At 71.3% G+C, this 56,621-nt stretch carries 51 protein-coding genes and 1 pseudogene (1 of these 52 only partly in view); 27 read left to right on the top strand and 25 right to left on the bottom strand.

Translation table 11 applies throughout. The features are described from left to right. Positions 1–725: the 3' portion of a methyltransferase family protein gene (locus ACIBFB_RS17560; RefSeq protein ID WP_397231276.1), read on the top strand. Its footprint begins 568 nt before the window's first position; the window shows 725 of its 1,293 coding nt (coding positions 569–1,293); the start codon falls outside the window, past its left edge; its stop codon occupies positions 723–725. Positions 726–877: 152 nt separating this feature from the next. Beyond that, positions 878–3,085: a PrsW family intramembrane metalloprotease gene (locus tag ACIBFB_RS17555; protein WP_397231274.1), complete on the top strand. Its 2,208-nt coding sequence runs from the start codon at positions 878–880 to the stop codon at positions 3,083–3,085. 112 nt (positions 3,086–3,197) lie between these two features. On the opposite strand, the gene ACIBFB_RS17550 is transcribed toward ACIBFB_RS17555, so the two are convergent. The 4 genes from ACIBFB_RS17550 to ACIBFB_RS17535 form a co-directional block, all read right to left on the bottom strand. Continuing rightward, positions 3,198–3,521, bottom strand: coding sequence for a hypothetical protein (locus tag ACIBFB_RS17550; RefSeq protein WP_397231272.1), 324 nt, complete (start codon positions 3,519–3,521; stop codon positions 3,198–3,200). 216 nt (positions 3,522–3,737) lie between these two features. Then, entirely contained in the window at positions 3,738–3,920 is a 183-nt protein-coding gene (locus ACIBFB_RS17545) for a DUF397 domain-containing protein (RefSeq protein ID WP_397231270.1), read from the bottom strand. Then, positions 3,917–4,099 carry a DUF397 domain-containing protein gene (locus ACIBFB_RS17540; protein WP_397231268.1) on the bottom strand — a complete coding sequence of 61 codons (183 nt, stop codon included), beginning with the start codon at positions 4,097–4,099 and terminating at the stop codon, positions 3,917–3,919. Before ACIBFB_RS17540 ends, ACIBFB_RS17545 begins: the two co-directional genes overlap by 4 nt. Position 4,100: 1 nt before the next feature. Then, complete coding sequence (locus tag ACIBFB_RS17535) at positions 4,101–4,970, bottom strand: DUF5753 domain-containing protein (RefSeq protein ID WP_397231266.1); 870 nt, start codon at positions 4,968–4,970, stop codon at positions 4,101–4,103. Positions 4,971–5,224: 254 nt separating this feature from the next. On the opposite strand from ACIBFB_RS17535, the gene ACIBFB_RS17530 reads away from it, so the two are divergent. The 3 genes from ACIBFB_RS17530 (at position 5,225) to ACIBFB_RS17520 (ending at position 6,884) form a co-directional block, all read left to right on the top strand. Further along, entirely contained in the window at positions 5,225–6,046 is an 822-nt protein-coding gene (locus ACIBFB_RS17530; protein ID WP_397231264.1) for a Scr1 family TA system antitoxin-like transcriptional regulator, read from the top strand. Between the two features lie 89 nt (positions 6,047–6,135). Then, entirely contained in the window at positions 6,136–6,621 is a 486-nt protein-coding gene (locus tag ACIBFB_RS17525; RefSeq protein ID WP_397231262.1) for an ATP-binding protein, read from the top strand. Beyond that, a complete protein-coding gene (locus ACIBFB_RS17520; protein WP_397231260.1) occupies positions 6,618–6,884 on the top strand; it encodes a hypothetical protein in 267 nt (88 codons plus the stop codon). Before ACIBFB_RS17525 ends, ACIBFB_RS17520 begins: the two co-directional genes overlap by 4 nt. Positions 6,885–7,267: 383 nt before the next feature. Here ACIBFB_RS17520 and ACIBFB_RS17515 read toward each other — a convergent pair whose 3' ends face one another. The 8 genes from ACIBFB_RS17515 to ACIBFB_RS17480 all read right to left on the bottom strand — a co-directional run bounded on the left by ACIBFB_RS17515 (position 7,268) and on the right by ACIBFB_RS17480 (position 14,626). Continuing rightward, on the bottom strand, positions 7,268–7,855 hold the full coding sequence (locus ACIBFB_RS17515) for a GNAT family N-acetyltransferase (protein WP_397231258.1): 588 nt from the start codon (positions 7,853–7,855) through the stop codon (positions 7,268–7,270). After that, on the bottom strand, positions 7,848–8,471 hold the full coding sequence (locus ACIBFB_RS17510; RefSeq protein WP_397231255.1) for a lasso peptide biosynthesis B2 protein: 624 nt from the start codon (positions 8,469–8,471) through the stop codon (positions 7,848–7,850). Before ACIBFB_RS17510 ends, ACIBFB_RS17515 begins: the two co-directional genes overlap by 8 nt. Beyond that, the gene (locus ACIBFB_RS17505; RefSeq protein WP_397231253.1) at positions 8,468–10,138 is read right to left on the bottom strand and encodes an albusnodin/ikarugamycin family macrolactam cyclase; all 1,671 of its coding nucleotides are present in this window, start codon (positions 10,136–10,138) and stop codon (positions 8,468–8,470) included. Before ACIBFB_RS17505 ends, ACIBFB_RS17510 begins: the two co-directional genes overlap by 4 nt. A 70-nt stretch (positions 10,139–10,208) precedes the next feature. Continuing rightward, positions 10,209–10,322 carry an albusnodin family lasso peptide gene (locus ACIBFB_RS17500; protein ID WP_397231251.1) on the bottom strand — a complete coding sequence of 38 codons (114 nt, stop codon included), beginning with the start codon at positions 10,320–10,322 and terminating at the stop codon, positions 10,209–10,211. Positions 10,323–10,458: 136 nt separating this feature from the next. Then, positions 10,459–11,298 carry a helix-turn-helix domain-containing protein gene (locus tag ACIBFB_RS17495; RefSeq protein ID WP_397231249.1) on the bottom strand — a complete coding sequence of 280 codons (840 nt, stop codon included), beginning with the start codon at positions 11,296–11,298 and terminating at the stop codon, positions 10,459–10,461. Next, positions 11,295–11,846: a DUF6879 family protein gene (locus ACIBFB_RS17490; RefSeq protein WP_397231247.1), complete on the bottom strand. Its 552-nt coding sequence runs from the start codon at positions 11,844–11,846 to the stop codon at positions 11,295–11,297. Before ACIBFB_RS17490 ends, ACIBFB_RS17495 begins: the two co-directional genes overlap by 4 nt. Before the next feature lie 3 nt (positions 11,847–11,849). Next, on the bottom strand, positions 11,850–12,050 hold the full coding sequence (locus tag ACIBFB_RS17485) for a hypothetical protein (RefSeq protein ID WP_397231245.1): 201 nt from the start codon (positions 12,048–12,050) through the stop codon (positions 11,850–11,852). Positions 12,051–12,301: 251 nt separating this feature from the next. After that, positions 12,302–14,626: a molybdopterin-dependent oxidoreductase gene (locus ACIBFB_RS17480; protein ID WP_397231243.1), complete on the bottom strand. Its 2,325-nt coding sequence runs from the start codon at positions 14,624–14,626 to the stop codon at positions 12,302–12,304. Positions 14,627–14,784: 158 nt separating this feature from the next. On the opposite strand from ACIBFB_RS17480, the gene ACIBFB_RS17475 reads away from it, so the two are divergent. The 3 genes from ACIBFB_RS17475 to ACIBFB_RS17465 all read left to right on the top strand — a co-directional run bounded on the left by ACIBFB_RS17475 (position 14,785) and on the right by ACIBFB_RS17465 (position 18,014). Beyond that, positions 14,785–15,732 (top strand): HpcH/HpaI aldolase/citrate lyase family protein, encoded by a 948-nt coding sequence (locus ACIBFB_RS17475; protein ID WP_397231241.1) that lies wholly within the window; start codon positions 14,785–14,787, stop codon positions 15,730–15,732. 123 nt (positions 15,733–15,855) lie between these two features. After that, positions 15,856–16,557, top strand: a complete 702-nt coding sequence (locus ACIBFB_RS17470) for a response regulator transcription factor (protein WP_397231239.1) — start codon at positions 15,856–15,858, stop codon at positions 16,555–16,557. Next, complete coding sequence (locus ACIBFB_RS17465) at positions 16,554–18,014, top strand: ATP-binding protein (RefSeq protein ID WP_397231237.1); 1,461 nt, start codon at positions 16,554–16,556, stop codon at positions 18,012–18,014. Before ACIBFB_RS17470 ends, ACIBFB_RS17465 begins: the two co-directional genes overlap by 4 nt. Before the next feature lie 7 nt (positions 18,015–18,021). Here ACIBFB_RS17465 and ACIBFB_RS17460 read toward each other — a convergent pair whose 3' ends face one another. The 3 genes from ACIBFB_RS17460 to ACIBFB_RS17450 all read right to left on the bottom strand — a co-directional run bounded on the left by ACIBFB_RS17460 (position 18,022) and on the right by ACIBFB_RS17450 (position 22,264). Continuing rightward, on the bottom strand, positions 18,022–19,350 hold the full coding sequence (locus ACIBFB_RS17460) for a glycosyltransferase (RefSeq protein WP_397231235.1): 1,329 nt from the start codon (positions 19,348–19,350) through the stop codon (positions 18,022–18,024). A gap of 200 nt (positions 19,351–19,550) precedes the next feature. Further along, on the bottom strand, positions 19,551–20,279 hold the full coding sequence (locus tag ACIBFB_RS17455) for a DUF2306 domain-containing protein (RefSeq protein ID WP_397231233.1): 729 nt from the start codon (positions 20,277–20,279) through the stop codon (positions 19,551–19,553). A 311-nt stretch (positions 20,280–20,590) separates the two neighbouring features. Continuing rightward, a complete protein-coding gene (locus ACIBFB_RS17450) occupies positions 20,591–22,264 on the bottom strand; it encodes a trypsin-like peptidase domain-containing protein (protein ID WP_397231231.1) in 1,674 nt (557 codons plus the stop codon). Between the two features lie 168 nt (positions 22,265–22,432). Between ACIBFB_RS17450 and ACIBFB_RS17445 the strand changes: the two genes are divergently transcribed. Next, complete coding sequence (locus ACIBFB_RS17445; protein ID WP_397231229.1) at positions 22,433–23,038, top strand: response regulator; 606 nt, start codon at positions 22,433–22,435, stop codon at positions 23,036–23,038. A gap of 22 nt (positions 23,039–23,060) precedes the next feature. Here the strand turns inward: ACIBFB_RS17445 and ACIBFB_RS17440 are convergent, their stop codons facing one another. After that, a complete protein-coding gene (locus tag ACIBFB_RS17440; protein ID WP_397231227.1) occupies positions 23,061–24,407 on the bottom strand; it encodes an amidohydrolase family protein in 1,347 nt (448 codons plus the stop codon). 80 nt (positions 24,408–24,487) lie between these two features. Here ACIBFB_RS17440 and ACIBFB_RS17435 point away from each other — a divergent pair. Both ACIBFB_RS17435 and ACIBFB_RS17430 read left to right on the top strand, forming a co-directional pair. After that, positions 24,488–24,658: pseudogene (locus ACIBFB_RS17435) on the top strand (response regulator transcription factor); the annotation flags it as partial. 89 nt (positions 24,659–24,747) lie between these two features. Beyond that, positions 24,748–25,161 carry a VOC family protein gene (locus tag ACIBFB_RS17430; protein ID WP_397231225.1) on the top strand — a complete coding sequence of 138 codons (414 nt, stop codon included), beginning with the start codon at positions 24,748–24,750 and terminating at the stop codon, positions 25,159–25,161. An 86-nt stretch (positions 25,162–25,247) separates the two neighbouring features. On the opposite strand, the gene ACIBFB_RS17425 is transcribed toward ACIBFB_RS17430, so the two are convergent. Continuing rightward, a complete protein-coding gene (locus ACIBFB_RS17425) occupies positions 25,248–27,437 on the bottom strand; it encodes a SpoIIE family protein phosphatase (RefSeq protein ID WP_397231223.1) in 2,190 nt (729 codons plus the stop codon). 262 nt (positions 27,438–27,699) lie between these two features. Here ACIBFB_RS17425 and ACIBFB_RS17420 point away from each other — a divergent pair, with 262 nt between their 5' ends. After that, on the top strand, positions 27,700–32,127 hold the full coding sequence (locus ACIBFB_RS17420; protein ID WP_397231641.1) for a HAMP domain-containing protein: 4,428 nt from the start codon (positions 27,700–27,702) through the stop codon (positions 32,125–32,127). Positions 32,128–32,133: 6 nt separating this feature from the next. After that, on the top strand, positions 32,134–32,772 hold the full coding sequence (locus ACIBFB_RS17415; protein WP_397231221.1) for a two-component system response regulator: 639 nt from the start codon (positions 32,134–32,136) through the stop codon (positions 32,770–32,772). A 55-nt stretch (positions 32,773–32,827) separates the two neighbouring features. Here ACIBFB_RS17415 and ACIBFB_RS17410 read toward each other — a convergent pair whose 3' ends face one another. The 4 genes from ACIBFB_RS17410 to ACIBFB_RS17395 form a co-directional block, all read right to left on the bottom strand. Then, positions 32,828–34,165: a ferritin-like protein gene (locus tag ACIBFB_RS17410; RefSeq protein ID WP_397231219.1), complete on the bottom strand. Its 1,338-nt coding sequence runs from the start codon at positions 34,163–34,165 to the stop codon at positions 32,828–32,830. Beyond that, positions 34,165–36,201 (bottom strand): GMC oxidoreductase, encoded by a 2,037-nt coding sequence (locus tag ACIBFB_RS17405; RefSeq protein ID WP_397231217.1) that lies wholly within the window; start codon positions 36,199–36,201, stop codon positions 34,165–34,167. The genes ACIBFB_RS17410 and ACIBFB_RS17405 overlap by 1 nt, the downstream gene beginning before the upstream one ends. Further along, positions 36,198–36,860, bottom strand: a complete 663-nt coding sequence (locus ACIBFB_RS17400; protein WP_397231215.1) for a hypothetical protein — start codon at positions 36,858–36,860, stop codon at positions 36,198–36,200. The genes ACIBFB_RS17405 and ACIBFB_RS17400 overlap by 4 nt, the downstream gene beginning before the upstream one ends. Before the next feature lie 349 nt (positions 36,861–37,209). Then, positions 37,210–38,382, bottom strand: coding sequence for a PAS domain-containing protein (locus tag ACIBFB_RS17395; protein ID WP_397231639.1), 1,173 nt, complete (start codon positions 38,380–38,382; stop codon positions 37,210–37,212). A 156-nt stretch (positions 38,383–38,538) separates the two neighbouring features. Here ACIBFB_RS17395 and ACIBFB_RS17390 point away from each other — a divergent pair, with 156 nt between their 5' ends. Both ACIBFB_RS17390 and ACIBFB_RS17385 read left to right on the top strand, forming a co-directional pair. Next, on the top strand, positions 38,539–39,312 hold the full coding sequence (locus ACIBFB_RS17390; protein WP_397231213.1) for an ANTAR domain-containing response regulator: 774 nt from the start codon (positions 38,539–38,541) through the stop codon (positions 39,310–39,312). 92 nt (positions 39,313–39,404) lie between these two features. Beyond that, positions 39,405–39,752 carry an STAS domain-containing protein gene (locus ACIBFB_RS17385; protein WP_397231211.1) on the top strand — a complete coding sequence of 116 codons (348 nt, stop codon included), beginning with the start codon at positions 39,405–39,407 and terminating at the stop codon, positions 39,750–39,752. 88 nt (positions 39,753–39,840) lie between these two features. Here ACIBFB_RS17385 and ACIBFB_RS17380 read toward each other — a convergent pair whose 3' ends face one another. Beyond that, positions 39,841–40,791, bottom strand: coding sequence for an anti-sigma factor RsbA family regulatory protein (locus tag ACIBFB_RS17380; RefSeq protein WP_397231209.1), 951 nt, complete (start codon positions 40,789–40,791; stop codon positions 39,841–39,843). A gap of 137 nt (positions 40,792–40,928) precedes the next feature. Further along, positions 40,929–42,206 (bottom strand): glycosyltransferase, encoded by a 1,278-nt coding sequence (locus ACIBFB_RS17375; RefSeq protein ID WP_397231207.1) that lies wholly within the window; start codon positions 42,204–42,206, stop codon positions 40,929–40,931. 772 nt (positions 42,207–42,978) lie between these two features. Here ACIBFB_RS17375 and ACIBFB_RS17370 point away from each other — a divergent pair. Continuing rightward, the gene (locus tag ACIBFB_RS17370) at positions 42,979–43,740 is read left to right on the top strand and encodes a PP2C family protein-serine/threonine phosphatase (protein ID WP_397231205.1); all 762 of its coding nucleotides are present in this window, start codon (positions 42,979–42,981) and stop codon (positions 43,738–43,740) included. Positions 43,741–43,799: 59 nt separating this feature from the next. Here the strand turns inward: ACIBFB_RS17370 and ACIBFB_RS17365 are convergent, their stop codons facing one another. Together ACIBFB_RS17365 and ACIBFB_RS17360 are read right to left on the bottom strand one after the other, a co-directional pair. Further along, positions 43,800–44,483 carry a copper resistance protein CopC gene (locus tag ACIBFB_RS17365; RefSeq protein ID WP_397231203.1) on the bottom strand — a complete coding sequence of 228 codons (684 nt, stop codon included), beginning with the start codon at positions 44,481–44,483 and terminating at the stop codon, positions 43,800–43,802. A gap of 183 nt (positions 44,484–44,666) precedes the next feature. Then, the gene (locus ACIBFB_RS17360; RefSeq protein ID WP_397231201.1) at positions 44,667–44,930 is read right to left on the bottom strand and encodes a WhiB family transcriptional regulator; all 264 of its coding nucleotides are present in this window, start codon (positions 44,928–44,930) and stop codon (positions 44,667–44,669) included. 786 nt (positions 44,931–45,716) lie between these two features. Here ACIBFB_RS17360 and ectA point away from each other — a divergent pair. From ectA to ACIBFB_RS17305, 11 genes are all read left to right on the top strand, one after another. After that, positions 45,717–46,226 (top strand): diaminobutyrate acetyltransferase, encoded by a 510-nt coding sequence (gene ectA, locus ACIBFB_RS17355; RefSeq protein WP_397231199.1) that lies wholly within the window; start codon positions 45,717–45,719, stop codon positions 46,224–46,226. A gap of 87 nt (positions 46,227–46,313) precedes the next feature. Then, positions 46,314–47,579 carry a diaminobutyrate--2-oxoglutarate transaminase gene (gene ectB, locus ACIBFB_RS17350; protein ID WP_397231197.1) on the top strand — a complete coding sequence of 422 codons (1,266 nt, stop codon included), beginning with the start codon at positions 46,314–46,316 and terminating at the stop codon, positions 47,577–47,579. A gap of 125 nt (positions 47,580–47,704) precedes the next feature. Next, on the top strand, positions 47,705–48,121 hold the full coding sequence (locus ACIBFB_RS17345; protein WP_397231195.1) for an ectoine synthase: 417 nt from the start codon (positions 47,705–47,707) through the stop codon (positions 48,119–48,121). 468 nt (positions 48,122–48,589) lie between these two features. Next, positions 48,590–49,423, top strand: coding sequence for an ectoine/hydroxyectoine ABC transporter substrate-binding protein EhuB (gene ehuB / locus ACIBFB_RS17340; protein ID WP_397231637.1), 834 nt, complete (start codon positions 48,590–48,592; stop codon positions 49,421–49,423). Positions 49,424–49,430: 7 nt separating this feature from the next. Then, a complete protein-coding gene (gene ehuC / locus ACIBFB_RS17335; RefSeq protein ID WP_397231193.1) occupies positions 49,431–50,165 on the top strand; it encodes an ectoine/hydroxyectoine ABC transporter permease subunit EhuC in 735 nt (244 codons plus the stop codon). Continuing rightward, positions 50,165–50,803 carry an ectoine/hydroxyectoine ABC transporter permease subunit EhuD gene (ehuD, locus tag ACIBFB_RS17330; RefSeq protein WP_397231635.1) on the top strand — a complete coding sequence of 213 codons (639 nt, stop codon included), beginning with the start codon at positions 50,165–50,167 and terminating at the stop codon, positions 50,801–50,803. The genes ehuC and ehuD overlap by 1 nt, the downstream gene beginning before the upstream one ends. Continuing rightward, positions 50,790–51,614 carry an ectoine/hydroxyectoine ABC transporter ATP-binding protein EhuA gene (gene ehuA / locus ACIBFB_RS17325; RefSeq protein WP_397231191.1) on the top strand — a complete coding sequence of 275 codons (825 nt, stop codon included), beginning with the start codon at positions 50,790–50,792 and terminating at the stop codon, positions 51,612–51,614. The genes ehuD and ehuA overlap by 14 nt, the downstream gene beginning before the upstream one ends. 147 nt (positions 51,615–51,761) lie before the next feature. Continuing rightward, entirely contained in the window at positions 51,762–52,697 is a 936-nt protein-coding gene (locus ACIBFB_RS17320) for a lysostaphin resistance A-like protein (protein ID WP_397231189.1), read from the top strand. A 228-nt stretch (positions 52,698–52,925) separates the two neighbouring features. Further along, positions 52,926–55,001 (top strand): RNA degradosome polyphosphate kinase, encoded by a 2,076-nt coding sequence (locus ACIBFB_RS17315; protein WP_397231187.1) that lies wholly within the window; start codon positions 52,926–52,928, stop codon positions 54,999–55,001. A 47-nt stretch (positions 55,002–55,048) separates the two neighbouring features. Continuing rightward, positions 55,049–56,023 carry an NUDIX domain-containing protein gene (locus ACIBFB_RS17310; protein ID WP_397231633.1) on the top strand — a complete coding sequence of 325 codons (975 nt, stop codon included), beginning with the start codon at positions 55,049–55,051 and terminating at the stop codon, positions 56,021–56,023. A gap of 47 nt (positions 56,024–56,070) precedes the next feature. Then, complete coding sequence (locus tag ACIBFB_RS17305; protein WP_397231185.1) at positions 56,071–56,508, top strand: SRPBCC family protein; 438 nt, start codon at positions 56,071–56,073, stop codon at positions 56,506–56,508. Positions 56,509–56,621 lie beyond the last annotated feature (113 nt).

Raw genomic sequence — 56,621 nt, 5'->3', positions numbered from 1 at the left:
CGGCGGCGCAGCTCCTCCTCGTCGCGGGGCTGCCCGCGCTGGCCGCCGCCCGGGAGTTCGCTCGGGTCGGAGGCGGCACGCCGCTGCCCTACGACCCGCCGAACCGCCTGGTCACCAGCGGGCCGTACGCGTTCGTGCGCAACCCCATGCAGACCTCGATGACCGTTCTCTACGTCCTCCTGGCCCTCCTGCTCCGGGAACCGCTCTTCCTGCTCCTCGCGGCGGCGTCCGTGTGCTACGCGGTCGGGCTGGCGGACTGGCACGAGGGCGCGCAGTTGCGGCGGCGGTTCGGCGCCGCGTGGACCGGCTACCGGTCGCGGGTGCGGCCCTGGCTGCCCCGGTGGCGTCCCTGGCCGGGGCGCACGCGGGGTGTGCTCCACGTCGACGCGAACTGCGCGCTGTGCCTGAGCCTCGCCCGGTGGTTCACCGCGCGCGCACCGATCGCGCTCGACATCCGCCCCGCGGCCGAGCACCCCGACGTCCTGTACCGCCTCACCTACGAGACCCCGGACGGGCTGCGGTGGAGTGGCATCGCCGCCCTGGCCAGGGGGATGGAACACCTCAACCTGGGCTGGGCCCTGCTGGGGTGGGCGATCGACCTGCCCGGTCTCCGGCACCTCGTCCAACGGTGCGGGGACGCCTTGGGGGCGGGGCCGCACCCCGCCCGTACTCCCCACCCGGCCCGGACGCCGCGGAGCGGAGCCGAGCTCTCCGCCCCGGCCTGAGCGGGGGCGGCCGGCGCACGGGGCGTCGCGGGGGCGCTGCCCTCGGTGAGAGGCCGCGTGACGCGCCCCACCCACCGCGCCGTTATGCTCGGTCCGGGTCGCCCCGCCCCCGGCGGCCCGGACCGCCCCCCGGTACGGCTCGAGGATCCACCATGGAAGAACAGGCCATGCTCGCGCGCGACCTCGTGCTGCGTGTCTGCGCCGGAGCCACCGAGTTCGACCCGCAATGGATCCGGGCCGGAGGCAAGGTCACGACCCCGTTCGTCGTGCCGCGCGACCGCAACCTGATCCGCGCGATCGTGGCGGCGGGCCGTGCCATGGGCGTCGCCCGGCTCCTGGTCTGCCGCACGCGCGCCGAGTTCTCCTACGAACCCGTCACCGAGGTCCCGCTCGACACCGACACCCTCATCGACCTCATCCGGGGCTGGGGGCCGCACCCCACCGACTTCCTCGTCTGCGTCGAGGACTTCTCCGCAGCCGTGCTCGTCGCCGCCGACGAACTCACCGTCGCGGCCGGACCCGCCGACTTCGTCCGCGAACTCGTGGGGGCCGACATCCCCCAGGCACGCGACGCCTTCGCCGCCCGTGCGAGGGCCGACGGCGGCTCCCAGCTGTCCCGCGCCGCCCAGCTCTACCGCTGCCTCGACCCCGGCGCCCGACACACCAAGACACCCCGGGGGCCCGGGCCCGACCTGGCCGAACGCGTCGCGCGCGGGTTCGGTCTGGCCCGACGCCGTTCGCCGCGCACCGTCCGCGCCCTGCGTGCCCTGCGCGGGGCATGGGGATGGGCGATGGTCGTCGTGCTGCTCGCCGCGCCCCTGGCCGTCCCCGCGCTGGACGCCGCGGTCCCGGCCCTGGCCGCCACCCTCGTTCTGCTCGTCCAACTGGCCTGGGCCGCCCGGTCCCGCACGGTGTCCTTCGCCGACCTGCTGCGGACGGCCGCCGTCGGCGCGGCGCTGGTGTGGCCGCTCGCCGCCGCCGAGTCCGCCGTCCTCCGACTCCTGGGAGCGGACGCCTACGGGGTGGCCGGCTACACCTACGTCGCCGTGCCGATCGAGGAGCTGGGCAAGCTCGCGCCGCTGCTGCTGTTCGCGCTGGTCGCCCACCGGCGTGCGCGCCGCCTGGCCGCCGTCGACCTCCTGCTCCTGGCCGCCGCCTCCGGAGCGGGCCTCGAACTGGCCGAACGCCTGCTCACCGAGACCGCGCTCGGAGCCGCCGACCTGTCCTCCGACGGGGGGATCCTCCTGCCGGGCGGCACCACCGTCACCGCGCCCGACGGGACCGTGCTCGCCGCGTTCGCGGGACACGCCGTCACCACCGGCCTGGTCGGGGCGGCCCTCGGCCTGGCGGTCGTCGGGCGCCGGTACGGCGGCTGGCTGTGGCTGCTGCCGCCGGTCGCCCTCGCCGTCGCCGTGCTGGACCACCTCAACCTCAACGCCGTGCTCGCCGGGGTGGCGCTGCACCCGGCCACGGACATCCTCCACGGTCTGCTCGGCGGCGGGGTGCTCACGCCGTGGCTGCTGCTCCTGGCGTTGGTGTGCGCGGTCGCCATGGACTACCGGATGATCGGCACGGCCGCCGAGAGCACCCCGGCGCTGCCCGGACAGCCGCCGCTGGCGGGACTGCGGCGCAGGGCGTGGGGGCGGTCGATCGCGATGCGCGTGCGGGTGCCCGCCGACATCGCGCCGCTGTTCCGGCGGGTGGCGCTGTCGTGGGCGGACCTGCCGGTCACGCTCGCCACGGCGGCGTCGTCGATCGCGCACGAACTGATGGTGGCCGTGATCGCCGCCCGGCGGGGACCGGCCGCGCTGTGCGACACGTGGCGGTTCCTGCGCTGGCGGCGGGCGAACGCGATGGGCGAGGCCCGGTCGGCGGGGCGGGCCTGGCGGCGGTATCCGGCGCAGGAGGAGCTGACGGGGAACGCGCACGACCTGGCCGCGCGGCTGGGGCTGTCGGCGACCGGGGGTGTGACCGGGGCCCGGTCGGCGGGCGTGTTGTTCGCGGCGCTGCCGGTGGCGGCCGGTGTGTCGGCCGTGGTCGGCGGAGCGGAGGTCGCGGCCGGAGCGGACGGCGCGGCGTACGCGCTGCTGGCGGTCGACCGGGTCGGCACGTGGCTGGGCGGACTCGACCTGGTCGGGACGGTGTGGGCGGCGCTGGCCCTGGTCGCGGTGGGGACGCTGCTGGTGTCGGGGAACGGGGTGCCCTACGCGCATCCGCGGATGAGGGAGTTCCTGCGCTCGCCCGGGGCCAACACGGGGGTCGTGCTGGGGATGCTCGCGCCGGGACAGGTGGGGTACGCCCTCGTCTCTCTCATCGGGCTGGCGCTGCCCCGGAGAGTGGACCGGCTGCTGGTGCGGTGACGGAACGCGTGGAGGCCGAGCCGGCCAGAGCCGACTCTCACAGAGAAGAGCGGGGCAGCGCTGGATGCGAAGACGCGGAACCCTGGACCCCGGGCAGGTATCCCGTTCCGCGCTACCCCTCGTCGGCTCGCAGATCCACCACGATCCAGTCGCCGGAGTTGTTGACGGCGACGCACGTGTACTCGGTGCGCTCCGCCGTGCCGGAGCCGTCCTCCGGCCCGGCGCCGCCGACGACTTCGTACTCCCACGGGTCCTCGGCGGTCAGGGTGACCTCCGGGGAGTCGTCGAAGTCGAGGTCGCCCGGTGACCCCATCTCATGTTCGATGTAGTGCTCGCACTCGGCCGCGGCGTTCTCGGCGGTGGGTTCGGCGCCGCCGCACCCGGTGAGGGCCAGAGCGGCGAGGAAGGCAGTGGGGATGAGGCGGGTGGGGCGCATGGTGGTCCGATCGGGCGATGTGCGTTCTGAGGGGGAGACGCCCGCCGCCGCGCCCCGGTTCACCTGGTCGGAAGCGGTCGCCCCGGAAGCACGGCGCCGCTCCGCCGCGCCCGTCGCCGCCCGCCTACGCGTCCGGGCGCGAGGGGACGCCAACGCCGAAGGAGGACCCTGAGCGCCCGGCCGTGGAAGACGGCCGGGACCCCGCTGCGTGTCTGGTCAGAGGTCGTGCGCGCGGGTGGCGTCGATGAAGGCGCGCCACTCGGATCGACCGAACATGAGCGGCGACTGCTCCAGGGCCTTGGAGTCACGAACCGCGTGCAGGGCGGCAGCGTCCGCGACCTCCACACACGCCTGTGCGTTGGCGCTGTAGGAGCTCTTCCGGAACGGTTCCCGCGTCATGTGTCCGTCTTCGCCTGTAGTAGGAAACGGGTCCACTCGGAGCGCGACAACAGGAGGGTCGGGCCGTGGGGCCGGGTTGTGTCGCCAATCTCGACCACGCCTATGTCAGGGCGGCGAGCTTGAACGCACCCTTGAGGTCCGCTGTAGCTGCTCTTTCTCCACTCCTGGCCCGTCAACATGTCATGCTCCCAAGTCTTCGATCATCTGCTCGATGAGCCGCTGGGATTCTTTGGGGTCCAGCGCCTGAGCCAGGAGATCGCTCCACGCCTGTTGGTAGCGAGCGACGTCCGGCTCACTTTCAACGTAGATGGTGCTGGTCATCAACTCGACTTGGGCGACGGTCAGGCTTGGCAGGTCCAGAAGCGTGAAGGAACCGGTCATCGCGGCATGCGGACGACTGGGCTGGCGCAACACCTGGAGGGTGATGTTCGGTCCCTCGGTCCGTTCCAACAGGTGTCGGAGTTGCCGGGCGAAGGCGTTCGGGGCACCGACCGGCTGTCTCAGGATGGCCTCGTAGAGGACTGTGTGAAGCTTGAGCGGTCCGGTCTCCCGGTCCAGAACGCTCTGCCGGTGCATGCGGACATCCACGAACTGCTCCAGCTGCCCTCGGTCGTCGTGCTGATTGAGGGCAAGCCCGAGGTTGAGCGCATACTCCCGTGTCTGGAGTAGTCCGGGGATGTATTGGAGTTCCCAGGAACGCCCGAAGAGCGCCGTTGACTCAAGTCGAACCAGGTCGATGTAGCTGGGTGTCAACGCGTCCGCGTACTCGACCCACCAGCCGCGACGCTCCTGCTGGATTTCGCTGGCTATCGCCAGGATGCGCTCACGTGTGCGCGTGTCCCTCACACCGTAGCCGTCGAGGATCGGGGGGAAGTCTCGTACCGGGAGGGCGACCAACCCGTTCTCAAGGCGGCTGATCGAGGGGGCCGAGCGCTTGAGCGTCTTGGCAGCGGACGTCAGTGACGTGTGACCGGCGGTCAAGCGCATCTCCAGGAGACGTTCGCCCAACCACCGCTGGCGCACGGAGGGGCGTGGCTCCGACTCGTTCACAGGTATCCCTTCTGGCGGCTGGTCAAGTGTCCCATGGCGCGCGTCTCTGGTGCTCATCCGAGCCCAGAGATCGTGCATGAATTTCTTCGTGAAATTATTGCACGATGGTCGATCGGGGGGCATCATGGTTGCCGAGGGTGACTGCTCCGAGTCATCCCGCTACTTCCCTGAGAGGCGTCATGGCTGGAGTTCCACGAGGTGCGGGTCGTGCGGGCAACGAGGGAACCCGCGGTCCTGAGCGAAGCGAGTGGGAGGTGTTCGGGGAGTGGGTCGCGCGGTTCCGCGCTGACGCCGGGCTCACCCACCACGACCTCGCGACACGGGAGGTCCTCAGCGCCGAGGAGCTCCGGGAGATCGAGAGCGGCACGACGGCCCCGGCCCGCTGCACCGCCACCTACCTCGACCGCAGGTTCGGGGCGAAGGGCCGCCTGACGAACGCCTGGGCCCGCGCCACCATCAACACCCACCTGGCCGGTGGCGCGAGCCCGTACGAGCTGGACACCAGTGCCCACACCATCCGTGAGTTCAGCCCCGGCACTGTCCCCGTGCCACTCCAGACCCACGACTACGGCACCGCGCTCCGGCGGTTCGCCGGGAACACGGGCCGCCGGGGCAGGTTGTGGAACCGGTCGGGCGATCTGCGCGTGGTCGTCAACGAGACCGCCGTGCGGACCCTGGTCGGCGGTGCGGGGGTGATGAGGGAACAGCTGCGGCGGCTGGTCAACACGATCCACGGCAGCGGACTGCACTTCCAGGTCATCCCGAACCGCGTCGCCGACCACCCCTGCCCGATGGGTCCGTTTCGGCTCCTGTCGTTGGGACCGGCCTACACCGTCGCCCACGTGGTCGCCCCCTACGGCGATGGGCAGCTCATCACCGCGCCGAGCGAGATCCAGGCGTTCTCGGACCTCTTCGAGGACCTGTGCGGGGCGGCGCTGTCGATGGCCGATTCGCTGACCCTGCTGGCCGACGCCGCCAGCGGTCTGGAGCCGAACCCTTCCCCCAAAGCCATCGGCAGGGGGAGCGAGACGAACCGCGTCGGCGGCCTCACCACGCTCTCCACGATCGCGCGCTGACACGGTCCCACGAAAAGGCTCTGGGGGGCGCTACGAACACCCCCCAGAGCAGGCCGACAAGTCTCCCCAGAAAGAAAGGCATTGACGACATGCCCATTGTGCCGCACTCGACGCCCTCCGTGACCCCGTGGAGGGCACGGATCTACCCCGGAACCCTCGACCGGATGTCCACGATCCGCGCTGACCTGCGCACCGACCTCACCGGGTTCGATGAGGAACTGGTCGAACGCGTGACACTGTGCGCCAGCGAGATCGCCGCCAACGCCATCGAGCACAGCCGATCCGGAGAGCCGGACGGCCGGGTGCTGCGCGCCCTCTTCCTTCCGAAACCGGGAGCCCTGCGGCTGGTCGTCGTGGACGACGGAGCACGGGAGAGCGAACCCCGGATCCCGAGCCAGCGGACCGAGGCGGAGTGGATGAGCGCCGAACGCGGACGCGGCCTGTTCCTGGTCGACACACTCGCGCGGGCCTGGGGCACCTATCCGGTGGTTCCGTTCCCCCTCTGCGCCGACCTGGGCACGGCCGTGTGGGCCGAGTTCTCCGTGGAGGCGACGGAGAGCGAGACGCTTCGATGAGCACGACTACGGTGAATCCGCGCATGCGCGCGGTGCTGGACGCACCGAGGGGCCGCCGCTTCTCCCGGCCCGCCGGAGCGACCCCGCTCACCCGGGAACAGCGGCTGCTGGCCCAGATGGAGGGCAGCCCCCGGGTCGCCTACCGGCTCGAACACGGGATCCTGCCCGCATGGATGCTGGTGGCCGAGGAGAAGCGGAGGGGCCGGGTCGGACCGAGGCCGACCGTTCCCGTACGGGAGCCGAACCCCACGCCTCACGGTTGAGGCTGCCACCGGTCCCGGCGTCGCTGGCGTGGAAGAGGCCTGCTGTTCCGTGCGGTCTCCTGCACGGCCGCGCTCGTGGGCGGCACGCTGCTCGGCCACCTGCTGACCCTGTGGACGTGACGTCACACGCCGTCCGGTCCCACCCGCATACCTGAGCTTGCGCGTCGGTGGGGCCGGACGTGGTGGACGCCGTGATCAGGCGGGTGTTATGCCCGGCCGAATCGCTGGGTCATCAGCTCGGCCATCTCCTCCTCGGAGTCGAATGCCTCGGATTTAGCCGACTCGGCGAGGTCTGCGAGCGCTTCGGGGTCACGGAGGACGCTCAACGTCTCCGTCAGTGACTCATGCCGTACCTCAGGCGTCGGGTCCATGGTTCCCCGTCCCTACCCTTGGGGTTGTGTTCCCTGCCGCTGGACAGCGCTCGTCACGGCTGACGGGCCGGGGAAGTCCTCGGGGGCGGCGTCCATGAGCAGTTCGTCGACGGGTTGGCCGAGCCAGTACCCGGCCCGCCGCAGCCGTCCGGCGTGCTTGAATCCGGCCTTCTCGTAGGCGGTCACGCCCGCCGTGTTGGGCTCCAGCACCTTGAGCCAGACCATGCGCAGTGCGGCCAGGTGGAACGCCCAGTCCAGGGTGAGGCGGGTCGCCTCGGTGGCGTGTCCCTTGCCGCGCTCGGCCGGGTCGAGCACGATGACGAACTCCGCTGTGCGCACAAACGTGTTGACCTGCAATGTCGTCATCCCAACGGCGGTTTTGTCCTCCAGCTGGACGACCTCGAACTGGGGGTAGTCGTGGTTGCTCCGTTGACGTTCCCATCCGTTCGCGCGGACTTCCCAGGACTGGGGCATCTGGTTGCCGTACCCCAGAATCGTGCCCGGGTCGTTCTCCCATGAGTGATAGGACTCCAGCATCTCTCGGCGCGGCATGGCCAGGGCGAGGTTCTGTCCGGCCAACAGGATGTGCGGTTCACTCAACGGTGTTCTCCAAGGTCTCGCCCGGCCCCACGGCCGGACCATCAGGTGTGTAGATCGGGGTGTAGGCGTCGATCCCGGGCTCTTCCTCCACCGGGTACCCATCGGCTTCGATCCAGGCGTGCAGCCGTACCGGGTCGGTCGCGACGCCGTGCCGCCACTCCGCACGTCGGCCCACCATGGCTAGGAGCAGCGCGGCCGTGACGGACTGCTCCAGGCACGCCCACCGGGCCGGGAACAGGGCGGATATCCGCCTGACGGCATGTACAACATGCTGGGCTTGTGCGTCCGTCGCGGGTGGGAACCGTCGCCCCACGCACGCGAGTCGTACCATGCGGGCGAACCTGTGAGGGCGGGAACCGCAGAACAGGACGGGGACGGTCACCGCTGTGGCGGGAATCGCCGCCAGGATCCAGCCGCTCCCGACCTTCGATGGAGTGCGCAGAACCGCGTTCGTCTCCTCGGTTCCCCAGGAACCGGCGTCGGTCTCATGTCGAATTATGACCAAGGTGTCACGATTCTCGGGCAGTCTCGTTCGGAGTTCGGTATGACCGGTGCGGTAGTCGATGAGTACGCAGGTGTGCCTGGTGAGCACCGCGACTGTGGGCAACTCGGTCATGCCACAACATCCCGAGATCGAACCCAGCGCGGAGACGGGGAATCACGCAGGGCCAACAGCCAGATCTGGGTGCCGAGGGTGGTCGCCAGATGTGCCCATGGCGTCCGGGTGCCCAGGGACGCCGCGTGTACCGCAGCACGAAGCTTGATGCCGTCGACCAGTCCCATGTCGGTCAGCGGTCCGTCACACAAGTCCAGCACCCGCTTCAGGTTTGTGCGCAGACCTCGGTGGTAGTCGGCGACGAAGGAGCCCTTGGTCGTGCGCTCACGCACCGACTGTGGGAGCAGATCACCAACCGCGTCGACCAACGCGGGCTTGTAGCGCTCCACCGAGAATCGATCGGCAGCGGGCAAGGACACCACCGCGTCCAGCACCGCGCCGTCGAAGTAGGGGTTGTGCTGGACGACTCCTGCGTGGTCGGCCAACTGTATGTCCGAGGCGGCGGCACGCGTCACCCTGTGGATCAGGGTGACCAGCGCGTGATCGGCATCCAGGTATCGGTCACGTGCTACGGGGGCGTCGTGTGACCACGGAGGGGGAGAGGCAGTCGACCGAGCCAGAGCGTTGATGTCCTGCGTGAGTGCGGCTCGTACGAGGGGCCAAGGACTACGGCGGCGGAGCCGCGCCCAGCCGCACGAGTCATGCCAGACTCGTGTCCACTGGTGATTTCGTGCCAGCTCCGCCAGGTGCGTGGGTGGCGGAAGGAAGTGGTTGTCACCACCGTCTCCGGTGAGATGTGAGACCGCCCCGGACGTGGCGGCATGGCGCAGTTGCCCGGCGAAGGCCGCCCAACTCACGGCCGAGGGCGGCGGCTCATCCGTAGGGAGTAGCGGATCGTCTCCAGGACTGAACGGCAGGTGTCGTTCGGTGATGGAGAAGCGCTCACGGGCGAGGCCCGGGATGTCCAGGGCGCGCACATAATCCAGGTCACCGCCTCGGGTGACGCCTTCGGGGTGGGCGGTCACCCCGGTTACCGGACCCATCCGGGCCGCGATGGCCGCCAGGGTGGTGGAGTCCATCCCGGACAGATCGGTCGAGACACGCTCTCCGGTCGCCCGTGAGCGTACGCCCTCGATCAGTGCGGTACGGATGCGGTCGAGTGCCTCGTTTCTCGGCCTTTTCTCTGGTATCCACCACCGCGTTACGGTTGAATCGCCGCCCTCCAAGACCAGCCGGTGCCCGGGGGGAACCAGGTTCACGCCTTCCCATGCACTTTGGTCCCGGGGTACGGCGAGTTTGTCGGCCAGGTATGCGGTCAGCCAGACACGATTCACGTCGGCGCTGGTCAAAGCGGCCAGTGCGCGCGAACTGGATCCCCAGATGATCTGGCCGTCGTCAGTACGAGTGGTGTACACAGGGCACGCGCCGGAGGCGTCGGTGACGATCTCCACCCTGATCGCGGTGCTACGGATGGTGGTGAAGGATCCGGTCCAATTTCCGATCGCCGTTCCCAGGTCCGGTGTGTCCACTGCGGCCTGGAGTTCCCCAGCAGTGGCCGAACACGGGCCGATGACGACGAGACGTGAAGCAGCGTGGACGATGGTGCGAACGTGTTGGCTTTGCCACGAACCCACCGTCCACAGGGGCGGGTCGATCCACAACAGGTCCGCATCTACGGGAATCGGGGCGTCAGCCGGTTCTGGGGCACAGCCGCCGAACCATCTCACGGAACCTCCTGGCATGAGTGGGGTGTGGCAGCCAGCCTCCCGGGCCGCCACACACGAGGGATGAGTCGGTCTAGTCGTAGGGCGACTGCTTGCTCTCGATGCTCTGGTCGTCGCTGCCCAGTGTCAGGTCGGCGGCGTTCCCCAGGACGATGACGTCAGGGATTTCGTCGTGCTGCTCTTCCATCCGGTCTCCCTTCGGAGTGATGTGGCACCACGTTAGGCGGCAGACAAGTTTCCGTCGATGAAGATTCGTGCTTATTCTTCGAAGTCCCGAATCCAAGCGAGAGGCGGGAATAGAGGCGAATATCCGAGGGCGCACGTCAGGAGCTCGTGGCCTGTGTGACCCTGTGCAGCACCGCCCGGGCCCTGTCGTTGAAGCGGGCTCCGGCCGAGGCCATCTCGAAGACCCGAAGGTACTGCTCGATCTCACTGCGGTGCGTCAACGTCAGCTCAGCGGACGCGGTCTCGATGATGACGGAGTCCTCGTCCTGGACCCAGAAACCGTGGAGAGGAAGATACGGGGGTGGCGCGTCAAAAGGGATGATTCCTACAGAGACATTGGAAAGTCCGGAAACCGAAATCAACCGGTCAATTTGCTCCATCATGGTGTCCTGGTCCCCGCGCCTGTGGTGGAGTGCCGCTTCGGCGATGAGGAACTGGAAGCGCTTGTCCCGCCGATAGAGGATCTCCTGGCGCCTCATCCGCTGCTCAACGGCCTCTGCGAGCCCTATCGCGGTCCCGTTCCTGCGGCTGGCCATCTCCAGAACGGCGGTGGCATACTCCGGTGTCTGGAGCAGCCCCGGGATGATCATCGACTCGTAGACCCGGAACAGGGAGACCTGTTCCTCCTCGGCGACCATCCGTGACTGGATGCCACCCAGCCCACCGGCGAGTTGTTCCTTCCATTCGACCCACATCGACTCCAGGTCCCGGAGCCGCGCAAAGAGATCGACGGAGGTCTCCGGTGCTCCACAGACACGCGTCCACGCGGAGATGTCCTCCGAGGTGGGCGCTTGGCGTCCGGTTTCGATCTTGGAGACCTTGGACTGGCTCCACTCCAGACGGTCCGCGAGCCGCATGCCGGTCAGTCCCGCTGACACGCGCAACTCGCGGAGGCGTCGCCCCAAGTCTCGTCGGGCTCGTTCGATGCTGTGGGTCACCTAGGTCGTTTCGGTGTTCTCGGTTCGTACTCGTGGTGCGGGATCGCGTGCCGCCAGGCGGTCTCCCACCATTGGCGGTGCCGGCCGATGACGGCAGGATCGTCGATCCGTTCCAACCGGCGGGGAGCGTCGTCGTCATCGAAGTGTAGGACGCAGCTCCAACGGCCGTCGAAGAGCCAGAAGTCCAGTTGGGGGAGGTCGTCCACCGAGGGGTGGTGACGCGGGAGCCAGCGGATGTCCTCCCCGGCTTCGACGTTGAACCGGGTGACCGCGTGCTCCCATGCGATGTACCCGCTCAGCGGTTCGGACACGACCCGGACACGCTGCCACACCTTGCCCTGTTTCCGGCCTCGGGTCACGTCGCGATGCCACGGGGAGGTAGCGGCGTGGTCGTCTGTCCGGCCCGGGTCGCCCGTCCTCAGGAACCGCTCGACGTCCTCGTTCTCCCCGTCGACGTTGTACCGGTCCCGTACCTCCAGTTTCCAGGCGGTTCGCTCAAAGTCATGGAACTGTTGGACGAACTCCTCCTCCGAGAGGAAAACACTCATGGGTCAGGCCCGCTCTGTCGCGTATCGCAGCAGCTCCCGTGGAATCTCCACGAGAGTCTCGTTGTCGGCCAGGTCACGGACGTCTCCCATCGCCTCGGGGTCCGTGACCTTGTAGCCCTGCACGACGATCGTGCCTCGGTCGGTCTCGTACAAGGTCGGACACTTGCCGCCCTCACTGTTGGTGCCGAGGAAGGTCAACCGCATGAGCACTCACTCTCGCCTAGTCGCGAATATTCGCTTTCCTTCAAGGCTCCATGCTCGACTGTGCCTGAGCAACCACTCTTGGTGTCCACTTCTGGCCATCAGGGGATGGCCGGGCCAGATCCTGTCGGAGAGGCACGTGCCAGGGGCCAGATGTCCGATCGTGGCGCCAGGCCGGAGTCCGATCTGTGGTCCAAGGGCCGCGCAGCGAATCGCCGAGCCCTCACCGCCCGGCCGGACCGGAGCGTGCGCGGTCAGTCCGACGCGACTCCGCGCGGCGGCTCGAAGGCCCGCACCGGGGGCAGCGGATCCGTGAACGGCTCCACCCGCACCCGGGTCAGCTGGCCCGTGCACGCCTGCGACAGCGACGACGTCCCCACGTCCTCGGTCAGCACGTTCGGGTTGCCGTGCGCGCAGGTCACCCCGTCCGCGGACGGGTCGAACCAGGCGCCCGTCGACAGCTGCACCACACCCGGGCGCAGCGCGTCGCTGACCACCAGCCCCGCCAGGCACGAACCGCGCGGGCCGCTCACCCGCACCACGTCGCCGTCGGCGACCCCGGCGGTGCGGGCGTCGTCCGGGTGCATCCGCAGCGGGGCGCGCTCGCGGACCTTCTGCGACCGGCTGTGCGCCCCCATGTCCTGCTGGCTGTGCAGCCGCCCGCTCGGCTGGTTGGCCAGCAGCACGAGCGGCCACCCGGCGTCCTCCTCCACGGCCGGGCCCGCCAGCCACACCGGGTGGCCCGGGCAGTCCTCGTACCCGAAGGACGCGATGGTCCGCGAGAACAGCTCGATCCGCCCGCTCGGCGTCCGCAGCGGCCGCCCCTCCGGGTCCTCCCGGAACTCCCCGAACAGCGCCTCGTCCTCCACCCGGCCCGGGATCTCCACCCGGCCGCGCGCCCAGAACGCGTCGAAGTCGGGCACCTCCAGCCCCCGGCGCGCCGCCATCGACCGCCAGCGCCCGTAGATGTGCCGGAGCCACTCACCGCTCGTCCGCCCCTCGGTGAACTCCTCGCGCACGCCCAAGCGCTCGGCCAGGTCGGCGTAAGTGTCGTACTCGTCGCGTGCCTGCCCGTGCGGCGGCACCGCGCGCGGCATCGCGCGGACGGTCAGGTCGCCCTGGCTCGCGGTCAGGTCGTCGCGCTCCAGCACGGTCGTCGACGGGATGACGATGTCGGCGTGGCGCGCGGTCGCCGTCCAGTGCGTCTCGTGCACCACCACGGTCTCCGCCCGGCCGAACGCCCGACTCAGCCGTGCCAGGTCCTGGTGGTGGTGGAACGGGTTGCCGCCCGCCCAGTACACGAGCCGCACGTCCGGGTACCGCAGGTCGGCGCCGTCGAACCGGTAGCGCCCACCCGGGTTCAGCAGCATGTCGGCAACCCGCGCCACCGGGATGAACGCGTCCACGGCGTTGTCGCCCTGCGGCATCCGGGGCAGCCCGAGCGGGGTCGACCCGCCGCCGTAGTTGCCCATCGACCCGTACCCCGACGCGAACCCGCCGCCCGGCAGCCCCACCTGCCCCAGGCAGCACGCCAGCGCCAGCCCCGCCCACAGCGGCTGCTCGCCGTACCGGGCGCGCTGCACCGACCAGCCCACGTTCACCAGCGTCCGGCGCTCGGCCATCCGCCGCGCCAGCGCCCGCAGCCGGTCGGCCGGAACCCCGCTGACGCCCTCGGCCCACTCGGGGGTGCGCGCCACCCCGCCCGGATTCCCGCGCTCGTCGCGCTCGCCCATGACGTAGGCGCGCAGCCGGTCGGCGCCCACCGTGTACCGGTCGAGGAACGCGGTGTCGGCCAGTCCCTCGGCGAACAGCACGTGGACGAGCGCGAGCAGGACGGCGGTGTCGGCGCCCGGAGCGATCGGCAGCCACTCGGCCCGCACGCCCTCGTCGGTGTCGTCGGCGAGCGGCGACACGGACACGAACTCCACGCCCGCCTCGGCGGCGTCGCGCATCGCGGGCAGGGCGGTCTGGGCGGCACGGCCACCGGACGACGTCCACGTGTTCGAGACCCGCAGCCCGCCGAAGGACACCAGCAGCTGCGTGTGCTCCCGGATCTGGGTCCACGCGGGGGCGCGGTGCAGCAGCCGGTTGGCGCCCGGCGTCCCCAGCAGACGGGGCATGAGCACCTCCACGGCACCGTGGCTGTAGGTCGTCCGCGAGCGCGTGTACCCGCCGATCGTGTTGAGGAACCGGTGCAACTGGCTCTGCGCGTGGTGGACGCGGCCCGCGCTGCCCCAGCCGTAGGAGCCGCCGTAGATCGCGGCGTTGCCGTGCTCGGTGCGCACCCGGTCCAGCTCGCCCGCGAGCAGGTCCAGGGCGGTGCCCCACTCCACCTCGACGTACTCGTCCTCCGGGTCTCCGCGGCGCGCGTCCGGCCCCGGCCCGTGGTCGAGCCAGCGGCGGCGCACGGCCGGGCGCGCCACGCGCGAGGCGTGGTGCTGGGCCTGCGGGGTGTTGCCCATCACGGGGGACGGCGCCGGGTCGTCGGGGTCCGGACGCACGCCCACCACGCGGCCGTCGTCGACGACGACCTGGTAGCTGCCCCAATGGGCGCTGGTCGGGTGGTGCGTGGCGGACATGGTCGCTCCTGGTCCTCGTGCTCTCCGGGGCGCGTCGGAGCCCCGGACCACACCCTACGCACCGCTCGGTGCGATGATGAGCCCCGCGCCCCGGCACCGGGCGGGGCGTCCGCGCGCGGAGGCGGCGGCACCAACGGTCGATCGGAGCGGGAACGGCGATGGGCGAACTCAGGTCGCGGCGGTCGGTACTCGCGGTGCCGGGGTCCAACCCCCGGTTCGTGGAGAAGGCGCGGGGACTGGACGTCGACGCCTTCTTCCTGGACCTGGAGGACGCCGTCGCACCCCTGGAGAAGGAGGCCGCGCGCGAGAACGCCGTGCGGGCGCTCAACGACGGCGGGTGGGACGGCAGACTGCGCTCGGTCCGCGTCAACGACGTGTCCACCGCCTGGGCGTACCGGGACGTGATCGCCGTCGTCGAGGGCGCCGGGGCCGCGCTCGACTGCCTCGTCCTGCCCAAGGTCACCTCCGCGCGCGACGTGCACTGGCTCGACACCCTCCTCACCCAGATCGAACGCGCCGTCGGGCTGGAGGTCGGCCGGATCGGCATCGAGGCGCAGATCGAGGACGCGCGCGGCCTGACGAACGTCGACGCGATCGCCGCCGCCTCGCCCCGCCTGGAGTCGCTCGTCTACGGCCCCGCCGACTTCATGGCCTCGCTCAACATGAAGAGCCTGGTCGTCGGCGAGCAGCCGCCCGGCTACGACACCGGCGACGCCTACCACTACGTCCTCATGCGCATCCTCACGGCCGCGCGCGCCCACGGCCTCCAGGCCGTCGACGGCCCCTGCCTCCAGATCCGCGACGTGGACGCCTTCCGGCGGTCGGCCGCCCGCACCGCGGCGCTCGGGTTCGACGGCAAGTGGGTGCTGCACCCGCTCCAGGTGGAGGCGGCCAACGAGGCCTACGCCCCGACCCAGGAAGACTACGACCACGCCGAACTGATCCTGGACGCCTACGAGCACGCCACCGCCGTCGACCGCCGCGGCGCGGTCATGCTCGGCGACGAGATGCTCGACGAGGCCTCCCGCAAGATGGCGCTGGTCGTGGCGGGCAAGGGGCGCGCCGCCGGGCTCAGCCGCACCCGCGCCTTCTCCCCTGAGGCCTGACCGGGGGCCCAGGGCCGCCGGCCGAGCGCACCCACGCCCCGGATCCACCACCCGCCGCGGGCACTGACACGCGCCTCACCGGGTTCTTACCGGTCTCTCACCCGGATACGGGAGCATGTGCGCATGGAAGCCACCTCCTCCGCGGCCACCGTGCTGGTCGCCGATGACGACCGTGCGATCAGGGAGTCACTGGAACGCGCACTCCAACTCGAGGGCTACGAGGTGCGCACGGCGGCGGACGGCGTCCAGGCCCTCGCCTCCGTGCACGCCGACCCCGTGGACCTGCTCGTCCTCGACGTCATGATGCCCGGCGTCGACGGCCTCGGGGTGACCCGGGTGCTGCGGGCCGAGAAGGACCGCACCCCCATCCTCATGCTCACGGCGCGCGTGGAGACCCCGGACCGGGTGGCGGGACTCGACGCGGGCGCCGACGACTACCTCGCCAAGCCCTTCGAGCTCGACGAACTCCTCGCCCGGCTGCGCGCCCTGCTGCGCCGCGCCGCCCCCGTCGCCGAGGAGGGCGCCGAGGAGGGGCCGCTCCAGGCCGGCGCACTGCGGCTCGACCCGCTCGCCCGCCGCGTCTGGCGCGGCGACCGCGAGATCGACCTGTCCAAGACCGAGTTCGACCTGCTCGAACTCCTGGTCCGCAACGCGGGCATCGTGCTCGACCACGCCACGATCTACGACCGGATCTGGGGCTACGACTTCGGCCCCGAGTCCAAGAACCTCGCCGTCTACATCAGCTACCTTCGCCGCAAGCTGGAGGTCGGCGGCCCGCCGCTCATCCAGACCGTCCGCGGCGTCGGGTACACCCTGCGCCCATGAGCACGCCGAACCGGAACGGGACGCACCGCCCCTGGTGGCGCGAGCTGCTCGACCAGCCGCGCGACTGGCGGCTGGGCACCCGCTTCGCCGTCCTGTTCGCACTGGTGGCGGCGGTGACGATCGCGCTCGTGGGCACGCTCGCCTACACGACCGCCGCCTCGCTCATCCGCACCGACGCCCGCGACGAGTTCGACCTCACGGTCGAGCAGCTGTCCGAGGAGCTCGTCTCCCGGTACGCCTCCGGGGGTGCGGACGCGGTCGTCACCCACCTCGTGATCATGTCCAACGATCACTTCCAGACCCAGTACCTCAGCCCCGACGGCACCCGTCGGCTCCCGACCGCCTCACCCGAACAGATCGTCCTCCTGCCCGCGGACGACCGCTCCCTGGAGCTGGCCCGCTCCGAGGAGCCGGGAGTCACCGACGTGCGGGAGACGAGCTCCAACGACCGGGACTTCCGCGTCGCCACGGTCTCCATCGGCAGCGAGGCGGGCGCCATCCAGTTCGTGCAGCGCCTGTCCCCGGTGGAGCGGATGATCGACCGGCTCGCCACCCAGATCCTGTGGGTCGGCCTGCTCGTGGCGCTCGCCGCCGCGGCCGCCGGATGGCTCGTCGGCCATCGGACCACCCAGCGCCTGGTCCGCCTCAGCGACGCCGCCGAGTACGTAAGCTCCACGGGTCGCCTGGATCCGGTCAGTGACGGCGAGCGCGCCGGGGAGGGCGGCCAGGACGAGGTGGGCCGCCTCAGCAGCGCGTTCGACGCCATGCTCGCCCGCCTGGCGCGCTCCAAGGACGAGCAGCGCCGCCTCGTCCAGGACGCCGCCCACGAACTTCGCACACCGCTGACCAGCCTGTACACCAACGTGCAGGTGCTCGGCAGGGTGGACCGGCTCAGCCCGGAGGCGCGCGAGCGGCTGATCGACGACCTGCGCGGTGAGACGCGCGAGCTGACCACGCTGGTCAACGAACTCGTCGGCCTGGCCACCGGTGAGCGGGAGGACGAACCCCGGAGCGAGGTCGCGCTGGGCGAGGTCGCCGGGCGCGTCGCCGACCGGACCCGGCGGCGCACGGGTCGGGAGATCGTCGTGGACGCCGACGCCAGCGTCGTGTGGGGCCGGCCCGGATCCCTGGAACGCGCGATCGCCAACCCGGTGGAGAACGCCGCCAAGTTCGACCCGGAGGGCACCGCCCCGATCGAGATCCACGTGCGCGGCGGCGTGGTGGAGGTCCTCGACCGGGGACCCGGCATCGCCCCCGACCAGCTCGACCGGATCTTCGAGCGGTTCTACCGCGCCACCGAGGCCCGCGGGCTTCCCGGGTCCGGCCTGGGGCTGGCGATGGTCCGCGACATCGCCCGGGCGCACGGCGGCGACGTGTTCGCGCGCAACCGCGAGGGCGGCGGCGCGGTCGTCGGCTTCCACCTCCCGCCGTTCACGCCCCCCGGGCGACCGGGTTGACCCGCCCTCAGGCCCCGGGGAGTCCGGCCGCCCGCGCGGCCGCCCCGCCCGGAATCCTGGCCCCGGCCGGGACTCCCCGGGCCGCGTCCCGGTAGATCCGCTCGAACCGCTCCAGCGAGTCCTCCAACCGGTGCCGCGCGGCCATGGCCCGGCTGTGCTCGCCCATGCGCAGCCGTCGGCCGTCGTCGGCCACCACGTCGGCCACACGCAGCGCCAGCGCCTCGTGGTCGCCGGGCGGGAACAGGTACCCGTTGCGCCCCGCCTCCACCAGGTGCGGCAGCGCCATCGCGTCCGCCGCCACCACCGGCAGCCCGCTCGCCATGGCCTCCAGCGTGGCGATGCTCTGGAGCTCGGCGATGCTCGCGATGGTGAACACGTCGGCGCAGCGGTACACGTCCGGCAGGTCGGCGTGGGAGACGAAGCCGAGGAAGCGCACCCGGTCGGCGGCGCCCTCCGCCGCGGCCAGCTCCTCCAGACGGCGTCGGCAACTCCCCTTCCCGACCAGCGCCAACTGGACGTCCGGAACCCGGGCGGCGGCGCGGATCAGGTCGTCGATCCGCTTCTCCTCGTCGAGGCGCCCCACGAAGAGCATCGTGCGCCGGTCGGGCAGGCCCATCCCGGCGCGCAGGCGCCGCCGTTCCGCGGCACCGCCCCGGAACGGGCTGAAGCGGACGAGGTCGATCCCGCACGAGACCGGTTCGACCGTCCGGGTGAAGCCCTGGTCGCGCAGCAGCCGCGCCGCCGCCGGGGTCGGCGTCGTCACGTGCTCGGCCCCAGACAGCACCGCGCGCAGGTCCCACCAGGCGAGGCGGGCCACGTGCGCCCGCAGTGTGTCGGGCACGTGCAGGTAGTCGAACAGGTTCTCCGGCATGAAGTGGTTGGTGGCCACGACCGGAACGCCGTGGTCGCGCGCGGCGTGCGTGAGCGTCCGGCCGACGATGAAGTGGTTCTGGACGTGCACCGCGTCCGGCCGCAGCCGGGACAGCAGCCGGTCCAGGTGTCCGCGCGTCCCGACCGGGACGGTCAGGCGGACGCTCTCGTGGGCGAGCGAGGGCATCGACCGCAGCCGGTGCTCGACCACCCCGTCCCGCTCGACCACGTACGGCCGCCCCTCGGGGGAGGGGCACACGACGTGCACCGAGACGCCGCGTTCGGTCAGCCCCCTGGCCAGGCGGGCGGTGAAGTAGGCCGCGCCGTTGACGTCGGGCGGGTAGGTGTCGGTCCCGATCAGGATCCGGACACCGCGCCCCTCCGCGTCGGAGGGACGCGTGCCGGGGAGGACCCGGGGCGGCGTCCGCGGCGTGGAGGGGGCGGGGGAGACGAAGGACGTCGACATCGAGTGATCTCCTGCGGGCGGGTGCGGCGTCGGGGGCGCGGAGTAGGCACGAGTGTGGAGCACCTGAGTTGACCGACACCGACCTCCCGGTGACGACGGAGCGACCGGTCAGATAGCACATGACCCAGCGAACGATACTTTCCGTGTCCGCCCGTGTACGCGAGTGCGCGCGAACGTCATCCACTGGTGACCGGGGCGGGTCAGGAGGCGGCCGTGCGCCGTCCCCGGCGCGCCGGACGCCGGTACTTGAGCCACCACTCCAGGACCAGCAGCGGGAGTACCCAGCTGACGAACATGCTCGCGGGGAAGAGGTCCATGACCAGGTCCGGGACTCCCCCGTCGTAGTCGCGGCCGACCCGGGGCAGCATGACCAGGAGGAGCAGGGGGAGCACCAACCGCTGCAGGGCGATGCCGTAGACCAGGACGAAGCTGCGCAGCATCCACTCCCGGTGCTCGGCGTACCGGCGCCGCCGCGCCATGACGTAGCCGATCACGGTGAAACCCAACCAGGCGATCGACCACAGGGCCGTGGCGACGTGCGTGGACGGACCGGAGTGGCTGAGGGGGGACACGAGCAGAGCGGGGATGCCGACGAACACCACTCCGCCGAAGACGTACACCCGGCCGCTCCAGCGGTGTACGGCCGGGTGGTGTCGGCGGACCCACGGCCACACCTGGACGACGACCAGGAGCATGAGCACTGTGCCGCCCATGATGTGCGTCCACAGCATCGGGTAGTGCCAGGCGACGTCCTCGCGGAGGGGGACCCCGGACAGCCCGGGGTCCATCCCGAGGTAGCGCGGTACCGAGAGCGCCAGGAACACGAGGGTGGTCAGAGCGAGCGGCAGGATCCAGGGCCGCTCCCACCAGCGCTTGGCGGGGCGACGGGGACGGGTGGACGGTTCGGCGGTCGAGGCGGGGGTCGCCATGGAGTCCTCGGGGGGTTGGGGATCTCGGAGCACGGAAGGTGCCCCGACCTGCCCAGACGCTATGTCCGGAGGAACCCCTCGCACGAGGGTGCGGGCACGTGGATCCGGGGTGGGACGTCGCGCCTCCGCGGTGTGGTGCTGCCACTCCCGCGGGGGTGGAGACGCCTCCACCGTTCCCCTCGGCCGTGAGGGGGCATGGGTCGGGGGCGGCCCCGGAACCCCCAGGTCCGGAACCGCCCCCGGGGAGGCGCGGCCCCGGAACCCCCATGTCCGGGACCGCCCCTCGGGAGGGACGACCGTGGTCGTCTGGATCAGTCGCCGATGTCGTCGGCACCGGCCCCGGAGGTCTGCTCCCCGAGCGTCACCGTCACGTCCCGCGCCCCGCCGGAGCCGCCTTCGAGGACCCCGAAGGTCACCTCGTCACCGGGGCGGTGCGACCGGATCAGGGCGATCAGCTGGTCGGGGGAGGAGACGGTCTCACCGTCGACGGACACCACCACGTCTCCGGCGGACAGTCCCGCCTCCTCAGCGGCGCCGTCCGCGTTGACCTCGACGATCTCCGCGCCGCCCGCGGAGCCGCGGGTGATCGTCGCGCCGATCGCCGCGTAGCTCGCGGAGCCCTCCTCGGCCAGCTGCTCGGCGATGGGCCGCACCTGGTTGATCGGGATGGCGAAGCCCAGGCCCACCGAACCGCTGTCCTGCGAGATCCCGGCGATCGCCGTGTTGATCCCGATCACCTCGCCGTTCATGTTCACCAGCGGGCCACCGGAGTTGCCCGGATTGATCGCGGCGTCGGTCTGGATCGCGTTGATCACCGTCGAGGTGGGCCCCGCCGCGCCCTCGGTGACGCCGGTGTTCACCGGGCGGTTGAGAGCGCTGACCACGCCCGTGGTCACCGTGCCGGACAGCCCCAGCGGCGAGCCGATCGCGACCACGTCGGCCCCCACGCCGACCTGGTCGGAGTCGCCGAGCGTCGCCGGTTCGAGGTCGCTGCGGCCCTCGGCCTGGATCACCGCGATGTCGGACACCGTGTCCGATCCCAGGACCCGCGCCGACGCCGTCGAGCCGTCGTTGAACATCACCTGGAGGGCGTCGCCCCGGGCGGCCTCCACGACGTGCGCGTTGGTGAGGATCTGGCCGTCCGAGGAGATGACCACGCCGCTCCCGCTGCCGTTGGCGGTCTCGATGGACACCACGCTCGGCAGCACGGCGTCGGCCACCTCGCCGACCTCGCCCTCGGTCGGCGTCGAGGTCTGCTGGCCGTCGAGCGAGCTGATCGGCGACGACACCCCGTCCGGAAGCAGGTAGGCGGTGCCCAGGGCCGCGAGCGGGCCCACGACGAGGCTGGTCACCAGCGCTGTGGCCGCCGCGACGGCGACGACTCGGCCACCGCGGGGCTTTCCGGGCTGCGGTACCTGGCCCGGAGGAGGCCCCTGGTGGCCGAAGGGAGGCTGACCGGGGCCGCCGGGGCCGCCGGGGCCCTGAGGCCCGCCCGGGCCCTGCGGCCCGTGGGGCCCGCCGAAGGACGCGTGACCGCCGGAGTAGGCCGGTCCGTCGCCCGGTGCTCCCCGGTCTCCGTGCGGCGGGACGGGGCCGCCCGCGTGGTGGGCGTACGGGCCGTGCTGGCCTCCGGCCCAGGCGCCCTCACCGGGCCGCTGCGGCGTCGGGTAGGTGTAGGCGGCCTGGTCGGGCGCCTCGGGCCCGGCGGCCCAGTCGCGGCCCCGGTCAGTGGGGACGAACCGGGGGCCGGTCCCCGCGGCGGACGCGTCCGCTGTCTCGGACGGGCCGCCGGACGCGGCCGGGCCGGGCGACTCGGACGGGGCGGGGGAGCCCTCGGACGGGGTGGTCTGGTGGACGCCGTCGCCCCGGGAGGACTGCTCCTCGGCCACGCCGGACGCCTCGGGCTGGGCGGCGGGCCCGGCGGGGCGGTGTCCGGGCTCCTCCGGTCCGGCCGCCGTGCCTGCACTGGGTTCGTTGGGGTTCAACTCGGCCTCCGACTCGCGGGACGATGCCTGCTGACGGGATCCATCATGGAGCGCACGGGTTAGAGCACGGTGAGAGCCCGATATGGCAGGGTTTCGAGTCCGTGCGACGGCGCCCTTCCCGGCACGATAGCGTCCATCTGCCACCGTGGCGCAAAGGAGGGGCAGGCCGTGATCAAGATCGTGCTGGCGGACGACGAACACCTGGTCAGAGGGGCGATCGCTGCGCTCCTCGGCCTGGAGGGGGACCTGGACGTCGTCGCCGAGGTCGGCCGGGGCGACCAGGTCGCGGACGCCGTCCGGGAGCACGGAGCGGACGTCGCGGTCCTCGACATCGAGATGCCCGGCGCCACGGGGCTGGAGGTCGCGGCGGAGCTCGGTTCGGCGGCGCCCGACTGCGGCGTGGTCATCCTCACCAGCTTCGGCCGCCCGGGCTACCTGCGCCGGGCGCTGTCCTCCGGCGCCCAGGGCTTCCTGGCCAAGGACGCCCCCGTGGACCAGCTCGCCGGAGCGATCCGCCGCGTGCACGGCGGTGGGCGGTACATCGACACCGACCTGGCCGCCGCGGCGATGGTCGGCGGGGAGAGCCCGCTCACCGACCGCGAGACCGAGGTGCTGCGCGCGGCCTCGGACGGGGCCACGGTCGCGCGGATCGCCGGGGCGCTGCACCTGAGCGAGGGCACCGTGCGGAACTACCTGTCCAACGCCATCGGCAAGACCGGCGCGGACAACCGGATGGCCGCCATCCGGACCGCCCAGGACATGGGCTGGCTGTGACCCGCACGGCCGCCCGGCCCGCTCAGGCGTGTCCCAGTGCCCCGACGATCCGGTCCCGGGAGGCGGTCACCGCGTCGCGCAGGCCGTCCACGTCCACCCCGACCAGACGTCCGCGCTCCTTGCGGACCGTTCCGCCCACCATGACCGTCTCGATGTTGCGGGCGTCGGCGCCGAGCACGAGCGTGCCCACCGCGTCGTTCAACGGCATGGTGTTGACGTCACCGGCGTCGACCACGATCAGGTCCGCCTGGCGGCCCGGGGCGAGCGACCCGGTCACCTCGCCCAACCCGATGGTGTGCGCGCCCTGACGCGTGGCGAAGTCCAGTACGTCCCGCGACGTGATCCGGGGCGGCACGGGCTCGTCGCTGCCGTAGACGCCCCGCACCGCGCGCATGCGCTGGATCGCCAGCAGAGTCCGCATCTGCGTGAACATGTCGCTCGCCAACGCCACCTCCACGTCGATGCTCAGACCGGGGCGGATCCCCGCGGCGAGCGCCTCGTCGACCGCCGGGACCGCGCTCTCCAGGCCGATCTGGGCGTCCGAGGAGGGTGCGAGGGACACGGTCGCTCCGGCCTCGCCCAGGGCGCCCCACGCCCGCGGGGTCAGGCCGGTCGCGTGGATCAGGCACAGACCGGGGCCGAGCAGGCCGGCGTCGGCCCAGCGCAGGACCGCCTCGGACGAGGGGATCCCGAACACCGCGTCGACGCTCACCCCGAGGTCCAGGTCGCGGGCCACCGCCGCCAGGTCCGTTCCGTAGGCGAGAGCGGGTCCCGCGATCTCGTCGGTCGCCAGCGCCGCGAGGCGGATCGTGACCAGGCCGTCGTTCGCTCCCCGGTAGGCGGAGCACAGGCGTTCCAGGTCCCCGGGCCACTGCCGGTCCCAGTCGCCGAAGTGCGGGCCCATCGACGCGTGGACGCCCCTGATGCCCGTGTCGACCAACGCGCGGACGGCGGCGTCGGAGTGCTCGGCCGTGCGGGAGTTGTGCGAGAAGTCCAGCATGGTGGTGATCCCGGCGTCCAGGGCGGTCAGCGCCGCGAGCCGGGTGCCCACGTACATGTCGTGGGGTGTGTACAGGGGCGCGATCTCGCCCAGGGTGGACGCCACGTACGCGCCGAGATCCGACACGTCGGGTATGCGGCGGCGCATCTGCGCCTGCCAGGCGTGGCGGTGGGTGTCGACGAACCCGGGGGCGACGACGCGCCCGGTCGTGTCGATCACGGTGGCTCCGGCGGCGTCCGGGTGCGTGCGCAGATCCGTGCCGACGGCGGCGACGCGGTCCCCGCGGACCAGGACGTCGCCGCGCTCCAGGTCGCCGATGTGCGGGTCCATCGTGACGACGGTCCCGCCGGTGAGCAGTGTGGTGCCCATGTTCTCTCCTTCGGTGCGAGTACCCCCACTCTCGGCCCTCGCCGACCGCGGCGCCAGGACGGACGCTTCCGGGGTGCGGCACACCCTGGATGCGCGCGGCCTCGGACGGGGCCACGGTCGCGCGGATCGCCGGGGCGCTGCACCTGAGCGAGGGCACCGTGCGGAACTACCTGTCCAACGCCATCGGCAAGACCGGCGCGGACAACCGGATGGCCGCCATCCGGACCGCCCAGGACATGGGCTGGCTCTGAGCGGATATAGGACAGTACCTGTCCGCCATGCCTCGTAGTGTCTCTTCCATCGACATCGCGCACCGCGCGTGAACGGGAGAGGAACCGACATGCTGCGAGGACTGACCACCATCTCGCTGTGGGCCGACGACGTCGCCGAGGCCGCGCGCTGGTACGCCGAACTGGTGGGCGCCGAACCGTACTTCGAGCGCCCCGGCAACGGACTGCCGCCCGCCTACGTCGAGTTCCGGATCGGCGACCACCAGCACGAACTCGGGATCATCGACCGCCGGTACGCGCCCCCGGCCGCGCAGCACGGCCTCGGCGGGGCGGTCGTCTACTGGCACGTCGACGACGTGGCCGCGACCGTGGAGAAGCTGCTGTCCATGGGCGCCAAGGAGTACGAGCCCGTCACCCCCAGGGGCGACGCGGGATTCGTCACCGCCTCGGTGGTCGACCCCTTCGGCAACCTCCTGGGCGTCATGTACAACCCGCACTACCTGGACATGCTCGACCGACGGTGACCCTTCGGGGCGGGTCGCGCTGACGCGTCCCCGCCCCGAGGCGGTCGCCCCGCGGGTGGACTCGCATCCACGGGTCCGGCGCCCGCCTACAGCAACCGCAGCACCATCATCGCGGTGTCGTCCGTGTGCCCGCCGGGCGCGTACTCCTCCAGCTCGCGGTCGATCCGGCTGATCACCGCCTGCGCGGTCAGCCCCGCGCATCCGGAGAAGATCTCCTTCAGCCCCTCGTCCCCGAGCATGTCCGAGTTGCTCCGCCGCTCGGTCACCCCGTCGGTCACCGCCAGCACCACCTCGCCGGGGCGCAGCTCCACGCTCTCGTTCTCGAACCCCACGTCCTCGAACGCCCCCAACAACGGCTGCGACGACCCGAACGACGACACCTCGCCCTTCTGGTTCAGCCGCAGCGGCAGCGGGTGACCCGCGGACACCATCCGTACCCGCATCCCCCGACCGGCGTCCGTGGCCGGGGTCATCTCCCCGTACAGCATGGTGAGGAACCGCGTCGAGGTGTTCTCGTCCAGGATCGCCATGTTCAGCCGCTGCATGATGTGCGCCGGGGAGAACCCCTCCCTGGCCAGCGCCCGCAGCGTGTGCCGCGCCAGCCCGGTGATCGCCGCCGCCTCCGGACCCGTGCCGCACACGTCGCCCACCGCGAAGCACCACCGCCCACTGGCGGCGAACACGTCGTAGAAGTCGCCGCCGACCACGTTCTTCTCGTCCGCCGGACGGTAGAACACCGCGTGGTCCACGCCGGGGATCACCGGCTCCTTCTCCTTGGCGGGAAGCAGGCTGCGCTGGAGCGCGACGCTCATCGACGCCTGCCGCTCGTGCAGCCGCGCGTTCTCCATCGCCGAGGCCACGCGCCGGCTCAGGTCGTCGGCGACGTCCACCTGGTCCCGGGTGAAGTCGTCCGCCTCGCTCCGCCCGATCGTCATCCGCCCCAGCGCGCGCCCGTGCGCCACCAGGGGGATGCTGATCGCCGGTCCCTGCGACAGATCCCGGGTCAGGCTCTCCGTCAGCCCCGCCTCGGCGAGCTCCGTGGGGGACCACAGCGGCCGCGGCTCGCGCTGCTCACGCGGCGGCAGCCCGGACAGCAGCTCACGCAGGATGTCGTTGAGGTTCTCGTCGCGGTGCGCCACGTGCGACAGATGGAAGACGCCCAGGTCGTTGGTGGTGTGGATGGCGCACCACTGGCCCAGGCGCGACGTGATGAGCTGCGCCGCCAGCGCCCCCGTCATCCGTTCGTCCAGCGTGCCCGCGAGCAGATCGCTCGCCTCGGCCAGGAAGCTCAGCGACGCGCGGCGGCTCAGTTCGACCTCGGCAAGCCGGGACCGCTCGACCGGCAGCGCGATCCGGTCCGCGCCCTCCTGGAGGCGTTGCGCCGCCGCCGGGCCGAAGTGCCGCGTCCGCTTCGACGCCACTCCCAGCAGCCCCGTCACCCGGCCGTCCACGATCAGCGGCGCGGTCACCAGGGAGCGCATGCCCGCCCGCGAGAGCCGGCCCCGGCTGGCGCGGGCGATCATCAGGTCGTCGTTGATCGTCGGGCCCGGTTCCGGCGCGGCGGACGGGAACGCCTCCTCGGTGCGTACACGCAGGGGTCGCCAGGGGGCGTCGTCACTGGTCAGGCCGACCGCGCACCGCACCTCCCACATGGTCTCGTCCGAGGTCGCCAGCGCGATGTAGGCCGCGTCCCCGCCCAGCGCCGTGGCGGCGTGCTCCACGGTCCGCTCCAGCAGCTGGCGCAGGCTCAGCCGCGAGTTCAGGGCGGCGTCCAGCGACGCCCACGTGCTCGGCCGCGCGGGGCGGTTCGTCCGAGCGCGCACCGGCGGCGACTCCAACGACGGCGCCGACGGCCGCGTGGTGTCCTCGATGCGGAACCACACCGCTTTGTCGTCGCGCCCGTAGCTCACCCCCCAGCTGGAGGCGATCGCCGAGGCCAACGCCAGCCCGAGCCCCGCGCCCCGGGCGTCGCCCGAGGACGGCGCGGCGTCCACCCGCAGCGGCCCGGCCTGCGGGACCGCGCGGTCGGGCGCCGAGTCGGTCACCATCACCTCGATGCACCCGTCCACCCGGCGGACCGCCACCTCCAGCGCCGACCGCGCGTGCACCACGGCGTTGGTCACCAGCTCACTGACCAGGAGGATCACATCGTCGAAGGGCTCCGGCACACCCCAGGACAGGAGGGTGTCGTGGACGAACTCCCGAGCGGCCGCCGCGGTCTCGGGAGCGGGCGGGAAGTCTCGTCGGGCGACCTTCGACGCGTCGTGTGATGGCAAGCCGGGCAAGTCCTTCGTCACTTGGCGTGGGCAGCGGGGAGTAGGGCTGCCACTGCCACGATACGCGGGAGCCGCACCCCAGGAGGTCCGGATCCGGCGGAGCGCCGTGCCGGTGCGGACGAGATCGGCAACCGACCTGTGCGGGGCGCGTTCGGCGGATAGTCTGAGTCACCGACAGATCCACTTCTTTCGGGTGGTAGAGCGCGACGGTAGCGTGACCGGACGGGAAGTCGAGGTGGACCAGACCAGCGGGAGGGGTTCGATGCCCGACGCGGCCAAGGAACTGGCTGAGGAACAGCTCGAAGAGATTCTCAGTGCCCTGTACCGCATGCGGGACGGCGATTTCAGCGTGCGCCTCCGCGAGCGCGGCAGCGGCACCATCCGGGAGATCGCCTCGGTCTTCAACGAGGTGGTCGACCACAGCGAACAGCTGAGCAGCGAACTGCAGCGCGTCGGCGACGTCGTCCGCGACGAGGGCCGCCTGCACGAACGCGTCGCGGTCAGCCCCTCCCGCGGCGCGTGGGGCGAGAGCGCCCGGGCCCTCAACGACCTCCTCGACGAGGTCGCCGAACCCGTCACCGACGTCGCCCGCGTCCTCGACTCCGTCGCCGAGGGCCAGCTCAGCCGCCGCGCCTCCACCGAGGGCCGCCGGGGCGAGCTCAAGGGCGACCTCCTGCGCCTGGCCACCACCGTGAACCGGATGGCCGACCAGATGAGCGGCTTCACCGAGGAGGTCACCCGGGTCGCCCGCGAGGTGGGCACCGAGGGCAAGCTCGGCGGCAGCGCGCAGGTCGAGGGCGTCTCCGGCGCCTGGCGCGAGGTCACCGAGTCGGTCAACCAGATGGCCTCCCGCCTCACCAACCAGGTGCGGGACATCTCCGCGGTGACCACGGCGGTCGCCCGCGGCGACCTGGGCAAGAAGATCACCATCGACGTCCAGGGCGAGATGCTCGACCTCAAGGACACGGTGAACACGATGGTGGACCAGCTCTCCACCTTCGCGGACGAGGTCACCCGGGTGGCCCGCGAGGTGGGCACCGAGGGCAAGCTCGGCGGTCGCGCCAACGTGCGCGGGGTCCAGGGCATCTGGAAGGACCTCACCGAGAACGTCAACTCGATGGCGGACAACCTCACCAACCAGGTGCGGGACATCTCGCAGGTGACGACCGCCGTCGCCCGGGGCGACCTCACCCGCAAGGTCGAGGTCGACGTCCAGGGCGAGATGCTCGCCCTGAAGAACACCGTGAACACCATGGTCGACCAGCTGGACTCGTTCGCCGACGAGGTCACCCGGGTGGCGCGCGAGGTCGGCACCGAGGGCAAGCTGGGCGGCCGGGCCAACGTCAAGGGCGTGTCGGGCATCTGGAAGGACCTGACGGACAACGTCAACTCGATGGCCAACAGCCTCACCTACCAGGTCCGCAACATCTCCCAGGTGACGACGGCGGTCGCCAAGGGCGACCTGAGCAAGAAGATCACCGTGGACGCCCAGGGTGAGATGCTCGACCTCAAGGACACCATCAACAAGATGGTCGACCAGCTGGACTCGTTCGCCAGCGAGGTCACCCGGGTGGCGCGCGAGGTCGGCACCGAGGGCAAACTGGCCGGTCAGGCGCACGTGCGCGACGTCTCCGGGGTCTGGAAGGACCTGACGGACAACGTCAACTCCATGGCCAACAACCTGACCTACCAGGTGCGCCAGATCTCCATGGTCACGCGCGCGGTGGCGGCGGGCGACCTGACCAAGAAGGTCACGGTCAACGCCAAGGGCGAGATCCTGGAGCTGAAGGACACCATCAACGTCATGGTGGACCAGCTGTCGGCCTTCGCGGACGAGGTCACCCGGGTGGCCCGCGAGGTGGGCACCGAGGGCAAGCTCGGCGGTCGCGCCGACGTCCCGGGCGTCTCCGGCATCTGGAAGGACCTCACCGAGAACGTCAACTCGATGTCGCACAACCTCACCACGCAGGTGCGCAACATCTCCGAGGTCACGACCGCGGTCGCCGCCGGCGACCTCACGAAGAAGATCGACGTCAACGCCCAGGGCGAGATCCTGGAGGTCAAGACCACCGTCAACACGATGGTCGACCAGCTCTCCGCGTTCGCCACGGAGGTCACCCGGGTCGCGCACGAGGTGGGCAGCCAGGGCCAGCTGGGCGGTCAGGCCAAGGTCGAGGGCGTCTCGGGCACGTGGCGCCAGCTCACCGACAGCGTGAACGGCCTGGCGGGCAACCTGACCATCCAGGTGCGCGCGATCGCCGAGGTGGCCAACGCCGTGGCCAAGGGAGACCTGACCCGCAACATCCAGGTCGACACGCGCGGCGAGATGGAGGAGCTCAAGGACAACCTCAACCTGATGGTGTCCAACCTCCGCGAGACCACCGCCACCCAGCGGGACGCCGACTGGCTCAAGTCCAACCTCAACCGGATCTCCGGCCACATCCAGGGGCACCGGGACCTGAACGAGCTGGCCCGCCTCATCATGACCGAGGTGACTCCGCTCATGGAGGCCCAGCACGGCGCCTGCTACCTGCCCGAGGACCAGGGCGACCAGGACGTCTTCCGGCTCTACGCGGGCTTCGGCTACGCGCCCGACGAGAGCCGCCGCCGGATCCGCAAGGGCGTCGGACTGGCGGGCGAGGCGCTGACGCAGCAGACCGAGCAGCAGGTCAGCAACATCCCGCCGGGCTACGTCACCGTCCAGTCCGGACTGGGCCAGGCCGAACCCCGGCACCTGTACATCCTCCCGATCATCTCCGAGGAGCGGGCGCTCGGCGTCATCGAGTTCGCCTCCTACGAGGAGTTCCGGGAGATCCACAAGAGCTTCCTGCGCCAGCTGGTGGCCCTCCTCGGCACCACGATCAACACCATCCTGGCCAACAACCGCACCGAGTACCTCCTCGAACAGTCCCAGCAGCTCACCAGCCAGCTCCGCGAGCGGTCCAACGAACTCCAGCGCCAGCAGGAGGAGCTGCGCGGCAAGAACGCCGAACTGCGCCAGAAGGCCACCCAGCTGGCCAACCAGAACCGGGCGATCGAACTCCAGAACCAGCAGATCCAGCGCTCCAGGAACGCCCTGGAGGAGCGCGCCCACCAGCTCCAGGTCTCCTCCAAGTACAAGTCGGAGTTCCTGGCGAACATGTCGCACGAGCTGCGCACGCCGCTCAACAGCCTGCTGATCCTGGCCCGCCTCCTGGCCGACAACGCGGAGCAGAACCTCACGCCCAAGCAGGTCGAGTTCGCCCAGACCATCCACAAGGCGGGCAGCGACCTCCTGCTGCTCATCGACGAGATCCTCGACCTGTCCAAGGTCGAGGCGGGCCGCGCCGAGGTACAGCCCAGCGAGGTGTCCATCGCCCAGCTCGTCGACTACGTGGAGGCCACCTTCCGCCCGGTCACCGGGGAGCAGGGGCTCGCGTTCGCGGTGGACGTCTCACCCGACATCCCCGGCACCCTGTGGACCGACGAGCAGCGCCTCCAGCAGATCCTGCGCAACCTGCTGTCCAACGCCGTGAAGTTCACACCGCAGGGCGAGGTGCGGCTGCTCATCGAGCCCGCGTGGGCGCTGGACGACGCCGACCTCGACATGTTCGTCGAGGACGAGGAGGTCATCGCGTTCACCGTCGCCGACACCGGCATCGGGATCGCCGAGGACAAGCTCCAGGTGATCTTCGAGGCCTTCCACCAGGGCGACGGCGGCACGTCGCGGCGGTTCGGCGGCACGGGTCTGGGACTGTCCATCAGCCGCAACTTCGCCCGGCTCCTGGGCGGTGAGATCCGCGTCCAGAGCGTGGCCAACCAGGGTTCCACCTTCACCCTCCTGCTCCCGGTGCGGCTGCCGGAGGACGCCGGGGAGCGCGGCGAGGACGTCGTCGGCGTGGACACCGTCCCGGCGCTGGAGTCCGTCCCCGGCCAGGACCCGCTCGGCGACGCCGGGAGCGACGGCGACTACGTCATGCCCGACGAGGACTTCGACGCCGCGCTCGCCGCCCTCACCGACATCGGCAACGAGCCCCTGCCCAGCGTCCCGGTGCTCAAGACGCCCGAACCCGCGGCCCAGGCCGAGGGCGAGCGGGCGTCCGCGCCGGGCCAGGAACGCGTCGAGGCCAGGTCCGACCCCGAACGCCGCGCCGTCCTCAGCGGGCAGCGGGTGCTGATCGTCGACGACGACGTGCGCAACGTCTTCGCGCTCACCAGCGCCCTGGAGGCGCAGGGACTGGAGGTCCTGTACGCCGACAACGGCCGGTCGGGCATCGCCATGCTGGAGGCCAACGAGGACATCTCCCTCGTCCTGATGGACGTGATGATGCCCGAGCTGGACGGCAACGCCACGACCCGGGCGATCCGGGACATGCCCCAGTTCGCCGACCTGCCGATCATCTCCCTCACCGCCAAGGCGATGCAGGGCGACCGGGAGCGCAGCCTGGCGGCCGGCGCCACCGACTACGTCACCAAGCCCGTCGACCTGGACCACCTGCTGGACGTGATGCGCCGCTGGCTCACCGCCGACCCGGCGGAGACCGCCGCGGGAGCCGCCGGCGACACGGCGGACGGATCCGGGCCCGACGACGCGCCCGGGTCCCCCAGGGGGCACAATGGCGCCACTGACGATGACACCCCCGCCGGCGGGGACCAGCCGAACGCGGACACGGGCGACACCGGCGCCGCCCCGACAGAGGACCTGGAGTAAGGCGTAGTGACCCAGAAGGCCAACATCCTTCTCGTCGACGACCGAGAAGAGAACCTGATCGCGCTGGAGGCGGCCCTCACCTCCCTCGACCAGAACCTGGTCCGGGCCAGTTCGGGCGAGGAGGCGCTCAAGCACCTTCTGGGGACCGACTTCGCGGTCATCCTGCTCGACGTGGTCATGCCGGGCATGGACGGCTTCGAGACCGCGGCGCACATCAAGCAGCGCGAGAAGACCAAGGACGTGCCGATCATCTTCCTGACCGCCCAGGAGGTCGATCGGCACGAGGTCTTCCGCGGCTACGCCTCCCGCGCGGTGGACTACCTGCTCAAGCCGTTCGACCCGTGGGTGCTGCGGTCCAAGGTCGAGGTGTTCGTCGAGCTCCACCAGCTCAAGGCGCAGATGCGCGAGCAGGCTCGCAGCCTGCAACGCGACCTCGGGCAGGAGACCGGGGAGCCCGGCAAGGTCCTGGCCGAGCGGCTGGAGCACCGCTCCCGCCAGGTCCAGAGCGACCTGGCCGCGCTGCGCGAGCACATCGTGGCCCACTACCAGGACTCCGACCAGCCGCTCGTGGACGGTGTGCGCCGGCTCGACCGCTCCGTCGGGCAGCTGTCCACGCTGGTCGACACGCTCCACGGTCCCGCCTGACCGCGCCCTCGCGAGCCCGGCCGTGCCCCCGACGGGGACACGGCCGGGCGGGACGTCAGGACCGCTCCGCCATCCTCTTGCGCGTCGCCTGCTCGTCCTTGGCGCGTTTCTCCCGCTGCTTCCGCCGCCGCTCGGCGTCGGCCTGGACCTCCTTCAGCTGCCGCGCCATCTCCTGCCCGCTCACCTCGAAGGTCGGGCAGGCGTACACCCTGGGCCCGCCCTTCGTCCTCGGGAGCGGATTGCGGAACAGCTCCTCCGCCAGGTAGCGCAACTCCAACATGGTCGGCACGGCCTGTTCCAGGGTGTCCGGCGACCCGTTGAAGGACACGTGGCACTGGGCCAGCAGCCGCGTGTAGGCCCGGTTGAACTGGTCGGCCGTGCCCTGGAGCTGGGGCTGGGACGGGTCGTGGTACCGCTTGGTGAGGGGCCCCGGCGGGTGCTTGCGCTTCGCGTCGGTGTCGATGACGTCGACCGGGTACACGGCGTTCCAGTCCACGTCGACGACCTCCCCGCCCGGCGGCTGGTCGGGCAGGTCGTAGGGGCTGTAGCGGCGGCCGTGGAAGATCTCCAGGAACCGGAAGTAGTGCGAGACCTGGCGCTCCTCCCCGAACCTGACGTCGTCGCTGGTGAAGATGGTGTGGTGCAGACCCTCACCCTGCTCCACCACGATGTCCATCGCCTCCTTGGCGCTGGCCGGGTCGGTGACCCTGATGACCTCGCCCCCGGAGTTGTAGAAGTGCTCCGGGCCGATCTGGCGGTCCAGGCGCCGCTTCCGCTCCTTCCGGTCGGTGGGGAAGATCTGCTTCTCCGGGTCCGGCTCGAGTGCGTCCTTGGCCGCGACGTCCTCGATGCCCTGCCGGATGACGTCGTAGAAGTGGCCGATGGAACGCCACCCCGAGGGCGGCTTCCCCTTGGGCTCGTCGGGCCCCTCGATGGCGATGAAGGTCGACATCGCCTCCTTGGAGAAGGGCCGGAGCACGATCGGCTTCGACGCCGTCGGCGTGAACGGCAGGACGCAGGGGTAGACGGGCGCGTTGACGGCCGCGGCCTCGGCCCCCGTCCCCTCGACCCCGGCGAGACTCGGCGTGGCGCCGACCGCGGTCATGATGTTGGCGACCAACGTCATGTGCAGCATCTCTTCGAGCACCACGCCGCGGATCGTGTAGAACGCCTCCTCGTTGCGGCCGGGCCGCATGCTGTACATCGCCAGCATGTACGGCGGAATGGTGGTCAGCTCGACCTCCAGGGCGCACTGGAGGAAGTGGAAGAGCGTGGCCCGGTCGGTGATCCGCTTCCTGCTCCCCTCCACGGCCTTCTTCAGACCGGGGGTCGGGTAGGTCCTGACCCGCCCGGTGTGGTGGCGCTCGAGCGTCCTCGGTGACGTGACCGTCATCAGCCGTTCCCCTTCCCGGACAGCGCACGGCCGGACCTGTCGTAGGGCTCCTCCGCGCCGACGCGGGGCCGCTTGGTCCTGAGCAGCACGCGGTTGATCTCGTCCGCGGTGCGCAGCGTCAGCGCCGCGGCGGTCAGCGCGGGGTTGGCCACCCCCTGGGAGGGCATGCTGCCGGTGCCCACCGCGTAGAGGTTGGGCACGTCCCAGCTCCTCTGGTACGCGTCCACCACGGACGTCTCCCTGTCCGTGCCCATGATGTGCGTTCCACCGCTGTGCCGGGCCCCGTAGACCGGGTACCTGCGTGTGACGCCGTTCCCCACCTCGACCTCGACCTCGGTGATGGGCCCCTCGGTGTGGTCGCGTCCCTCGGTGAAGTGCCACTCCGTGACACCCAGACGTTCGAAGAGCTTCAGACCGACCCCGACGGAGTTCGCCACACCCCGCTTGACGTAGTCGTCGATCGTGTAGGTGATCTTGGGCCGCGGGATGCCGAGGTTGTCGAGGTTGTGCCAGTCCAGCTCGACCCGGTTCTCCTTCCGGGCGGTCTGCTCCAGCATGAGCATGAACTCGACCTGGCGCGGCAGGTGGTCGGCCAGCGCCTCGCGCAGCGCCGTGCCGAACAGCGGCTTCGCGCCGGTGGGCGGTGTCCGTCCGACCTCCCCGGTGAGGTGTCCCCGTCCGACGAGTTCGCGGACCGCCCGGCCCGGCGCCTCGCCCAGATGGCCCCAGCCCCAGTTGTGGACGCCGACCCGGAACGCCGCGGCGTGACCGCGCCAGGCGCCGTTGCGGAAGGAGTCGAAGGTGGAGGTCAGCGGCGGGCCGCGGAACGGGCCGAGCGGGGATCCCTCTGGCGCCAGACCGTGCAGGATCACCAGCGGGTGGTCCGTCAGGTTCCGGCCGATCTGGTCGTTCTGGATCTGGGACATGAGCATGATCTTGGCGTTCTCCACCGCGTAGGCGGCGAGCACGACGATGTCCGCCTCGGCCCGGTGCTTGGTCGCCGACGGCGAGCGCGGGTCGTCGTAGACCTTGTACTCGACGCCCGTGGCACGGCCGTCCCTGTTGACGAGCACCCGGGTGACGACGCTGTGCGTGGCGACGGTGACCAGGTCGGGGTCGAACTCCCGGTGCGTGCGCAGCGGCGTGTACTTGGCCTGGACCGGGCAGATCGGGATGCAGCTGGAGTTGCCCACGCACCGCTCGCCGTAGTTCGGCAGTCCCACCGCGTCACGGGGGCGGTAGGGCCGTCCGCCGTCGTAGTCCGGGTTCGGGTTGCTGTTGCGCGCCTGGGGGATCGGCGTGAGGGCGAGGGAGTGCGCGGTGGTCCCCGAGCCCTTGGCCTCGACCACCTTCCCCTTCCCGTCCAGGTGGATCTCCGTGACCCGTTTGTCCTTCAGGGTCTTGGCCAGGACGTCGTCGAGATGGCTCTGCGGGATCGGCAGCATCGGGAACCGGTGCGCGGCCTGGTACATCGAGTCCTTCTGATGGGGCTCCCACACCCGGGCGGTGTCCCCCGCGACCCCCAGTTCCCGCTCGGCCTGGTCGTAGTACGCGGCCAGGTCCGTCAGGAAGTCGGTGGTCCGGCCGTTCGCGTCGGCACAGGGCCCGAGCGGCCAGCTCCTGGCCTCGTCCTTGTCCGAGCTGGGCTTGACGTCGAAGTCGCTCCTCAGCATCCGCGGCGTCTCGCCCTCCCAGTGGAGCATGGTGCCGCCCAGGACCCGGAGGTAGTCGCTGGCGTACATCTGACCGCCGGGTTTCTGGACGAAGTAGTCGAGCGGCTCGGCCGAGTCGGGCGACGGCGCCGCGGGGTTCGGCAGGTAGGGCGAGTTCGGCCCCTTGCGCGTCGCGGTGCGGAAGCCGTTCACCGCTGCGGTGTAGCCCTCCCAGGTGCCCAGCCGGCCGGTTCCGGCCTCCAGGACCAGGACCCGCCACCCCCGTTCGCCCAGCCGTTTGGCCGTCAGGCTCCCGGTCACCCCGGATCCGACGACGATGGCGTCGTAGCGCTGTCCGTTGCTGTGCCGTCCTGCCACGGTCACTTCGACCCTCCTCCGTCGGTGCCCCCGGTGCCCGGGGCCCACTCCTTCCGGCGTTCCGCACGGTTGCGGTGGACCTTGGGGGGCCGCTCCGCCCACGTGGCCCAGCCGGTCGGCTTGCCGCCGAGCGCGTGCCCGCCGGTGAGCTGCCACACCAGCCCGTTGAGGTAGGCGTTGGGCGAGACGACGAAGGTCTCGTTGGGCGGGAGCGGCGGCGTGCCCTTGTGCCCCTTGACGACGAGGGCGTAGTGCTGGGGGTCGAGCGCGGTCCACGACCCGAGGTACCACATCGTGGTGACGGCGGCGGCCATCGCGTACAGATCGGCCTCCTTCTCGTGGTCCGGGAACCGCGCCGACTCCTGCGGGTCCTTCCCGAGCTTCGGGTCGACGACGCGTTTGTACAGTCGGAGCGCGTTGTCCGCACCGACCCTGTGGACCAGAGCGGAGAGGTACTCCTCGGCGCTGCCGGTGCCGAACAGGTCGGCGCGTTCGAACCCGGTCAGGTGGTAGGACAGGTCCACGAAGTGGCGGACGTCCGTTCGCAGGTGCGATTCCTTGACCTTGTCCGGTTCCTCCTTCTTGGGCCATTTCCGGGCGTGGACGGAGTGCCCGTCGGGTGTTCGGGGGAGCGGGGCGTGAAATGGGGTGTGCGTGTTCGGCATGTCGTCTTCTGCCTCGTTTTCGTCTACCCATGCGCGCGGCGAGCGCGTTGCGTGCATCATCTCCCCGCTCTTCCCGCGAAAACGCCGGTGCGCGCCGTGGCGGGGGGAGTCGAACCCGCGGTGGACGGAGTGCCCTCAACGTCGGTTTTGGGCGATGCGCGCGGGGGGCTTCGCGGAATGGCGATATGCGACTGGGGCATTTCCGCGCCGGTGCGGAGGATTCGCGCTGCCGGACGACGCGCGAACGGGTTCCGGTCCGCGGAGTTAGGTGCCGCCCCTCAGCGAGATTGGGTCGGTGCGCTATTGCGGCGGTCGGCCCCGGGCACGTCCCGGGAGGCGGCGGCGCGCGTCAGGCGGAGGGGCGCGGCGGGAGCGCGAGCCCGATGTGCTCGCCGATCTCCTCGATGAGTCCCAGGTCCGCCAGACGGAAGCTGCCCCGGTTGCTGCGCCGGATCAGGGTCAACGCGCCCCGCACCCCCCGGCTGCCGCGCAGCGGGACCGACAGCAGCGATCCCGCGCCCAGCGCCGCCAGCAGCGGTGCGCCCGACGCGGCGTGGCCGAGGACGCCCTCGTCCTCGATCAGCGGGAACAGCAGCGACTGGCCGCCGCCCAGGACGTCGCCGGGGATGCCGGAGTCGCGCGGCGCGGCGGCGGCCACCTCCCGCGTCAGCTCCTCCGGGGCGTCGGGCGGCCCCGCCACCGCCGCGCGTCGGGCGGCGTCCGGACCGGTGGGCAGGTCGCACACGTCCACGATCACCCAGTCGGCGTAGGAGTCCGCCAGCAGTTCGGCGGCGTCGGCCAGCGCGAGCGGTTCGCCCCGGCCGCCCGGGCCCGCGCTGCGCAGCAGCAGCCGCGTCATCCGGGTGAGCACGTCCAGGCGCCGCGCGGCCAGCACCACGACCTGGTCCTCCACCTCCGGTTCCAGCGGGGCGGGACCCTCCTCCTCCGATCCGCTCATCGGCGGTGACATCGCCACCAGCACGAGCGGCTGCGCCTCCGTGGGCAATTCCAGGCGCGTCAGGGTCAGGTGCACGTCCTCCGCCCACCCGCGCTGGGCCAGGCGCGACTCCAGCGAGGCGGGCCCGTCACCGCGCAGCACCGAGGCCAACCACGACCGCATCGTCGCGCGTCTGCGCAGGTCGACGAAGTGGGCGAAGGGCTTGCCGGTGAGGTATCCGGGCGCGCTGCCGAGCTGGGCGGCCCCGGCGTTGTTGATCCGCCGGATGTGGCCGTCGTGGTCGAGCAGAACCACCGGAACGCTCAGCTCCGCGAACATGGCGCGCAGCAGTATCCGGTCGCCGTCGTCACCCGGCCGTCGCGGTCCGGGCTGTTCGGACTGGGCGCGGCCGAGCAGGTCGTCCGCCTCGCCCAGCAGGCGTTCGGCGTACTCCAGCTCCGCCAGCGCCGCCTCGGCCGTGCCCCGGGCGTCGTCGGGATACATGGCATGGGTGCTCACCAGGGCGGCCACCCGCTCGCCCAGAGCGGTGATCTCCCTGCGCAGCCCCGTGAGGTTCTCCGACACGCTCAGGTCTCCGTCGTCGTCGATCGCGTCTTCGGCGGTACCCGTTCCCGGGGCCCTGACACCGTTGTCACCCACCGACGCTAACGGATGCGGGGGGTTGCGCCCACCAGGGTTACCGTTGAACAGGGGCAGGGAGCGCGGAAGTGAGGTGGCACGGTGTGGATCGAACGCCTGGCGCGTGACATCGGGGCACTGGCCCAGACCGAGAACGCCACCCTCGAACGAGCTCTGGACCAGATGAGCCGGGCCGCCGCGGTGGGCGTGCCCGGGTGTTCCGCCGCCCTGGTCGTGGTCTGGCGGGAGGTGACGGGCCCCGACGGGTCCGTCCGGCACGTCGTGGTCGACTACGGCGCATCGCACGCCGACCTGTCCGAGGCCTTCGAGCACCAGTACACGAGCGACCACGGGCCCACGGTGGAGGCGGTGCGCGAGATGCGCCAGGTGCGCGTCGGCGACGTCCTGCGCGAACACCGCTGGCCCCGGTACACGAGCATGGCCGTGCAGTGCGGCGACCGCTCCTCGATCACGCAGCCCAGCCTCATCCCCGGAGACGAGGGCGAGGACGACCGGGTCGTGACGTTCGGGGTGCACTCCGGCCGCGCCGACGCCTTCGACGAGGACGTCGTGGTCCCCCTCACCGCCCTGCTCGCCGAGCACGCGGCCGTGGCCCTGATCAGCGTGGGCCGCCAGGCCGACGTGGCCCGCGAGACCGCGCACATGCGCCGGGCGATGTCGGCGCGTACGGTGATCGACCAGGCCAAGGGGATCATCATGCACGCGCGGGCCTGCGACGCGGACACGGCCTTCACGGCGCTGCGCGAGGTCGCCCAACGCAACCGGAAGAAGGTCGTGGACGTGGCGCGCGACCTCGTCGCCGAGAACACCGGAGCGCAGGCGCGGCCCCGTCGTCCGCGGGTGGACGGGCGTTGAACGGCGGGACATCGAACAAGGATGAGTCCCGAGCGTGACCGAAAGCCGGGATGATGGGCGTTGCCCTCCCGGAACGACAAGGAGAACCGAGAGTGACGTCAGACATCTCGATCCGTCGCGAGGATGGCGTCGTCGTGGTCACCCCCGCGGGGGAGATGGACGCGGTGACCTCTCCGGCCCTGGCCGGGGTCCTCGACGGGCTCCTGTCCGAGGATCCGCCCCAGTCGGTGGTGGTCGACCTGGCCAAGGTCGCCTTCTGCGACTCCCGCTGCATCGGAGTGCTCGTCGCCGCCTACCGGCAGGCGCGCGACCTCGGCGTCGGCCTCGTGGTCGCCGAACCCCAGCAGCAGGTCAACCGCCTGTTCGTGATCGCCGGGATCGACCAGGTCATCCCCATCATGGCGAGCACCGGCGCCGCCGTGGACGCCCTCCGCCCGTAGGCCGTGCCCGCTCCGGTCCTTCGTCCCGGACCGTGATCGGGCGCCCCCTCGGGTGAGTGATCCAGGAAAGGGGGCCCACCCGCCCTCCTCAGCCGGCCCCGCCTGCCCGGGGGGAGTACTCCCGGTCCAGGAAGTGCAGCCGCACCAGAGACCCCGCGCCGCTGCCGCAGATCTCCAGGAAGTCGCAGGTCTGCCGGGCGATCCACAACCCGTACCCGCGCGGTCGGGTTCCGTCGGCCGGACGGTAGCCGGTCAGCGGGTCGACCAGACCGCCGTCCTCGTCGAACACGTCGCACACCCAGCGCTCCGGCGCCCGCCACACGGTCACCGTGCCCTTGCCGGCCCCGTGCTCCAGCACGTTGGCGGCCAGCTCGTTCACCGCCACCACCAGGTCGTCCACCCGGTGCTCCGGCCAGCCCGCCGCCCGTCCCAGGTGGGTGAGCTCCTGGCGCAGGCGGGGCAGGGACAGCCCGATCTCCAACTGGTGGACGGGGCCCGTGACCGGCAGCGGCTCCGGCGCGGTCGGCCGGACCCCGAACGCCGCGGTCCCCAGGTACGCGCCGTTGGACCGGGGACCGTCCGGCCCCACCAGCACCGGGTGGGTGGCCCGCACCGCCGACCGCACGTGCGGGGCGAGGCGGCGCGCGTCGTGCACGCACAGCAGCCGCAGCGGCATCGGTGCCAACGCGGTGGACAGCACGGACTCCAGACGCAGCCACTCCCGCAGCTCCATCGCCGAGCCGCCGGCGAGCGGCGGCTCGGCGACCACGGTCACGGGAGCGGGTCCGTGCGTGAGGGCCAGCCGGTGCAGGACGGCGAGCGTCCTGCCGGGGGCGGAGTAGAGCGCGGTGCGGTCGATGACGTGCACCCGGTCCCGCTCCGCGTCGCCGAGCCCCTCGGTCAGTGCGGCGGCGCGGCACGCGCTGACCGCGAGCACGGCGTACGCGTCCTCGCGTACGGCGGACCGCAACCGCTGCCGGGCCACGTCGTGGAGCCTCTGCTCGCGGTGGAAGAGCAGGCCCTGGTGTTCGAAGGTCATCGTTGAGGGTTCGCGTTCGGGGGCGCGGCGCCCGGGTGCGTGCGCCGTCATCTGAGGTGTACCCACTCCGAGCCCGGTCCCTCGGAGGCGGCTCCGAGGGGCCGGGCGCACGTGCGCGGCGGGAGCGGGGACACGGCTCAGCCCGAGGTCGTCGACAGCAGGAGGCCGTCGGTCTCGTCCTCGTCGGAGCCGTCGGGCTCCGGCGTCTGGGGCAGGGAACGCCGGTAGGCGAGCTCGGTCTCCACCGCGATGCGCTGCCACGTGAACCGGGAACGGGCGCGGTCGGCGGCGGCGATGCCGTACGCCGAGCTCATCGTCGGTGTGTTGAGGACGGCGCGCACGGCGCGGGCCACCTCGTCGGGGTGCCCGAAGCGCATCAGCACGCCGCTGGTGCGGTGCAGCACCGCGCCGGGAATGGCGCCCGTGGCGGTGGCGACCACGGGAAGTCCGCAGGCCATGGCCTCCACCACGGCTCCGCCGTAGGGGTCGTAGGCGGCCGCGGACACGTACACGTCCGCCGAACGCAGCAGCCGGGGCAGTTCCTTGCGCTCGACGGGACCGGTGAGGTGGACGCGGTCGTCGACGCCGGCCTCCTTGGCGAGGAGCTCGACGGCGCGGGCGTTCTCGTCGAGGGCGACGTCGCGGTCCTCGGCGGTGGAGACGATGAGCAGCTCCGCTTCGGGCAGGCGGACCATCGCCTCCACGAGCCGGTCGGCGCCGCCGGGTCCGTCCAGGGAGGTGACCGAGACCAGGCGGGGCCGCTCCTCGCGGCGGGTCCGCCAGGGTTCCGAGGAGGCGCTGCCCTCGACGCTGAAGTGGTCGGTGTCCACCCCGAACGGGACGACGCTCACCTGGTGGCGGGGCACTCCGAGGCGGGCGAGCTCCCCCTGCTGGTCGGTGGAGTTGACCAGGACGTGGTCGGCGCGGGAGGCGAGGATCGTCTCCATGCGGGCGCGTTCGGGCTGGTGGGAGAGGCCGGAGCGCTGTTCGCTGGCGTTGAGCGAGTGGAAGGTCTGGACGATCGGGGTGCCGCTCTGGTCGCGTTCGCAGTGCGCCTGGGCGTGCAGGGCGGCCAGGCCGCTGGTCCACCCCACGGCGTGGAGGACGTCCGGGTCCTCCTCGTCGAGGGCGGTGGCGAGGGCGCTGCCGAAGGCGCCGGTGTGCTCGGCCTCCTCGTCGTCGCCGAGGGGGCGCGCCGGCCCCGCGTCGAGGTAGACGACGGACACGCCGCGCGACATGCGGGTGCGGCCGTCGGGCTGTTCGGGGCCGCTCCGGCGCGAGTACACCGTCACCTTGTGGCCGCGTTTGGCGAGCTGCCGTGACACGGCACAGGCGTGCAGACTCGCTGGGCAGGCCGGTTCCCCGCGGTGGGCGGGGAGGGGATTGGCGTGTTCGGCGACCATGGCGATCTTCACTGGGCTGGACTCCTTGGACACGGAACGGTGTCCGTCGTTGATGGATGCTGCGGCCGGGGGCCGTCCGTCGAGGTGGGTCGTCCCCGCGCGAAGCGCCCCTGAAGGGCGGTCGCGGGCGACGGGTGGGCCCGAGGTGACTCCGGAGCGGGGTCGGAGCCCCCCGGGCGGGAAACGGGCAGCACTGAACACCGCACGCACGGAGTGCGCACGGGAGCCAGGCGGCGGAGAGGAAGGGAGGAGGAGGGCAGACGCACGGAGACCACACCAAACGACCGGTAGGGAGATCGAGCCACCGTGCGCGGATCGGGGCGGCGCTCGGGGCGAGGTCGTGTGTGTCTGCGTCTTAGACACCCAACGGCGCCCATTCTGCCAGACGGTCCGGTGCGCCACAACGTGACCGCGTCCCGCCGACCGTTCCAAAGGGGGGCTTCAGGGCGGTCCGTAACCCCCTCGGAAGCCCTCTGCCCTGTGCGTTCCCGATCCGGGCCGGTGTGCACTGTCGCGGTCGGGCCAACGCCGCTACTGTCGGACAGGAACAACGGGACTGGACACCGCTCACCACCGGCACATCGACCACGACGCTTTCGGCGGCGAGAACCCGGGTGGGAACTGCGTATCCGGGTGTTTTCCGCCATGATGTACGCGGATTCTGACCGACTCCGCCGGTACCTCGGTACGGTTACAGGATCCACGCGTTGAACGGGACTCGAGCAACGTCCGGCGGCCTACGCCGGGCAACCGGCCACGGCCGAAGAAACGGGAGGAAGGGCGTATGGGTGTCGCTGGTGGGGAAGTCATCGTCACGGCCCTCACGCACCGGGGCGCTGTCCGTCCCGCCAACGAGGACTCCGTCGTCATGGGCGCGCTCACCGTCGCCAGCGCCAACATGACCTCGCCGGTCCGTTGCGTTCTGCCGGTGAGTGAGCCCGTCATCCTGGCCGTCGCCGACGGCATCGGCGGTCAGGCCGCGGGCGAGATCGCCTCCGAGCACGCCGTGCACCGCATGGCCGAGGTGGGACCGCGCCTCAAGGGCCCGGACGAGATCGCCCAGCTGCTGACCAACATCGACGAGGAGATCAAGGACCACGCGACCCAGCACACCGAGTTCTCCGGGATGGGGACCACGGTCGCCGGCGTCCTGCTCAACAACGACGGCAACTTCTGGTTCAACGTCGGCGACTCCCGGACGTACCGCCTGGAGGGGCGCCGCCTGCGCCAGCTCTCGGAGGACGACTCGCCCGCGCTCCCGCCCTCCGAGGACGGCCGCCCCGTGACCACGAACTTCATCACCCAGTCCCTCGGCGGCAGCGCCGGCGGCGCGATGGTTCCGCACGTGGGCAGGGACGAGGGCGCCGACCCCAGCGCCTGGCTCATGTGCAGTGACGGCCTGTCCGACCTCGTCCTGCCCGACGAGATGGAGCGGATGATCGCCGAGGCCGGGAGCGACGAGGCCGCCGTGCACGCCCTGTGGCAGGCGGCCATGGAGGCGGGCGGCAAGGACAACATCAGCATCCTGCTCGCGCGCCGCGTCTGAACCCGACGCGGCGGGGCCCGGACACGACGTCCGGGCCCCGCCGCCGTTCCGCGGGAGGGTCAGCCCTGGTCGCCGCCGGACTCCGACGCGGCGCGGGAGCGCAGCACCACGGCCACGGCAACGACCATGGCGACGGCCACGACCACCGCGAGACCCACGATCCCGAGCGCGACCGCCGACGGGCCCTCGGACTCGGCGGCGGCCTCGTCGGCCTCGATCGCGGTGTCCTCCTCGTCCGCGGCCTCCTCCTCGGCGGCGCCCTCCGAGGCCGCGTCGTCCGCGGGCGCGGACTCGGCGGCGGCCCCGGCCACGGCGTCCTCGGTCAGCGTGAAGGTGAGCGAGTCCTGGATGGGGTGGCCGTCGGAGGAGACGACCCGGAAGCCGATGGTGTACGCCCCCGCCTCGTCGAGGGGCAGCAGGCCGGCGGTGACGTCGAGTTCGTCGAACTCCAGGGCCCCCTCCTCCTGGTACTGCTCGCCGTTCGGGCCGGTGACGACGACGTCGCTGGCGCTGTCGGACGCCATCGGCGCGTTGTTGAAGGTCAGCACGACCTCCTCGGGAGCCGCGTCCAGGATGGCGCCGTCCTCGGGGGAGGAACCGGTCAGGACGTCGTGCGCGAGGGCGGGGGCGGGGACCAGCGCCAGCGCGCCCGCGGTCAGCGGAGCCGCGGCGGCGGCGATCAGGCGCGGGAGGCGGCGGTCGGCCGCCGGGTCGAGGGCGCGCGTGGTCTCGGTGGAGGCCATGTCTTCGTCTTCTCCCAGTGCTCGGGGCGGGTGCGCGCACCGGCGGAGAGGGCCGGGGCCGCACGGGATCGAAACTATGCGGTGCCCTCCGGGGCCGCAAGGCGGCACGGGGAGAGGCCACACACGAGGAGAAGGGGCCGTCCGGCACGTTCCCCCGCGCGCCCGACGACCCCTTCCGCGACCTCAGGAGGCGGGAACCAGCTCGCGTCGCATGTAGCGGCGCTGCTCCGGGGTCGTTCCACCCCAGACGCCGTGGGCCTCCCCGGCTCGCAGGGCCCACCGCAGGCACTCCTGGCGAACGGCGCAGCCGCCGCAGACGGCGACGGCCTGCTCCGTGTCGGCGCGCCCGATCCCGGTGCTGCTCACCGGGAAGAAGATCTCCGGGTCGTGGGAACGGCACTTCCCTCTCTCGACCCAGTCCTCGCTCTCGTGGTAAAGGCGGTTCACGTGCGCCTCCGATCCGTGGCTGCGATCCGTGGTCAGTGGCCGCGCCGCGGGTCCCACGGCGGGCGCGTCCTCGTCCTCACCACGGCTGCCGGGTGCTTGACCCGTCTGGTCTGCGGCGAAGCGATGCGACCAAGTGTAGTACGACCAGATGTAGTACTACACGGAGTCTGCTCGAAAGTGGGCGAGACATCAAGGGCGCCGACCGCCCGTGCGCGATCCCGCGCGGCCCGCCCGCGCGTCCGGCCGGGCGCCCGGCGGAGGGCGCGCCGGTCGACGGGGCGGGAGGGAAGTCCCTGTCCAGAGCCGCTTTCCGTGGGCGGTCCCGACGCGGCGCCGGGGCGCCCTCCGGGTCGGAGAGGCGTTATGTCGCTAGGTTTCCACCGAATTGATGTGACTTAACGCACTGTTAATATTGCTCAGTAAGGCTCTATGTTTGACCCTGAGTGCTGTCGGCCGCACAGCGGCGGTTGCGCGGGCGCGCCCCGAATCCGGACCCCGGTCGGACCGTCGAAGTCCCTGATGGACAGGGGGCTGGCGGCCGGAGGCCCACTCTGCGCCTCTCTCGCGAACGCCCTGGTCAGGCTGGTGCGCCGCTGCTAAATAAACGAGCCATACCCGATGGCGAACAGATGAAACATGTACGCGGAGTCTCTCTGAAACGTCATTGACATTCGTTCGCTAAGTTCGATCGACGTGCCACATCTACGAACGAACCTCCAAGCACGCGACCGAGCCGACGGCGGGGCGAACAGCTCCGGGACCACAGGGGCCGCGGGCCGGGGGGACGTGCGCCTGTCGCACCCGTCCCCGGAGGACGGGCCGCGCATGTGGCGGCTGGCGGGAGAGACGGGGATGGACGTGAACTCCCCGTACGCCTACACGCTCTGGTGCCGGGACTTCGCCAGGACCAGCGTCGTCGCCCGCGACGACGCCGGCCGTGTCGCCGCCTACGTCACCGGTTACGTGCGCCCCGACAGCCCGGACACGTACTTCCTCTGGCAGGTCGCCGTCGATCCCGAGTACCGCGGGCAGAGACTGGCGCGCCGCATGCTTGACTTTGTGGGTGACCGGTTCGCCGACCTGGGACTGAGTTACCTCGAAGCGACCGTCACGCCCGACAACACCGCCTCACGCGCACTCTTCGCCTCGTTCGCCCGCGACCGGGGCGCGGAGATCGCGTGGAGCCCTCTCTTCACCGGGGAGCACTTCCCGCACGGCGGCGGGACTCCCCACGAGCCCGAGGACCTCGTGCGTATCGGACCCTTCGGGGACCGGACCAGCGAAGAGCGTGCCTGACCATCCGCACCGGATCGACCGATCCTGACACCCCGTCGTCACAGCCCTGAGCCCACGAACCTGGGGAAAGGAACCAAGGAACCCACGATGGAGACCTTCCAGCGCCTCGAATCCGAAGTCCGCGGATACTGCCGGAACTGGCCCGTCGTCTTCGACAAGGCCATCGGGAGCCACGTCTACGACGAGAGCGGTCGGCCCTACCTGGACTTCTTTGCCGGGGCGGGGTCCCTCAACTACGGGCACAACAACCCGGAGTTGAAGGCATCGCTCATCGAGTACCTCACCGACGATCGGATCGTGCACAGCCTCGACGCCTACAGCGTCGCCAAACGGGACTTCCTGGAGACCTTCGAGGACGTCGTCCTCAAACCCCGGGGCCTGGACTACAAGGTCCAGTTCCCCGGCCCGGCGGGCAACAACGCGGTCGAGGCCGCGCTCAAGCTCGCCCGCAAGTACACCGGTCGCGAGACGATCGTCAACTTCACCAACGGCTTCCACGGCATGACCCTGGGCGCCCTGGCCGTCACCGGCAATTCCATGAAGCGCGGCGGCGCCGGTGTGCCCCTCGGGCACGTCGCCACGATGCCGTTCGACAACTACATGGACGGCCAGACGCCGGACTTCCTGTGGCTGCGCAGCCTGCTGGACGACAGCGGCAGCGGTCTGGACAAGCCCGCCGCGGTCATCGTCGAGACCGTCCAGGGCGAGGGCGGCATCAACGTGGCCAGCGCCCAGTGGCTGCGCGAGCTGTCCGCCCTGTGCCGCGAGTACGACATCCTCATGATCGTCGACGACATCCAGATGGGCTGCGGCCGCACCGGCGGCTTCTTCAGCTTCGAGGAGGCCGGGATCACCCCGGACATCGTCACGCTGTCGAAGTCGATCAGCGGCTACGGTCTGCCGATGGCCCTGACGCTGTTCAAGCGCGAGCTGGACGTGTGGGAGCCGGGCGAGCACAACGGCACCTTCCGCGGCTTCAACCCGGCGATGGTCACAGGCGCCGAGGCGCTGCGCCGCTACTGGAGCGACGACGCCTTCGCCCGGGAGACCAGGGCCAAGGGCGACATGGTCGCCGCCCGCCTCACGGAGATCGCCGGTGAGTTCCCGCAGGTCGGCGCGCACGTGCGCGGCCGGGGCCTGGCCCGCGGTCTGGCCTTCGAGGACACCTCGATCGCCAAGCGGGTCGCCGCGGAGTCCTTCGAGCGCGGCCTGCTCGTGGAGACCTCCGGTCCCGAGGACGAGGTCGCCAAGCTGCTCCCGCCGCTCACCACGACGGAGGAGGAGCTCAAGGCCGGGCTCGACATCATGGCCGACGCCGCGCGCGCGGCCGTGAAGGTCGCCCAGCCGGTGTAGCCGTCAGCCCTGGTGAGGGGTGGCGGGCACGGGGTCGTTCGGTGTCCCGAACCGGGATGCCGGACGGCCCCCGACCGTGTTCAATGGATCAAAGCGACGGCGCACGAGCGCGTAGGGAGTTATCAGTGATCATTCGCAGCGTGGACGACGTCAACGGCACCGACCGCGACGTCAAGCACGGCAACTGGCGCAGCCGCAGGATGATCCTCGCGAAGGAGGGCGTGGGGTTCTCCTTCCACGAGACCGTGCTGTACGCGGGCACGGAGACCACGATGTGGTATGCCAACCACGTCGAGCTGGTGCACTGCATCGAGGGTGAGGCCGAGCTCACCAACGAGGAGACCGGGGAGAAGCACATCATCACCCCCGGCACCCTCTACCTGCTCGACGGCCACGAGAAGCACACGCTGCGCATCAAGGAGGACTTCCGCGTCCTGTGCGTGTTCAACCCGCCCGTGACCGGGCGCGAGGTGCACGATGAGAACGGCGTGTACCCGCTCATCGTCGAGGAGCCGGAGTCGGAGGACACCGCGGTCTCCTGACAACCGGGTGTGAACGCGTGGGCGGGGTCCGTGGTCTCGGGCTCCGCCCACAGTCGTGCGTGGCACCGGAGCCCCTGGGTGACCGGATTTCACACCCAGGGTCACAAGTCACAGGTGACCCGCCATGCACGCCTGTGAGGGTCGTTCATCCGGTGGTCGAGTGCGCATAACCAGTGCATAACGGACTAAACCTGCCTCGTTACTGCTGGGCGCGCTCGGGGAGGGAGAGACCCGTGTCTACGCCGTCGACCCGTGTCCCGTTCGACGGCTGGGACCCGCGGAGCGACTCGGCCGCGGACCCGAACCCACACAGGCGTCCCCATCCGAATGCGCGGTGCCGCCGTCCCACGGACGCGGCGCCGCACTGACGTTCCACGAGGAGCAGTCGTGAAGAAGCAGGTGTCAGCGGTCAACCGAGGTGCCCTGGGTCGCCGGGACGCGTTCCGACTCGGAGGGGTGGGCCTGGCGGTGGCCGGTCTCGCCGCGTGCAGCAGGGTGGAGGACGGAGGCGGTGAAGGCGGCCCGTCGACCCTGGAGCGCCTGCGTGAGCAGGGCTTCGTCGCGGTCGGACTGGCCAACGAGATCCCCTTCGGCTTCATCGACGACGCGGGCGAGCCCGCCGGCCAGTCCCCGGCCGTGGCCGCCGCGGTGTTCGAGGAACTGGGCGTCCCCGAGATCCAGGCCTCCCCGGTCGCCTGGGACGGGCTCATCCCCGGGCTGCAGGCCAACCGGTTCGACGTCATCGCCGCGGGCATGTTCATCACCCCGGAGCGCTGCGAACAGGTCGCCTTCAGCGAACCCACCGCCACCTCGCCCGAGGCCTTCCTCGTCGAGGAGGGCAACCCGAACGACATCACGCACTTCACCTCGTTCACCGAGAACTCCGACCTGCGCCTCGCGGTCCTCAACGGGTCCGTGGAGCAGTCCTACGCGGAGTACTTCGAGGTGCCCGAGGGCCAGTTGGAGCTGATCCCGGACCAGACCACCGGATACGAACTGCTGGAGTCCGGCCGTGTCGACGCGATGTCCATGCTGAGCGTGTCCCACACCTACCTGCTGCTCGACCGAGGCGGGCCCTTCGAGGTCACCGAGGCCTTCTTCCCCGAGATCGACGGCCGGGAGGAGCGCGGCTGGGGCGGCTTGGCCCTGCGCCAGGAGGACACCCAGCTGCTGGAGGAGATCAACCGCGTGATCGCCGAGTTCAGGGAGAGCGGACGCCTCCTGGAACTCGGCGAGGAGTGGGGCTTCACCGAGGCCGACCTGCCCGACGACACCACGACCGCCGAACTCTGCGAGGGCTGATCCCGACGTGCAGTTCCTGATCGAGCGGCTCCCGCTCTATCTCGACGGCGCGTGGGTCACCGTCCAGCTCACCATCGGCGGCAGTGCCCTGGCCTTCGTCCTGGCCATGGCCTTCGGCATCCTGGGGACCGTCCCCCACTGGCTGCCCAGGGCCGTGGCCACGGTCTACGTGGAGGTCTTCCGGGGCATCGCCGCCCTGGTGCTGATGTTCTGGATGGCCTACGCCCTGCCACAGCTCACCGGCTTCCAGCTGGAGGACCGGTTCGCCGCCATCCTCGCCGTGGGGCTCAACGTCGGCGCCTACGGTGCCGAGGTGGTCCGGGCGGCGATCAACGCGGTGCCCAAGGCGCAGGTGGAGGCCACGGTCGCGCTCAACCTCTCCTGGTTCCAGCGCCTGCGGCTGGTCGTCCTGCCGCAGGCGTGGGCGCAGATGCTGCCCACGTTCGGCAACCTGGTCATCGAGCTGATGAAGGCCACCGCCGTCGCCTACCTCATCGGCGTCGTCGACCTGACCGCCGTCGCGCAGCAGATGCGCCAGGCCACCGGTGAGACGATCGCGGCCTTCTTCGGCGCCCTCGTCCTCTACTTCCTCATCGCCCAGGTGTTGATCTTCGGCATGCGCCTCCTCGAACGCCGCGCCAACCGCAAGCTGGGCCGCACACCGCCGGGCGGCACCGGTCTGGGGGCCCTCCTGCGGCACCCGGCCGTCGCCGGAGCCACCGGGGGCGGTGGGAGCTCATGATGTTCTGGGACCTGGAGTTCACCGCGGAGGCCATGCCCGACCTGCTGTCCGGCCTGTGGGTCACGGTCCAGGTCACGGTGATGGGCTACCTCATCGCGCTCACCCTCGGCCTGCTGATCGCCGTCGTCCGACGAGTGCCCGTGGTCGGCGCGGTCGTGCACGGGGTCATGGAGTTCATCCGCACGACCCCGCTCGTGGTCCAACTGGTGTTCGTCTTCCTCCTCGCCCCCTCGACGATCACCGGGATGACGGTCGGCGTGGCGGTCCTTGGCGTGCACTACTCCGCCTACACCGCGGAGGTGTACCGCTCGGGCATCGAGGGAGTGGCCAGGGGGCAGTGGGAGGCGGCCCGCGCGCTGAGCCTCCCGGCCAGCCGTACGTGGGGCGCGATCGTCCTGCCCCAGGCCATCCGCAAGGTCATCCCCGCCCTGGGCAACTACCTCATCGCGATGTTCAAGGACACGCCGATGCTCTTCGCGATCGGTGTGGCCGAGCTGCTCACCGAGGCCCAGCGGATCGGCAGCGCGAGCTTCCGGGTCGTGGAGGCCTACACCCTCGTCGGTTTCCTCTTCCTCGCGGTGAGCATCCCCTCCGCCATCATCATCCGACGACTGGAGCGACGCTATGCCGCCGTCTGACGCCCCGTCCGCCGAAGCACCCCAGGGGGCCGAGGGGCAGCCGCAGATCGTCTTCGACCAGGTGGTCAAGCGGTTCGGCGATCTCACCGTGCTCGACCACCTCGACTTCTCGGTCGAACCCGGCGAGCGGGTCACGCTCATCGGCCCCAGCGGTTCGGGCAAGACCACGATCCTCCGCCTCCTCATGACCCTGGAGAAGGTCACCGAGGGCCGCATCGACGTGGCCGGGGAGCCGTTCAGCCACATGCGGCGGGGCGACCGCCTGGTCCCCGCCGGCGAGAGCTACCTGCGGCGCAGGCGCCGCAGCATCGGCATGGTGTTCCAGCAGTTCAACCTGTTCCCCAACATGACGGTCCGCAAGAACGTCACCGAGGCGCCCGTGCACGTCCTCGGACTGTCCAAGGACGAGGCCAACGAGCGGGCGGTGGAGCTGCTGGAGCTGGTCGGCCTGGGCGAGAAGATCGACGCCCATCCGACGCAGCTGTCCGGAGGCCAGCAGCAGCGCGTCGCGATCGCCCGCGCGCTGGCGATGCGGCCGGACATCCTCCTGCTGGACGAGGTCACCTCAGCGCTGGACCCGGAGCTGGTCGCGGGCGTCCTCGACGTGCTGCGCCAGGTGGCCGAGTCCACGGACATCACCATGCTGTGCGTGACCCACGAGATGGGCTTCGCGCGGGACGTGTCGCACCGTGTCCTGATGTTCGACAAGGGCCGGATCGCCGAGGAGGGGACTCCGGAGCAGATCTTCGAGGACCCGCGCGAGGAGCGGACGAAGTCCTTCCTCCGCTCGGTGCTGGACAACGGTTTCTGAGCGCCCCGGCGGAGACCGGACCGGCCCGGGGCGCGCGCCCCGGGCCGACGCGCCGCCCGCACCCTCACTGACGACATACCGTAGTCATTAGATCACTTTTAGTTTCTCCTTGGGCAGAATGGGTGCTCTGATCCAGGGGGGACTCTTGTGACCAAGGTGCGAAGTTGGGGGCTCGTCGCGTGGGGCGCGTGGGCCGCCCTGATCGTCACGGTGATGGTCGCGCGCCCCGAGCTGCCCGCCGAGGTCCTGACCCGGTCCCTCCCGTTCTACACGTCGGTCTGGGGGCCGTTGCTCGTCGCGGGCCTGGCCGCCTGGGGGCTCGTCCGCTGGTTCGGCCACCGGGACGCGCTCGACGCCCGGATCGCCGCGGCCCTGGAAGGCCACCCGATCCGGCGGGAGCTCGGCTACCTGCTGATGTTCCTGAGCGGGTTCGTCCTGTCCATGATGGCCCTCTCGTGGATCTCCTCCCTGTACGCGGCCGAGACCGACATGGACCTGCGGATGTCGGTGTCCCTGGTCTGCCGGCTGCTCTTCCTGTTCACCCTGCCGATGCTCGTGATGGACCGCTCCGGGGTCACCGTCGACGGCAGGGGCACCGCCATGCCCTCGCTCGCCCTGGGCGTGCGCGAGCCCTGGCGGTGGCTCGGCCTCGTCCCGGTGGGCGTCGCGGTCGGCCTCGTCGGCAACCAGCTCGCCCCGGTCTACGGGCTGCCGCCGCTCACGCTCGGCGTGGTCGGGTTCCTGCTCGCCTTCGCGCTCGTGTGCATGTGCGAGGAGATCTTCTACCGCGGGATGCTCCAGACCCGACTGGAGTTCATCCTGGGCCGCTGGGCCGGCATCGTCGTGGCCTCGACCGTCTTCGCGTCGACCTACGCGGTCATCCAGCCCTACGACGCCGTCGTCCAGATGCGCGGCCACGACTTCGTCCAGGACCTCTGGCTGTCCCTGCTCTCCTACGGCGCGGGCGGACTCCTCTACGGGTACCTGTGGACGTGCTTCCGCAACATCTGGATCACCGTGGTCCTGCGCCTCTCGCTCCTCGTGATCGTCCTGCCGCCGGGGCTCGGACCCTTCATCGACTGAGCCCTCCCGGTCCGCGACCCACCCCGTCCACCATCCGTGCGCCGGTGCCCCCGCCATGTGAAGACGGGGGAAACTTCGGGCGCGGAGATAGGGTGGAGGTGTCCGGATGGGTACAGAAGCTCCATAGCGGATGCACTGCGGTCATATTCCCCTCATGGGGAGGTCACCGTCCGGTCATGAACAGGGGGGAGTCTGCCACCTGTGAGCACGGAATCAGCGCCAGCACCAGTGGACACCACGATCGCCGACCTGCCGCCGGACAGGTTCATGGACCGGGAGGAGGGCTGGCTCCGGTTCAACCAACGCGTCCTCGAACTCGCCGAGGACGAGGCGATCCCCCTCTTGGAACGCGCGCGGTTCCTCGCCATCTTCTCCAGCAACCTGGACGAGTTCTTCATGGTCCGGGTCGCCGGGCTGAAGCGCCGCATCGCCACCGGCCTGTCCGTGCGCTCCTCCAGCGGCCACCACCCCCGCGCCCTGCTCGAACGCGTCTCCGAGTTCAGCCGCGATCTCATGCTGCGCCAGTCGGCCTGCTACGAGCACAGCGTCGCCCCCGCGCTGCGCGAGGTCGGCATCCGCATCGTGCGCTGGAACGACCTCGACGCCACCGAGCAGGAGTACCTGCACGGCTTCTTCCGGCGCTCCATCTACCCGCTCGTCACCCCCTTCGCGGTCGACTCCGCCCACCCCTTCCCCTACATCTCCGGACGGTCGCTCAACCTCGCCGTCACCGTCCGCGACCCCCGCGACGAGCGCCGCATGTTCGCCCGCGTCAAGGTCCCCGGCTCCCTTCCCCGCTTCATCGAGCTCACCGCCGGGGCGGGCGGCCGGTTCGTCCCGGTCGAGGACGTCATCGCCGCCCACCTGCCGCAGCTGTTCGAGGGAATGGAGGTCGTCGAGCACCACGCCTTCCGCGTGACCCGCAACGCCGACCTGGAGGTCGACGAGGACGAGACGGACAACCTCGTCCAGTCCCTCGAACAGGAACTCCTGCGCCGCCGCTTCGGTCCGCTCGTGCGCCTGGAGGTCGAGCAGTCCATCAGCGACGAGGTGCTCGGCATACTCACGCACCAGCTCGGCGCCGAGGAGGAGGAGATCTACCGGGTCCCCGGCCCGCTCAACCTGGCCGGTCTCTCCCAGATCGCCGACGTCGACCGGCCGGAGCTGTGCTTTCCGCCCCTGGTCCCCGTCGAACCGCGCGCCCTGAACTCGGGCGACCTGTTCGCCGCCATCCGCGAGCGCGAGATCCTCGTCCACCACCCCTACGAGGCCTTCGCCGCCACCACCGAGCGGTTCCTCGCCCTGGCCGCCAGCGACCCCAAGGTCGTGGCGATCAAGCAGACCCTGTACCGCACCAGCGGCGACTCGCCCATCGTCGAGGCGCTCATCGAGGCCGCCCGCGCGGGCAAGGAGGTCGTGGTCCTCGTCGAGGTCAAGGCCCGCTTCGACGAGCAGAACAACATCCTGTGGGCCCGCAAGCTCGAGGACGCGGGCTGCCACGTCGTCTACGGCGTCGTCGGCCTCAAGACCCACTGCAAGCTGTCCATGGTCATCCGCCAGGACGACGACGGCCTGCTGCGCCGGTACTGCCACGTCGGCACCGGCAACTACAACCCCGCGACCGCCCGGATCTACGAGGACCTGGGCCTGTTCAGCGCCTCCGCCGAGGTCGGCGAGGACGTCAGCGACCTGTTCAACAGCCTCACCGGGTTCTCCCGCAAGAAGCACTACCGGCGCCTGCTCGTGGCCCCGGGCGCGCTGCGCGAGGGACTCCTGCGCCAGATCGAGGGCGAGGTCGAGCACCAACGCCGGGGTGAGCCCGCGCACATCCGCATCAAGGTCAACTCCCTGGTCGACCGCGAGATCATCGACGCGCTCTACCGCGCCTCCCAGGAGGGCGTCAGCGTCGACCTGTGGGTGCGCGGCAGCTGCGTCCTGCGCGCGGGCGTGCCCGGCCTGTCCGAGAACATCCGCGTCCGGAGCGTCCTGGGACGCTTCCTCGAACACTCCCGCGTCTTCGTCTTCGCCAACGGCTGGCGCCCCCAGGTGTGGATCGGCAGCGCCGACCTCATGCCCCGCAACCTCGACCGCCGGGTGGAGGCGCTCGTGCGCGTCTCCGACCCCGAACAGTGCCGGCGCCTGGTGGGCCTCATGGAGCTGGCCATGTCCGACGGCACCTCGTCCTGGCGGCTGCAACCCGACGGGACGTGGGACCGCGCCACCCACGACGAGGAGGGCCAGCCGCTCCTGGACCTGCAGGAGACGCTGCGCGGCGAGCGCCACCTCAGGGTGGTGGAGGCCTGATGGAGTCGCGGGACGAGACACAGGCGGCGAGCACGGCCGGAGGCGCGATGGGGGAGCCGCGCGTCACCAGCGCCTTCCCGCCGCGCGACACGGCCGTCGGCGGCTACCTCGAACCCATCCGCGCGGGCGGCGCCGTCCTGTGGCGCGACGGCGGAGGGGGTGAGCCCGAGATCGTCCTCATCCGGCGGCCCGACCGCGACGACTGGACGCTGCCCAAGGGCAAGCTCAAGAACGGCGAGCACCTCATCACGGGTGCGGTGCGCGAGGTCCGCGAGGAGACGGGGCTCACCCCGGTCCTGGGCCGGCGGCTCCCGCCCCAGCGCTACCTCAAGGACGGCTGGCCCAAGCAGGTCGAGTGGTGGGCGGCCACGCCCGCCGAACCCGGCGGCGCGATCGACTACGTTCCCAACGAGGAGGTCGACGCCGTCGAGTGGGTGCCCATGAAGGACGCCCTGGCGCGCCTCACCTACGAACACGACGTCCACGTCCTCGACAACTTCCGTGCCGGGCCCGCCGAGACCTTCCCGGTCATCGTGCTGCGGCACCTGTCGGCGGGGGAGAAGCGCGCCTGGCGCGACAACGACCTGCTGCGCCCCCTGGACGAGGCGGGCCGGACCGACGCGCTGGCCCTGCCCCGTGTGCTGGCCTCCTACGGGCGGCCCCGCGTGGTGTCGTCCGCTGCGGCCCGGTGCACCGAGTCGCTGCTGCCCTACAGCGTCGAGTCCGACGTCCCGGTGCGGACCGAGCGCGCCTTCACCGTGCGCGGGACCGGGCGGGGGGAGTCCCCGGAGTTCGACGTGGAGGCCGCGCGGGAGGCGTTCGAGGGCATCCTGTCCGAGGGGCGCCCGACCGTGGTGTGCACCCACGGCGAACTCGTGCCGCACCTGATGCGGGGGGCGCTGGACCGGCTCGACGCACCGGTGTCCCAGCAGCTGGGGCTGCGCAAGGGCTCGTTCTGGGTGGTGCACGTCGCCGCGGGCGGGGTGCTCGCCGGGGTGGAGCGGCACGCGATCCGGGGTTGAGCCGGGGCGGGTCCCGCGCGGCCGTCGAGCGGTGAGACGATCGGCTCATGGCCACTCACCAGATCTCGCGGAGCATCACCGTCAAGGCTTCCGCCGAGCACGTCTTCGACCTCGTCGCCACCCCCGCCCGGCACCCGGAGTTCGACGGGTCGGACACCGTGCGCGCAGCCCTGTCCGGTCCGGCCCGGCTCTCGCCCGGGTCGCGGTTCGGCATGACCATGCGCGTGTTCGGGCTGCCGTACCGGATGACCAACCGGGTCGTGGAGTTCGAGCAGGACCGGTTGATCGCCTGGCGCCACCTCGGGCCGCACCGTTGGCGCTACGAGCTGGAGGAGCTGTCCGAGGGCGTGACGAGGGTGACCGAGACCTTCGACTACAGCCGGGGCCTGCCGGTGCTCTACGTCCTGTCCGGCGTGCCCGCGAGGAACGCTGCGAGCATCGAGCGGACCCTGGTGCGGCTCAGGGAGTCGGCCGAGCGGGGATGAGACCGCGGACGCGGACGCGCCCCCGGGGCGGGGGGGGGGGGGGGGGGGGGGGGGGGGGGGGGGGGGGGGGGGGGGGGGGGGGGCGGGAGGGGGGGGGGGGGGGCGGGGGGGAG

The organism is Nocardiopsis sp. NPDC050513, from assembly GCF_044457925.1.
Lineage (GTDB): Bacteria > Actinomycetota > Actinomycetes > Streptosporangiales > Streptosporangiaceae > Nocardiopsis.
This window is presented reverse-complemented; position numbering and strand designations above follow the sequence as displayed.

What these genes read in the sequence shown, in the direction of transcription:
- ACIBFB_RS17555 (WP_397231274.1), top strand. Translation starts at nt 878, where the DNA reads ATGGAAGAACAGGCCATGCTCGCGCGCGACCTCGTGCTGCGTGTCTGC.
- ACIBFB_RS17550 (WP_397231272.1), bottom strand. Translation starts at nt 3,521, where the DNA reads ATGCGCCCCACCCGCCTCATCCCCACTGCCTTCCTCGCCGCTCTGGCC.
- ACIBFB_RS17545 (WP_397231270.1), bottom strand. Translation starts at nt 3,920, where the DNA reads ATGACGCGGGAACCGTTCCGGAAGAGCTCCTACAGCGCCAACGCACAG.
- ACIBFB_RS17540 (WP_397231268.1), bottom strand. Translation starts at nt 4,099, where the DNA reads ATGTTGACGGGCCAGGAGTGGAGAAAGAGCAGCTACAGCGGACCTCAA.
- ACIBFB_RS17525 (WP_397231262.1), top strand. Translation starts at nt 6,136, where the DNA reads ATGCCCATTGTGCCGCACTCGACGCCCTCCGTGACCCCGTGGAGGGCA.
- ACIBFB_RS17520 (WP_397231260.1), top strand. Translation starts at nt 6,618, where the DNA reads ATGAGCACGACTACGGTGAATCCGCGCATGCGCGCGGTGCTGGACGCA.
- ACIBFB_RS17510 (WP_397231255.1), bottom strand. Translation starts at nt 8,471, where the DNA reads ATGACCGAGTTGCCCACAGTCGCGGTGCTCACCAGGCACACCTGCGTA.
- ACIBFB_RS17500 (WP_397231251.1), bottom strand. Translation starts at nt 10,322, where the DNA reads ATGGAAGAGCAGCACGACGAAATCCCTGACGTCATCGTCCTGGGGAAC.
- ACIBFB_RS17490 (WP_397231247.1), bottom strand. Translation starts at nt 11,846, where the DNA reads ATGAGTGTTTTCCTCTCGGAGGAGGAGTTCGTCCAACAGTTCCATGAC.
- ACIBFB_RS17485 (WP_397231245.1), bottom strand. Translation starts at nt 12,050, where the DNA reads ATGCGGTTGACCTTCCTCGGCACCAACAGTGAGGGCGGCAAGTGTCCG.
- ACIBFB_RS17480 (WP_397231243.1), bottom strand. Translation starts at nt 14,626, where the DNA reads ATGTCCGCCACGCACCACCCGACCAGCGCCCATTGGGGCAGCTACCAG.
- ACIBFB_RS17475 (WP_397231241.1), top strand. Translation starts at nt 14,785, where the DNA reads ATGGGCGAACTCAGGTCGCGGCGGTCGGTACTCGCGGTGCCGGGGTCC.
- ACIBFB_RS17470 (WP_397231239.1), top strand. Translation starts at nt 15,856, where the DNA reads ATGGAAGCCACCTCCTCCGCGGCCACCGTGCTGGTCGCCGATGACGAC.
- ACIBFB_RS17465 (WP_397231237.1), top strand. Translation starts at nt 16,554, where the DNA reads ATGAGCACGCCGAACCGGAACGGGACGCACCGCCCCTGGTGGCGCGAG.
- ACIBFB_RS17460 (WP_397231235.1), bottom strand. Translation starts at nt 19,350, where the DNA reads ATGTCGACGTCCTTCGTCTCCCCCGCCCCCTCCACGCCGCGGACGCCG.
- ACIBFB_RS17455 (WP_397231233.1), bottom strand. Translation starts at nt 20,279, where the DNA reads ATGGCGACCCCCGCCTCGACCGCCGAACCGTCCACCCGTCCCCGTCGC.
- ACIBFB_RS17440 (WP_397231227.1), bottom strand. Translation starts at nt 24,407, where the DNA reads ATGGGCACCACACTGCTCACCGGCGGGACCGTCGTCACGATGGACCCG.
- ACIBFB_RS17430 (WP_397231225.1), top strand. Translation starts at nt 24,748, where the DNA reads ATGCTGCGAGGACTGACCACCATCTCGCTGTGGGCCGACGACGTCGCC.
- ACIBFB_RS17420 (WP_397231641.1), top strand. Translation starts at nt 27,700, where the DNA reads ATGCCCGACGCGGCCAAGGAACTGGCTGAGGAACAGCTCGAAGAGATT.
- ACIBFB_RS17410 (WP_397231219.1), bottom strand. Translation starts at nt 34,165, where the DNA reads ATGACGGTCACGTCACCGAGGACGCTCGAGCGCCACCACACCGGGCGG.
- ACIBFB_RS17400 (WP_397231215.1), bottom strand. Translation starts at nt 36,860, where the DNA reads ATGCCGAACACGCACACCCCATTTCACGCCCCGCTCCCCCGAACACCC.
- ACIBFB_RS17380 (WP_397231209.1), bottom strand. Translation starts at nt 40,791, where the DNA reads ATGACCTTCGAACACCAGGGCCTGCTCTTCCACCGCGAGCAGAGGCTC.
- ACIBFB_RS17370 (WP_397231205.1), top strand. Translation starts at nt 42,979, where the DNA reads ATGGGTGTCGCTGGTGGGGAAGTCATCGTCACGGCCCTCACGCACCGG.
- ACIBFB_RS17365 (WP_397231203.1), bottom strand. Translation starts at nt 44,483, where the DNA reads ATGGCCTCCACCGAGACCACGCGCGCCCTCGACCCGGCGGCCGACCGC.
- ectB (WP_397231197.1), top strand. Translation starts at nt 46,314, where the DNA reads ATGGAGACCTTCCAGCGCCTCGAATCCGAAGTCCGCGGATACTGCCGG.
- ehuD (WP_397231635.1), top strand. Translation starts at nt 50,165, where the DNA reads ATGTTCTGGGACCTGGAGTTCACCGCGGAGGCCATGCCCGACCTGCTG.
- ehuA (WP_397231191.1), top strand. Translation starts at nt 50,790, where the DNA reads ATGCCGCCGTCTGACGCCCCGTCCGCCGAAGCACCCCAGGGGGCCGAG.
- ACIBFB_RS17310 (WP_397231633.1), top strand. Translation starts at nt 55,049, where the DNA reads ATGGGGGAGCCGCGCGTCACCAGCGCCTTCCCGCCGCGCGACACGGCC.
- ACIBFB_RS17305 (WP_397231185.1), top strand. Translation starts at nt 56,071, where the DNA reads ATGGCCACTCACCAGATCTCGCGGAGCATCACCGTCAAGGCTTCCGCC.